Annotated in this window: 29 protein-coding genes and 1 pseudogene (2 of these 30 cut by a window edge); 17 read left to right on the top strand and 13 right to left on the bottom strand. The window is 73.0% G+C overall.

Features of this window, described 5'->3' with window-relative positions; all coding sequences use genetic code 11:
• The 13 genes from ACSP97_RS26940 to ACSP97_RS26880 all read left to right on the top strand — a co-directional run.
• Positions 1-266: the final stretch of a beta-ketoacyl synthase N-terminal-like domain-containing protein gene (locus tag ACSP97_RS26940; protein WP_440554636.1), read on the top strand. The gene continues 835 nt to the left of window position 1, outside the view; the window shows 266 of its 1101 coding nt (coding positions 836-1101); the start codon falls outside the window, past its left edge; the stop codon is at positions 264-266.
• Between the two features lie 34 nt (positions 267-300).
• Positions 301-1050, top strand: coding sequence for a 3-oxoacyl-[acyl-carrier-protein] reductase (gene fabG / locus ACSP97_RS26935; RefSeq protein WP_440554634.1), 750 nt, complete (start codon positions 301-303; stop codon positions 1048-1050).
• Positions 1044-2417 carry a condensation domain-containing protein gene (locus ACSP97_RS26930; RefSeq protein ID WP_440554632.1) on the top strand — a complete coding sequence of 458 codons (1374 nt, stop codon included), beginning with the start codon at positions 1044-1046 and terminating at the stop codon, positions 2415-2417. Before fabG ends, ACSP97_RS26930 begins: the two co-directional genes overlap by 7 nt.
• 125 nt (positions 2418-2542) lie before the next feature.
• Positions 2543-3586, top strand: a complete 1044-nt coding sequence (locus ACSP97_RS26925; RefSeq protein ID WP_440554630.1) for an LLM class flavin-dependent oxidoreductase — start codon at positions 2543-2545, stop codon at positions 3584-3586.
• Between the two features lie 119 nt (positions 3587-3705).
• Positions 3706-3942: an MbtH family protein gene (locus tag ACSP97_RS26920; RefSeq protein ID WP_070021915.1), complete on the top strand. Its 237-nt coding sequence runs from the start codon at positions 3706-3708 to the stop codon at positions 3940-3942.
• A 204-nt stretch (positions 3943-4146) separates the two neighbouring features.
• A complete protein-coding gene (locus ACSP97_RS26915; protein ID WP_440554628.1) occupies positions 4147-9159 on the top strand; it encodes an amino acid adenylation domain-containing protein in 5013 nt (1670 codons plus the stop codon).
• The gene (locus ACSP97_RS26910; RefSeq protein WP_440554626.1) at positions 9156-32654 is read left to right on the top strand and encodes a non-ribosomal peptide synthase/polyketide synthase; all 23499 of its coding nucleotides are present in this window, start codon (positions 9156-9158) and stop codon (positions 32652-32654) included. Before ACSP97_RS26915 ends, ACSP97_RS26910 begins: the two co-directional genes overlap by 4 nt.
• Positions 32655-32730: 76 nt before the next feature.
• Positions 32731-33702, top strand: a complete 972-nt coding sequence (locus tag ACSP97_RS26905) for an ornithine carbamoyltransferase (protein WP_355149443.1) — start codon at positions 32731-32733, stop codon at positions 33700-33702.
• Positions 33699-35012, top strand: coding sequence for an MFS transporter (locus tag ACSP97_RS26900; protein ID WP_440554623.1), 1314 nt, complete (start codon positions 33699-33701; stop codon positions 35010-35012). Before ACSP97_RS26905 ends, ACSP97_RS26900 begins: the two co-directional genes overlap by 4 nt.
• 40 nt (positions 35013-35052) lie before the next feature.
• Positions 35053-35994 (top strand): TauD/TfdA family dioxygenase, encoded by a 942-nt coding sequence (locus tag ACSP97_RS26895; RefSeq protein WP_440554621.1) that lies wholly within the window; start codon positions 35053-35055, stop codon positions 35992-35994.
• Positions 35995-36029: 35 nt separating this feature from the next.
• On the top strand, positions 36030-36815 hold the full coding sequence (locus ACSP97_RS26890) for a thioesterase II family protein (RefSeq protein ID WP_440554619.1): 786 nt from the start codon (positions 36030-36032) through the stop codon (positions 36813-36815).
• Between the two features lie 11 nt (positions 36816-36826).
• On the top strand, positions 36827-37591 hold the full coding sequence (locus ACSP97_RS26885) for a 4'-phosphopantetheinyl transferase family protein (protein ID WP_355328515.1): 765 nt from the start codon (positions 36827-36829) through the stop codon (positions 37589-37591).
• Complete coding sequence (locus tag ACSP97_RS26880) at positions 37588-38070, top strand: hypothetical protein (RefSeq protein ID WP_355149433.1); 483 nt, start codon at positions 37588-37590, stop codon at positions 38068-38070. Before ACSP97_RS26885 ends, ACSP97_RS26880 begins: the two co-directional genes overlap by 4 nt.
• A gap of 10 nt (positions 38071-38080) precedes the next feature.
• Here ACSP97_RS26880 and ACSP97_RS26875 read toward each other — a convergent pair whose 3' ends face one another.
• Positions 38081-39925 (bottom strand): AfsR/SARP family transcriptional regulator, encoded by a 1845-nt coding sequence (locus ACSP97_RS26875; protein ID WP_355149430.1) that lies wholly within the window; start codon positions 39923-39925, stop codon positions 38081-38083.
• Between the two features lie 268 nt (positions 39926-40193).
• Here ACSP97_RS26875 and ACSP97_RS26870 point away from each other — a divergent pair, with 268 nt between their 5' ends.
• Positions 40194-40907, top strand: coding sequence for an ABC transporter ATP-binding protein (locus ACSP97_RS26870; protein WP_355149461.1), 714 nt, complete (start codon positions 40194-40196; stop codon positions 40905-40907).
• 143 nt (positions 40908-41050) lie between these two features.
• Positions 41051-41269, top strand: a complete 219-nt coding sequence (locus ACSP97_RS26865; RefSeq protein ID WP_355149428.1) for a hypothetical protein — start codon at positions 41051-41053, stop codon at positions 41267-41269.
• A gap of 100 nt (positions 41270-41369) precedes the next feature.
• Here ACSP97_RS26865 and ACSP97_RS26860 read toward each other — a convergent pair whose 3' ends face one another.
• From ACSP97_RS26860 to ACSP97_RS26850, 3 genes are all read right to left on the bottom strand, one after another.
• On the bottom strand, positions 41370-44372 hold the full coding sequence (locus ACSP97_RS26860; protein WP_440554616.1) for a BTAD domain-containing putative transcriptional regulator: 3003 nt from the start codon (positions 44370-44372) through the stop codon (positions 41370-41372).
• 437 nt (positions 44373-44809) lie between these two features.
• On the bottom strand, positions 44810-45454 hold the full coding sequence (locus ACSP97_RS26855) for a response regulator transcription factor (protein WP_355149424.1): 645 nt from the start codon (positions 45452-45454) through the stop codon (positions 44810-44812).
• A complete protein-coding gene (locus ACSP97_RS26850; RefSeq protein ID WP_355524026.1) occupies positions 45442-46650 on the bottom strand; it encodes a sensor histidine kinase in 1209 nt (402 codons plus the stop codon). The genes ACSP97_RS26855 and ACSP97_RS26850 overlap by 13 nt, the downstream gene beginning before the upstream one ends.
• A 281-nt stretch (positions 46651-46931) precedes the next feature.
• Here ACSP97_RS26850 and ACSP97_RS26845 point away from each other — a divergent pair, with 281 nt between their 5' ends.
• Positions 46932-47324, top strand: a complete 393-nt coding sequence (locus ACSP97_RS26845) for a hypothetical protein (protein ID WP_355149420.1) — start codon at positions 46932-46934, stop codon at positions 47322-47324.
• A 143-nt stretch (positions 47325-47467) separates the two neighbouring features.
• Here ACSP97_RS26845 and ACSP97_RS26840 read toward each other — a convergent pair.
• The 3 genes and pseudogenes from ACSP97_RS26840 to ACSP97_RS26830 all read right to left on the bottom strand — a co-directional run.
• Positions 47468-48114 (bottom strand): annotated as a pseudogene (locus tag ACSP97_RS26840) (3-hydroxybenzoate 6-hydroxylase); the annotation flags it as partial.
• Positions 48115-48312: 198 nt separating this feature from the next.
• Positions 48313-49533, bottom strand: a complete 1221-nt coding sequence (locus ACSP97_RS26835) for an ATP-grasp domain-containing protein (RefSeq protein ID WP_440554614.1) — start codon at positions 49531-49533, stop codon at positions 48313-48315.
• Between the two features lie 62 nt (positions 49534-49595).
• On the bottom strand, positions 49596-50912 hold the full coding sequence (locus ACSP97_RS26830; protein ID WP_440554612.1) for an MFS transporter: 1317 nt from the start codon (positions 50910-50912) through the stop codon (positions 49596-49598).
• 112 nt (positions 50913-51024) lie between these two features.
• Here ACSP97_RS26830 and ACSP97_RS26825 point away from each other — a divergent pair, with 112 nt between their 5' ends.
• A complete protein-coding gene (locus ACSP97_RS26825) occupies positions 51025-51924 on the top strand; it encodes a phytanoyl-CoA dioxygenase family protein (protein WP_358304185.1) in 900 nt (299 codons plus the stop codon).
• 72 nt (positions 51925-51996) lie between these two features.
• Here ACSP97_RS26825 and ACSP97_RS26820 read toward each other — a convergent pair whose 3' ends face one another.
• The 6 genes in view from ACSP97_RS26820 to ACSP97_RS26795 are tightly spaced (at most 50 nt apart) and all read right to left on the bottom strand, a layout consistent with a single transcriptional unit that may run on beyond the window.
• Positions 51997-53115: a hypothetical protein gene (locus ACSP97_RS26820; protein ID WP_435642878.1), complete on the bottom strand. Its 1119-nt coding sequence runs from the start codon at positions 53113-53115 to the stop codon at positions 51997-51999.
• A gap of 49 nt (positions 53116-53164) precedes the next feature.
• A complete protein-coding gene (locus tag ACSP97_RS26815) occupies positions 53165-54340 on the bottom strand; it encodes a peptidogalycan biosysnthesis protein (RefSeq protein WP_358304189.1) in 1176 nt (391 codons plus the stop codon).
• A gap of 50 nt (positions 54341-54390) precedes the next feature.
• Entirely contained in the window at positions 54391-54942 is a 552-nt protein-coding gene (locus ACSP97_RS26810) for a hypothetical protein (RefSeq protein ID WP_355524044.1), read from the bottom strand.
• Positions 54939-55751 (bottom strand): HAD family hydrolase, encoded by an 813-nt coding sequence (locus tag ACSP97_RS26805; protein WP_382070476.1) that lies wholly within the window; start codon positions 55749-55751, stop codon positions 54939-54941. The genes ACSP97_RS26810 and ACSP97_RS26805 overlap by 4 nt, the downstream gene beginning before the upstream one ends.
• Positions 55748-56443: a hypothetical protein gene (locus ACSP97_RS26800; RefSeq protein ID WP_355328499.1), complete on the bottom strand. Its 696-nt coding sequence runs from the start codon at positions 56441-56443 to the stop codon at positions 55748-55750. The genes ACSP97_RS26805 and ACSP97_RS26800 overlap by 4 nt, the downstream gene beginning before the upstream one ends.
• 23 nt (positions 56444-56466) lie before the next feature.
• Positions 56467-57671, bottom strand: partial view of a B12-binding domain-containing radical SAM protein gene (locus ACSP97_RS26795; protein ID WP_355524050.1) — the 3' portion only. It continues 661 nt past the right edge of the window; only the last 1205 of its 1866 coding nucleotides appear in the window; its start codon lies beyond the right edge, outside the window — the gene reads right to left on this strand; the stop codon is at positions 56467-56469.

Raw genomic sequence — 57671 nt, 5'->3', positions numbered from 1 at the left:
TCACCCTCGTCGTCCGCTCGGACCCGGACGGGCCGCTCGGCGAGCAGGAGGACAGCGCGCTCGACGGGCTGTTCGGCGGGTCGCACGCCGTGCGGCAGCTGGCCCCCGGGCACCGGCTGGGCCACGCGGGCTCCGCCGCGCCCGCGTTCCAGGTCGCGGCGGCGCTCGCCGCGAACGGCCCGCATCCGCTGCGGGCAACGGCACTGATCACCTTCGTGGCCGACGGCCGGGTCGGCGCCGCGCTGCTGGGCGCGCCGCCCGGCTGAGCCCCACGACACACGGGAACGAGGAAGAGACGACATGAGCGAGACCGGTAACCGGCCGGTGGCGCTGGTCAGCGGCGGCTCGCGCGGCATCGGCCGCGCGGTGGTCGCGCGGCTCGCCCGCGACGGCCACGACATCGCCTTCTGCTACGCGTCCGATCACGAGGCCGCCGAGGCCACGGCCAAGGAGGCCCGGCAGCACGGGGCGCGGGTGCTGTCCCGCCGCGTCGACGTCACCGACCGGGCGGGTGTCGCCGGGTTCGTCCAGGACATCGAGGGGACCCTCGGTCCCGTCGACGCCCTGGTGACGGCGGCCGGCATCATCCGCGACGCGCCGCTGGCGCGGATGTCCGACGCGTCCTGGGACGAGGTGCTGCGCACCAACCTGGACGGCACCTTCAATCTGTGCCGGGCCGTCACCTACTCGATGATGCGCCGCCGCACGGGTGCCGTGGTCACGCTGTCCTCGGTGGCCGGCGTGCACGGCAACGCCTCCCAGACGAACTACTCCGCCTCCAAGGCGGGCATCATCGGTTTCACCAAGGCGCTCGCCAAGGAGACGGGACGCAGCGGGCTGCGCGCCAACGTCGTGGCTCCCGGGCTGATCGAGACGGACATGACCGCCGGGCTGTCGGAGAAGGTCACCAAGGACCTGCTCGGCTCGATCCCGATGCGCCGCTTCGGGCGGCCCGAGGAGGTGGCCGAACTGGTCGCGTTCCTGGTCTCGGAGCGGGCCGGCTACATCACCGGCCAGGTCTTCCAGGTGGACGGGGGCCTGTCGTGGTGAGCGAGTCCCGGCCGCTCAGCGCGGCCCAGCAGTCGCTGTGGACGGCGTACCGCATGGCCCCGGCCGGGCACGCCTACACCATGCTGCTGTCCCTGCGGATCCGCGGCCCCCTGGACACCGCCGCCCTGGCGGGCGCCATTGACCTGGTCTGCCGCCGGCACGAGATGCTGCGCTCCTGCTTCGCCGAGGTGGCCGGCGAACCCGTACGGCTGCCTCGCACGCAGCCGCCCGCCGCGCTGGAGGTCGTCGACGTGCCGGGCACGAGCGACGGGGCGCTCCTCGGGCTGCTGCGCGAGGCGGCCCGGCTGCCGTTCACCCTGGAACGCACCGGGCCGCTGCGGGCGCTGCTGTACCGGCGCGCGGCGGACGACTTCGCGCTGTCGCTGGCCGTGCACCACATCGCCGGGGACTTCTCCTCGTACGCGCTGCTGCTGGACGAGGTCTTCACCGTCTACCGCTGTCTGGTGGCCGGCGAGGAACCGGTGCTGGCGGACATCGCCCGCGGCTACGACGAGTACGTCGCGGAGGAGGCCGGCCACCCCGGCACCCCGGCCGGGCGGCGCGACCACGCCTACTGGACGGAGCTGCTGGCCGGGGCCGTCACCACGGAGCTGCCCACCGACCGGCCCCGGCCGCCGGTGCCCAGCCACACGGGCGGCACCGTACGGCTTGACCTCGCGGTGCTGTCGGACGATCTGCAGCGGGCCGCCAAGTCGGTGGGCGCGCGGCCCTATCCGCTGCTGCTGGCCGCCTACCTGGCGCTGCTCGCCCGCTGGACCGGTGAGCAGGACATCATGGTGGGGACCCCGGCGAGCACCCGCGCCCGCCCCGACCGCGCGGTCTTCGGCTGCTATCTGAACAGCATCCCGGTGCGGGTCCGGGTCGGCGCCGGCACCACCTTCGCGGCGCTGGCCAAGGAGAGCGGCAGGCAGCTGCTGGAGGGCATGCGGCACGTCCGGCTGCCGGCCACCGCGGTGCTGCCGCCGGGCCGGCGCGGGCCGCTGGTGCGGCTGGGCGCGCTGCTGTTGCAGATGAGCGACCTCGACGCGCGGTTCCCGCCACCCGCGCCGGGCGAACCGGAAGGTACCCCGGCCGAGTTCGCGGGCCTGCGGGTCAGCCGTATCGACGAGCCCAGCCAGGAGGGGCAGCTTGACCTGATGCTCACCCTGCACCAGGGCGCGCACGGTCTGGTCGGGGTGCTCACCTACGACTCCGACCTGTTCGACCACGAGAGCGTCGAGCGTTTCGCCCGGTGCTACGAGCGTTTCCTGCGGGTGGCGGCGGACGACCCCGAACGCCGGGTCGCCGATGTCCCACTGACCGACGAGGACGACCTGGCGGCGCTGCTCGCACTCGGCGGCGCCTGACCGGACCCGCGGCCCCTTCCGGGCCGCCGAAAGAAGGGTGAAACCGCACCGATATCCCCGGCTTCTACGGTCTTCGTCGGGTGCGGAGAACGCCCTGCGCATCCGATTCGGACCGAGGAGCCGAGGTGGATTTCAGCCTTTTCTATTTCGCCAACGACAGTGACGACACGAGCGGCGCGGATCGCTACGAACTTTTCCTGGAGGGCGCCAGGTTCGCGGACCGCAACGGCTTCACCGCCGTCTGGACTCCCGAGCGGCACTTCCACCGTTTCGGCGGCCTCTACCCCAACCCGGCGGTCACCGGCGCGGCACTCGCCGTGGCCACGGAACGCGTCCAGATCCGGGCCGGCAGCGTGGTCGCGCCCCTGCACCACCCGCTGCGGATCGCCGAGGACTGGTCGGTCGTCGACAACCTCTCCGGCGGCCGGGTCGGCATCTCCTTCGCCTCCGGCTGGCACCCGGCCGACTTCGTGATGCGGCCCGACGCGCACAGCACGCGCCGCGAGGTGATGGACGAGACGATCGACACGGTGCGCCGGCTGTGGCGCGGGGAGTCGGTGACCCTGCCCGACGGCAAGAACGAACCCGCCGAGGTGCGCGTCTTCCCGCCGGCGATCCAGCCCGAGCTGCCGTTCTGGATCACCAGCGCCGGCAGCGCCGACACCTTCCGCAAGGCCGGCGCGCAGGGCGGCGGCGTCCTCACGCACCTGCTCAGCCAGGACATCGACGAGCTGCGCACGAAGATCGCCGCCTACCGGGAGTCGTACCGCGCGCACCACGCGCAGGGCTCGGGGCATGTGGTGCTGATGCTGCACACCTTCCTCGGCTCCTCCACCGAGGAGGTGCGCGAGCTGGTCCGGGGTCCGCTGTCGGGCTATCTCAAGACCTCGTTCGGGCTGATCTCCGGCTCCATCGGCAACCGGCCGGGCACCTTCGACTCCGCCGACATCAAGGAGTCCGACGTCGCCTATCTCGTGGAGCGCGGGTTCACCCGGTTCTTCGAGCGGCAGGGCATGTTCGGCACCGTCGAACAGGGCGAGCGGGTGGTGGATCTCCTCCAGGAGGTCGGCGTCGACGAGATCGGCTGCCTGGTCGACTTCGGGGTCAGCACCGAGCAGACCCTGAAAAGCCTGGAATTCCTCGCCGAGTTGAAAAACCGCCGCGGCTGACGCGCATCGATCCGGCGTATGGGCCGTATGGGCGCGATATAGCCGCCACCCGAACAGTTGTACCGGGCGTGGGCCGCGCGGCGGCCGGCGCATCATCATCCGACAGGGAGTCAGCCACCATGAGTGAGAGCCACAACGACGAGCGCGCCTACCGCGTGGTCCGCAACGACGAGGAGCAGTACTCGATCTGGTGGGCCGACCGTGACCTTCCCGCCGGCTGGCACGCGGAGGGCACCGAGGGCCCCAAGGAGGCGTGCCTCCAGCGGATCGAGGAGGTCTGGACCGACATGCGGCCGCTCAGCCTCCGCCTGCGCATGGAGCAGAGCCAGGACGAGGGCGCCCCGCTCGCGTCCTGACCCCGAGCGCGCCGGCCCGGTTCCCCCGACGGGCCGGCGCTCCCTTTTGCCCTCCGGTCCCCTTCGTTCCGGCCCCGCCGTTCGCTTCCGCGTCTTCGCCGCATGTCAGACGTACGCCGCTCGGGGACGCACGCCCGCCTCCGTGCTCCCGAACCCGCCGTGCCCCACCGTCCGGCCGCAGCTGTCCAGCAGAGGAATCCCAAGATGACCACGCAGATCCGTCAGGACGACGCAACCGACACCGCCCATCTCGCCACGCTCGCCGAAGTCGTCGCGCGGCAGACTGCCTGGACTCCGGACGCCGTCGCGGTCGTCACCGCGCAGGGGGACTCCCACAGTTACGCCGAGCTGGACGCCCGCGCGCGCCGGCTCGCGGTGCTGCTGCGCCGCTCGGGTGTCACGCGTGAGTCCCTGGTCGGTGTGCATCTGCACCGCGGTCTCGACCTCGTCGTCAGCCTCCTCGCGGTGTGGAAGGCCGGCGCCGCCTACGTGCCGCTCGACCCGGCGCACCCGGCCGAACGGCTGGAGTGGATGGCCGCGGACGCCGGGCTCGCGCTGGTGATCACCGAGTCCGCGCCCGCCGGGACGCTGTTCGGCGCCCCGGCGCTCGGCCTGGCGGAGCGGCGCGAGACCCTCGCCGCCCTGCCCGCCGACGCGCCGGACACCCCGGCCGATCCCGACGGCGCCGCCTACGCGGTGTACACCTCGGGCTCCACCGGCCGGCCCAAGGGCGTGGTGGTCACCCACGAGGGCATCGCCAACCGGGTGCGCTGGAGCGTGCGCGAGCACGGCATCGGCCCCGGCGACCGGGTGCTCCAGAAGACGACGATGGGCTTCGACGCCGCCACCTGGGAGGTGTTCGCGCCGCTGGTCGGCGGGGCGACCCTGGTCCTCGCGCCGGTGGGTGCCGAGCGGGACCCGGCGGTCCTGGTGCGCTGCGCCGCGGACCGGGACATCACCGTGCTCCAGGTGGTGCCGTCGGTGCTGCGGCTGCTGGTCGACGAGTCCGCCTGGGGAGAACTGAAGGGCCTGCGGCTGCTGTTCTCGGCCGGGGAACCGCTGCACGCGGAGCTGTGCCGGCGCGCGCTGGACCGCAGCGGCAGCGCGGACCTGCGGATCTGGAACACGTACGGGCCGACCGAATGCTCCATCGACATCACGGCCCAGGCGTACGACGCCGGGCAGGACGGCGGTCCCGTCCCGATCGGCCGCCCGCTCGACGGCATGCGGGTGCTGGTCCTCGATCCGGGCGGCCGGCCGGTGCCGGTCGGTGTCATCGGCGAGCTGTACGCGGCCGGTGCCGGGGTGGCCCGCGGCTATCTGGGCCGCCCGGGGCTGACCGCCGAGCGGTTCGTGCCGGACCCCTACGGGCCGCCCGGCTCCCGGCTCTACCGCACCGGCGACCTGGTGCGCTGGCGTTCGGACCGGACCCTGGAGTACCGGGGCCGCGCCGACGAACAGGTCAAGGTCAACGGGGTACGGGTGGAGCCGGGCGAGGTCTCCGCGGCCCTGCTGGCGCACCCGGAGGTCGAGGCGGCCGTGGTCGTCGCCGCGCCCGCCCACGACGGCGGCATGCGCCTGGTCGCCTACAGCGTCACCGGTGACGGGCGCCCGCCGCGCGACTGGCGGCCGTTCCTGGCGGGCCGGCTGCCCGCGGCGCTGGTCCCCACCCAGCTGGTCCCGCTCACCGAACTGCCGCTGACCGCGAACGGCAAGGTCGACCGCGCCGCGCTGCCCGCCCCGGCGCCCGAGCTGTCGGCCGCCCAGGAGCACATCGCGCCGCGCACCGACGAGGAGCGCACCGTCGCCGAGGTGTGGACCGAGGTGCTGGGCGTGACCGACCCCGGTGCGGGCGACGACTTCTTCCAGCTCGGCGGCACCTCGCTCAGCCTGACCCGGCTCGCCGCGCGCCTGCGCGACCGGTCCGGCGCGGCGATCGAACTCGCCGCCCTGTTCACCTCCTCCACGCTGGAGGCACAGGCGCGACTGATCGAGGAGGCGTCGGCCGACGAGCCGTTCGTCGCCGTTCCCCGCGCGGGCCGCCTGCCGTTCTCCTTCGGCCAGCAGCGGCTCGCCTTCCTCGACCGGCTGGAGCCGGGCGGCGCCGAGTGGGTCTCCCCGCTGCTGATCGACCTGCCCGAGGGCGCCCACACCGACGACGTGCAGCGGGCCCTGGATCTGCTGGAGCGGCGGCACGAGGCGCTGCGCACCCGCTTCCCGGCCGATCTCGTGGAGCAGGGGCCGCGCCTCGCGGCGCCCGGCCGGGTCGAGCTGACCGAGACCACCGTGGAACGGGCCGCGCTCGGCGACCTTCTGGCGGAGCGGTTCGCGCGCGGCTTCGACCTGGAGCGGGGTCCGCTGTGGCGGGCGGTGCTGGTCCGATTCCCGCAGGGCGCCCCACTGCTGGTGATCACCGTGCACCACATCGCCTGCGACGGCTGGTCGTCGGTGATCCTGGAACGCGAGTTCACCGAGGCGCACGCGGCGTTCGCCGCCGGCCGCTCCCCCGCCCTGCCCGAACTGCCCTTCGGATACGTGGACTACGCGGCCTGGCAGCGCGCCCGGCTCACCGAGGACCGGCTGGCGGCGGACGCCGCGCACTGGCGCGGAACGCTCGCCGGGCACACCCCGCTGCCGCTGCCCACCGACCACCGGCGCCCCGCGCGCCGCGACCACCGCGGCGCCGTCGTCCCGCTGACCATCCCCGCGGAGGTGGTGCGCCCGCTGACCGAGCTGGGCCGCGCGCACGGCGCCACCCTGTTCATGACGCTGCTCACCGCGTTCGCCACGCTGCTCGCCCGGCACAGCGGGGAGAGCGACATCGTCGTGGGCACCCCGGTCGTCGGCCGCACCCGGCCGGAGACGGAGCACCTCGTCGGGTTCTTCCTCAACTCGCTGCCGCTGCGCGTCGATGTGGACGGCGGGCTCGGCTTCGACGAGGCGCTGCGCCGGGTGCGCGCGGTCACCCTGGACGCGTTCGCCCACCAGGAACTGCCCTTCGACCGGCTCGTCGAGGAGGTGCAGGAGGGCCGCGATCCGTCCCGTACCCCCGTCTACCAGGCCGCCTTCGATCTGCTCGACGCCGAACTCACCACCGCGGGCGTCGACTTCGGGGAGCTGGCCGAACTCGGTGACTCCTGGCGGATCGCCAAGACCGACCTCAGCCTGTTCCTGCGGCCGCGTGCGGACGGCACGATCGTCGGCGTCCTGGAGTACGCCACGGCACTGTTCGAGCACGCCACCGTGGAGCGGTTCGGTGCCCAGCTGGTGCGGCTGCTCACGCACGCGGCGACCGCGCCGGACACCAGGCTCGCCGATCTGGAGATGCTCGACGACGCCGAACGCCACCGCCAGCTGGTGGAGTTCAACCCGGGCGCGGGCCAGACGCTCGCCGACCCCGAGGACCGCACCGTGCTGGAGATGATCGAGGCCCGGGCGGCCGAGCAGCCGGACGCCCCGGCGCTGCGGGGCGAACGGGCCGTCACCTTCGGCGAGCTGGACACCACCGCCAACCGGATCGCGCACCGGCTGCGTGATTCCGGGGTGGGCACCGAGTCCGTGGTCGGTGTCCTGCTCGACCGCGGCCCGGACCTGGTCGGCGCGTTCCTCGGCAGCTGGAAGGCCGGCGCCGGGTATCTGCCGCTCGACCCGGAGCACCCCGCCGAGCGCGTCGCCGCCATGCTCGCCGACGCGGGCGCCGGTGTGCTGATCACCTCGGCGGCGCACGGCGCCCGGGTGGCACACCTGTTCCCCGGCGAACTCGTGGTCCTGGACCGCGACCGGGAGCTGCTGGAGCGGCTGCCGGCCGAGCCGCCGACGCGCCGAAGCGATCCGCGGGCCACCGCCTACGTGATCTTCACCTCGGGTTCCACCGGCCGGCCCAAGGGGGTCCGGGTCGAGCACCGCGGCCTGGCCAACCACGTGGCCTGGGCGGTCCGCGACCTGGCCGGCCGCGGCGGCACCGGCGCGGCCCTGTTCTCCTCCACCGCCTACGACCTGGTCGTACCCAATCTGTACGCGGCGCTGGCCGCCGGGCAGCCGCTGCACCTGCTGCCCGCCGGACTCGACCTCGCCGACCTCGGGGCGACGCTCGCCGCCCACGCCCCCTACAGCTTCCTGAAGCTGACCCCCGGGCATCTGGAGATCCTCTCCCACCAGCTCACCGACGAGCAGGCGGCCGGCCTGGCCGAGGTGGTCGTGGTGGCGGGCGAGGCGTTCCCCGGCGAGGCCGCCTCCCGCTGGCTGGGGCTGCTCGGGCCGGGCCGGCTCGTCAACGAGTACGGGCCCACCGAGTGCTCCGTCGGCACCTGTGTGCACCCGGTGGACGAGCCGGTCGAGGGCACCGTGCCCATCGGCCGTCCGCTGCCCGGCATGTCGATGTACGTCCTCGACGACGGGCTGCGCCCGGTGCCGCCCGGCGGTGTCGGCGAGCTGTACGTGGGCGGCACCGGAGTCGCCCGCGGCTACACCGGCCGGCCCGGCCAGACCGCCGAGCGCTTCCTGCCCGACCCCTACGGGCGGCCCGGCGACCGCCTCTACCGCACCGGCGACCTGGCCCGCCGGCTCCCGGACGGCACCGTGGAGTTCCTCGGCCGCGTCGACCAGCAGATCAAGGTGCGCGGCCACCGCGTCGAACCCGGCGAGATCGAGTCGGTGCTGGTCGCCCACCCCGGCGTCCGCGAGGCCGTCGTCCTCGCCGGGCAGGGCCTGACGGCGTACACCGTGCCCGCCGGGTCCCGGCCGCCGTCGGCCGGTGAACTGACCGAGCACTGCGCCCGGTCACTGCCCGCCTACATGGTCCCCACCGACTTCGTCACGATCGACGCCGTACCGCTGACGCCCAACGGCAAGCTCGACCGGGCCGCGCTGCCCGACCCGGCCGCCGCGGACGCCACGGCCGGGCACACCGGTCCGCGCGACATCGTCGAGGAGCGGATCGCCGCCGTCTGGGCCGGTCTGCTCGGCCAGGAGCCCGGCATGGACGACGACTTCTTCCACAGCGGCGGCAACTCCATCCTCGGCATCCGGCTGATCTCCGCGATCCAGAACGAGTTCCAGGTCGCCCTGCCGCTGCGCGCCCTCTTCGAAGATCCCACGCCGGCCCGGCTCGCCCGCGCCGTCGAGGCACTCGTCCAGGCCGAACTCGACGGCGCCGACACCGACGGGTCCTCCCCGAACCTTCCGCACTCCTCGCAGACCAAGGAGCACTCCGCATGACCACCGGCGCAGAGCACTCTTCCACCGGCGACCGCCTGCGCGCTGAACTGCTGCGCCGGCTGGCGGGCCGCACCACCGAGCAGCGCCGGCCCGAGATCCCGCGCGCCGACCGGGAGCGGCCGCTGCGGCTGTCCCCGGGCCAGCAGCAGATGTGGTTCCTGCAGCGGCTCGAACCGGACAGCCACGAGTACATCGTCCCGCTGACGCTGCGGCTGACCGGCCCGCTGGACGAGGCCGCGCTGCGCCGGGCCGTGGACGCGGTCGCCGCCCGGCACGAGATCCTGCGCACCCGCTACGACTTCGTGGCCGGCCGGCCCGTACAGCTGGTCGATCCCGCGGGGCCGGTGCCGTTCACCACCACCGATCTCGGTGCCCTGCCCGCCGCCGAGCGCCCGTCCGAGGCCCGCACCCGGGCCGCCGCCTGCGCCCGTGAGCCCTTCGACCTGGGCGCCGAATGGCCACTGCGGGTCCGCCTGTTCCGGCTGGACGACGAGGACTGGGTGCTCGCCCTGCTCTTCCACCACATCGCCTGCGACGCCTGGTCCACCCAGATCTTCGCCCGCGACCTCAGCGCCTGCTACCGGGGCGAGCAGCCCGGTCCCGCGCTGGAGGTGCAGTACGCCGACTACGCCGAGTGGCAGGCCGGGCGCACGGAGGGTGCCGCGCTCGCCCCGCACCTGGACTACTGGCGGCAGCAGCTCGCCGGGGTGGCCCCGCTCGAACTGCCCACCGACCGGCCGCGTCCGCCGGTGCGGGACACGGCGGGCGCCACCGAGACGTTCGCCCTGCCGGACGCGCTGTCCGCACGGCTGCGGGAGCTGGCCGCCGCCCACCGCACCACGCTGTTCACGGTGCTGCTGACCGCCTACCAGACCCTGCTGTCGAAGTACACGTCGAGCACCGACATCGCGGTCGGCACCGTGGTCTCCGGGCGGGTGCGCCCCGAATTGCAGCAGCTCATCGGCTACGGCATCAACAGCCTGGTGATGCGGGCCGGGTGGGACGGCGATCCCCGTTTCAGCGCTCTGCTGGAGCGGGGCCGCTCCGTCGTCCTGGACGCCTTCGACCACCAGGAGACGCCGTTCGCCCGGCTGGTGGACGAGCTCCAGCCCGAGCGGGACCTCTCGCGCACCCCGCTGTTCCAGGCCGCCTTCACCCTGCACGAGTCCCGCACCGCCGCCTACGACCTGCCGGGCGTACGCGTGGAGCCCTTCGCCGTGCCCGCCTCGGTGGCCCGGTTCGACCTCCAGTTGCAGGTCGAGGAGTCCCCGGACGGGTCCCTCCAGGGCCAGTTCGAGTACGCCACCGCGCTGTTCGACCGGTCGTCCGCCACCCGGTTCGCCCGCCACCTGGTGCGTCTGCTGCACGCCGTGGCGGACACCCCGGACGCCCGGCTGTCCGAGCTGAGCGTCGTGGACGAGGCCGAACTCGCCGTCCTCATCGACCCGCTCACCGCCGAGGCGGCCGATCCCCGGCTCGTCCACGAGGTGTTCGAGGCGCGGGCCGCGGCCACCCCGGACGCGATCGCGGTCGTCGCCGACGGCCAGGCCCTCACCTATGCGGAGCTGAACGCCCGCGCCAACCGCGTCGCCCACCGGCTGATCGCCCTCGGCGCCGCCCCCGACCTGGTCGTGGGCATCTGCGTGGAGCGCGGCCCCGAGCTGATCCCCGCGATCCTCGGCGTGCTGAAGTCCGGCGCCGGCTACCTGCCGCTCGACCCGGCCAACCCGGCCGAGCGCCTCGGCTACGTCGTCGGCGACGCGGGGCCCCTCGCCGTGCTGACCGAGTCCGCGCACGTGGCCCTGGTGGAGGGCATCCACGACGGCCCGCTGGTCGTGCTCGACCAGGAGCGCGACAGCACGGCGTGGGCGGCGCTGCCGGAGTCGAATCCGGCCGCGGCCGGCCACCCCGACCAGCTGATCTACGTCATCTACACCTCAGGCTCCACGGGCCGCCCCAAGGGCGTGTGCCTCACCCACCGCAATGTGCTGCGGCTGCTGACCACCGCCGACCGCCACTACGGCTTCTCCCCCGAGGACGTCTGGCCGCTCTTCCACAGCTACGCCTTCGACGTCTCGGTCTGGGAGATGTGGGGCGCGCTGCTGCACGGCGGGCGGCTCGTGGTCGTGCCCGCCGCGGTGACCCGCTCCCCGGACGAGTTCCTCGACCTGCTGGTCGAACAGCGGGTCACCGTCCTCAACCAGACGCCGTCCGCGTTCCGCGCGCTGGTGTCCGCGGCCGCCGAGGGCGACGAACGCATCGGCCGGCTGCGGCTGCGCGTCGTCGTCTTCGCCGGTGAGAAGCTCCAGGTCCCGGGCCTCCAGCCGTGGGTGGACCGGCTCGGTCTGGACCGTCCGGCGCTGCTCAACATGTACGGGATCACCGAGACCACGGTGCACACCACCTACTACCAGGTGGGCCCCGCCGACCTGCGCCCCGACGCGGGCAACCCGATCGGGGTCCCCCTCGGCGACCTCAGGGTGCACCTCCTGGACGCGTGGGGCGAGCCGGTCCCCGTCGGCGTCTTCGGGGAGATCCACGTCGCGGGCCCCGGCGTGGCCCGCGGCTACCTGGGCCGCCCGGCGCTGACGGCGGAGCGCTTCGTGCCCGACCCGTTCGGCCCGCCCGGCTCCCGTCTCTACCGCAGCGGTGACATCGCCCGCCGGCTGCCCGACGGCTCCCTGGAGTTCCTCGGCCGCGCCGACGGACAGATCAAGATCCGCGGCTACCGGGTCGAACTCGGTGAGATCCAGGCCGCGTTGACGGAGCTGGACGGCATCCGTGACGCCGTGGTCGTGCTCCGCGAGGACGTTCCGGGCCAGAAGGAGCTCGTCGCGTACACGGTGCTCGCCCCGGAGACCTCCTACGAGCCGGCCGAGCTGCGCGAACTGCTCGGCGCGCGGCTGCCGTCGTACATGGTCCCGGCCGCCTTCGTCGCCCTGGACCGGCTGCCGCTGACCACCAACGGCAAGCTGGACCGCCGTGCCCTGCCCGCCCCGAGCGGCGACGCCCGCCGGGCCGGCGGCGCCTACACCGCCCCGCGCACGCCCACCGAGGAGCGTCTGGCCGAGGTGTGGGCCGAGGTGCTCGGCCTGGACAAGGTGGGCGTCGACGACGGCTTCTTCGACGTCGGCGGCGACTCCATCCGGGCCGTAGCCCTGGTCGGCGCGATCCGCTCGGCCGGCCATGACATCACCGTCCGCGACGTCTTCGAGTACCGCACGGTCGCCCGTCTCGCCGAACTGCTCACCGGCCGCTCCGCCCCCGCCGTGGTGCCCGATCCGGTGCGGCCCTTCGCGCTCATCGACGCGGCGGACCGGGCCCGGCTGCCGGAGGGGGTGGCCGACGCCTACCCGCTGTCGCAGGTGCAGGCGGGCATGGTGCTGGAGATGTCCGTCGACAACGGGCAGAACAACTACCACAACGTCACGAGTTTCCGGATCCGCGACGAGCGTCCCTACGACCATCCGTCGCTGGTCGAGGCCGCGCGGATCGTCGTGGCACGCCACGAGGCGCTGCGCACGTCACTGGATCTGACCGGCTACTCCGTCCCGATGCAGCTGGTCCACGAGATCGCGGACATGCCCGTGGGCACGCAGTCGCTGCACGGCCTGACCGAGGAGGAGATCAGGGACGCCGTACGGGTGTACACCGCCCGCGAGCGCGCCCGCGTCTTCGACCTGGCCGTGCCCACCCTCATGCGGCTGTTCGCCCACGACACCGGCAACGGCAGCTGGTGGCTGTCGATCACCGAGTGCCACCCCGTCCTGGAGGGGTGGAGCCACCACTCCATGCTGATGGAGATCCTCGATGTGTACGGCGCCCTCCGCGACGGCCGCCCCGTCGAGGAGCCGGAGCGGCCGGGCACCCGGTTCGCCGACTTCATCGCCGCCGAACTCCAGGCCCTGGACGACGACGGCGACCGGGAGTACTGGAGCCGTGTCGTCGCCGACCACGCGCCGCTGGAGGTCCCGAACGGCTGGGGCGACGGCCCCGACGCGCCCCGCGCCACCTACCAGGCCTCCGTCCCGGTCACCGATCTGGAGGACCGGCTGCGGGCGTTCGCCGGCCGGGCCCGGGTGTCGATGAAGAGCGTGCTGCTGGCGGCGCACCTGAAGGTGATGAGCCAGCTGACCAGCGAGACCGCCTTCCACACCGGTCTGGTCTGCGACGCCCGTCCCGAACTGCCCGGCGCCGACCGCGTCTACGGCATGTACCTCAACACGCTGCCGTTCGCGTTCGAGGCGGGCCGTGCCGCGACCTGGCGGGAGCTGGTCACCCAGGTCTTCGCCGCCGAGATCGAGCTGTGGCCGCACCGCCGCTACCCCATGCCCGCCGTGCAGCGGCTGGCCGGCAGCGGTCAGCTGCTGCACGTCTACTTCAACTACCAGGACTTCCACCAGGTCGACACCGAGCGCGTCGACCACGAGGCCGCGATCGACGACAGCCCCACCGAGTTCCCGCTGACCGTCTCCAGCCGGGGCGGCCATGTCATCGTCACGGCGAACGGCCGTGTGGTGTCGCAGGAGAACGCGGAGCGGATCGCCGCGATGTACCGGCTGGTGCTGGAGGCGATGGCCGCCGACTTCGACGGCGACGCGCAGGCGGTCTACCTGCCGCTCGGTGAGCGCGAGGTCGTCCTGCGGCGGTGGAACAACGCCGACACCGGACAAGTGGCCGCATCTGTACCGGAGTTGTTCGCCGGGCAGGTGGCGCGGGTGCCGGACGCGGTGGCGGTCACGTCGGGTGGCGTGTCGCTGACGTATGCCGAACTGGAAGACCGCTCCGCGCGGTTGGCCGGGTCGTTGGCCGCTGCGGGTGTGGGGGCGGGTGATGTCGTGGCCGTGCTGCTGGAGCGGGGTGTCGACCTGCTCGTCGCGCTGCTCGCCGTGCAGCGGACCGGCGCCGCCTATCTCCCCCTGGACGCCACGCACCCCGCCGGACGCCTGTCCGGGATCATCGAGGACGCGGCACCCGCCGTGCTGCTCACGCAGGAGTCGCTGCGCGAGACGGCGGACGGGATCCACCAGGGCACGCGTGTGCTGGTGGAGGAGGGGGCTACGGCCGAGCCGCTGGCCCCCAGGGTCGTGGACCCGTCGGCGGTGGCGTACGTGCTCTACACGTCCGGATCCACCGGCCGCCCCAAGGGCGTGCAGATCAGCCACAGGGCGCTGGGCAACCTCCTCACCGGCGTCCGGCGTGTGCTCGGTGGGTCGGAGACGGTGGAGTCGTGGCTGGCGTCGACGTCGGTGTCGTTCGACATCTCCGGCCTGGAGCTGTACCTGCCGCTGACCGGGGGCCACCGGGTCGTCATCGCCGAGTCGGGGCAGGACCTGGTCGGCCTGATCGAGACCGAGCGTGTCACCCACGTCCAGGCGACCCCCTCCGGATGGAAGCTCCTGCTGGAGTCCGGGTTCCGCACCGCCTCGGTCACGGCACTCGTGGGTGGCGAGGCGCTTCCGGTCGAGCTGGCCCAGACCCTGCGCTCGCGCGTGGCACGGCTGGTGAACGTGTACGGCCCGACCGAGACCACGATCTGGTCCACCACCTGGGAAGTCCCGACCGACCCGACGGCCGTCTCCATCGGTGCGCCGATCGACAACACCCAGCTGTACATCGTCGACATGCACATGGAGCCGGTGCCGGTCGGGGTGGTGGGTGAGCTGTGCATCGCCGGTGACGGCGTCGCCCAGGGCTACCTCGGCCGCCCCGCCCTCACCGCCGAACGCTTCGTCCCCGACCCCTTCGGACCCGCCGGCACCCGCCTCTACAAGACCGGCGACCTCGCCCGCCGCATGCCCGACGGCACCCTCGAATTCCTCGGCCGCACCGACCACCAAGTCAAGATCCGCGGCTACCGCATCGAACTCGGCGAAATCGAATCCCGCCTCCTGACCCACCCCACCGTCAAGGACGCCGCCGTCACCGCCCGCACCGAGGACACAGGCGACACCTGGCTCGTCGGCTACCTCATCCCCAACGGGCCCGTGGACCAGAACGAGTTGCGGGCGTATCTGCGGGAGGAACTGCCCGACTACATGGTCCCCGGCGCCTTCGTCGAACTCGACGCCTGGCCCCTGAACACCGCCGGCAAACTCGACCGCAAGGCCCTGCCCGCACCCGAGGTCGTCCCCCAGGCCGAGTACGTCGCACCCCGCACCGAAGCCGAGAGAAAGATCGCCGACGCCTGGGCAGCCGCACTCGGCCTGGAGCGGGTCAGTGTCGAGGACAGCTTCTTCGACCTCGGCGGCGACTCCATCCGCGCCATCGTCCTCGTCGGCGCCATCCGCTCCGCCGGCTTCCAGGTCGCCGTCCAGGACATCTTCGAACACCGCACCATCGCCGAACTCGCCCACCACCTCGACACCCACCACACCCCCGCCGAAACCGACCACTACGTCCAGCCCTTCGAACTGATCACCGACCAGGACCACCGCCTGCTCCCCGCAGACATCACCGACGCCTACCCCGTCTCCCAGGTCCAGCTCGGCATGCTCGTCGAAATGTCCCTCGGCACCGAACGCGCCGCCTACCACAACGTCGACGCCTTCCGCATCCGCGACAACCAGCCCCTCGACCCCACCGCACTCCAACACGCCACCGACGAACTCATCACCCGCCACGAAATCCTCCGCACCGGCTTCCACCTCACCGGCTACTCGGAACCTCTGCAACTCGTCCACGCGAGCGCGGACTTGCGGGCCGTCGTCGTTGCTCCGGACAACGGTGAGTGCGAGAACGAGCAGCGCGCCACGCCGTTCGACCCCGCGGTCCCGCCGCTGATCCGGGTCAACGCGCTGGCGAGTGCCGACGAGAACGAGTGGCAGCTCGTCTTCACCCACGCCCACCCGATCCTGGAGGGCTGGAGTTACCACGCTCTGCTCACGGAGTTGCTGGATCTGTACCGCGCCTTCCGGGACGGCCGGGACCTCGCACCGGCGGCGAGCGGTGGCAGCCGCTTCGCCGACTTCATCGCGGCCGAACGGGCTTCTGTCGACGGGGAGTCGGACCGGGCCTACTGGCGGCGCGTCGTCGGTGATCACACCACGCTGACCGTGCCGGCCGGCTGGGGTGACAACTCGGTCGCCGCCGGTACCGCCCACCGCTTCCCGATCGAGCTGCGGGACCTGGACGCGCGGCTGCGGGCGCTCGCCGGCCGGGCCCGGGTGTCGATGAAGAGCGTGCTGCTGGCGGCGCACCTGAAGGTGATGAGCCAGCTGACCAGCGAGACCGCCTTCCACACCGGCCTGGTCTGCGACACCCGTCCGGAGCTGCGGGGTGCCGACCGCGTCTACGGCCTGCACCTCAACACGGTCCCGTTCCCCTTCGAGTCGGGACGGGCCGCCACCTGGCGGGAGTTGGTGAGTCAGGTCTTCGAGCAGGAGACCGAGCTGTGGCCGCACCGCCGCTACCCGCTGCCCGCCATCCAGCGGGACGCGGGTGGCAGCCGGCTGCTGGACGTCTACTTCAACTACCAGGACTTCAGCAAGGTCGACGGTGAAGAGGTCGACGAACTCGGCGACATCGACGAGGTGCCGACCGAGTTCCCGCTGATGGTCGCCACCCGAGGCAGCTATATCGTCCTGACCGCCGACGGCCGTGTGGTGTCACGGGCGAACGCGGGGCGGATCGCCGCGATGTACCGGCTGGTGCTGGAGGCGATGGCCGCCGACTTCGACGGCGACGCGCAGGCGGTCTACCTGCCGCTCGGTGAGCGCGACATGGTCCTGCGGCGGTGGAACAACGCCGACACCGAGGAACAGACCCTCCCTGTACCGCAGTTGTTCGCCGGGCAGGTCGCGCGGGTGCCGGACGCGGTGGCGGTCACGTCGGGTGGCGTGTCGCTGACGTACGCCGAACTGGACGACCGCTCCGCGCGGTTGGCCGGGTCGTTGGCAGCCGCAGGTGTGGGGGCCGGTGACGCCGTCGCGGTCCTGCTGGAGCGGGGTGTCGACCTCCTCGTCGCGCTGCTCGCCGTGCAGCGGACCGGCGCCGCCTATCTCCCCCTGGACGCCACGCACCCCACCGGACGCCTGTCCGGGATCATCGAGGACGCCGCACCCGCCGTCCTGATCACCCAGGAGTCGCTGCGCGAGACGGCGGACGGGATCCACCAGGGCACGCGTGTGCTGGTGGAGGAGGGGGCTACGGCCGAGCCGCTGGCCCCCAGGGTCGTGGACCCGTCGGCGGTGGCGTACGTGCTCTACACGTCCGGGTCGACAGGCCGTCCGAAGGGCGTGCAGATCAGCCACAGGGCGCTGGGCAACCTCCTCACCGGCATCCGGCGTGTGTTGGGGGCACCCACCCGTTCGGAATCCTGGCTGGCCTCGACCTCCGTGTCGTTCGACATCTCCGGCCTGGAGCTGTACCTGCCCCTCACCGGGGGCCACCGGGTCGTCATCGCCGAGTCCGGCCAAGACCTGGTCGACCTGATCGAAACCGAGAGTGTCACCCACGTCCAGGCAACCCCCTCCGGATGGAAGCTCCTCCTCGAATCCGGGTTCCGCACGGCCTCGGTCACGGCGCTCGTCGGCGGGGAAGCACTCCCCCTCGAACTGGCCCAGACCCTGCGCTCGCGCGTGACGCGCCTCGTCAACGTCTACGGCCCGACCGAGACCACCATCTGGTCCACCACCTGGGAAGTCCCGACCGACCCCACGGCCGTCTCCATCGGCGCGCCGATCGACAACACCCAGCTGTACATCGTCGACACCCACATGGAGCCGGTCCCGGTCGGCGTGGTGGGTGAACTGTGCATCGCCGGTGACGGAGTCGCCCAGGGCTACCTCGGCCGGCCCGCGTTGACCGCCGAACGTTTCGTCCCCGACCCCTTCGGACCCGCCGGCACCCGCCTCTACAAGACCGGCGACCTCGCCCGCCGCATGCCCGACGGCACCCTCGAATTCCTCGGCCGCACCGACCACCAAGTCAAGATCCGCGGCTACCGCATCGAACTCGGCGAAATCGAATCCCGCCTCCTGACCCACCCCACCGTCAAGGACGCCGCCGTCACCGCCCGCACCGAGGACACAGGCGACACCTGGCTCGTCGGCTACCTCATCCCCAACGGGCCCGTGGACCAGAACGAGTTGCGGGCGTATCTGCGGGAGGAACTGCCCGACTACATGGTCCCCGGCGCCTTCGTCGAACTCGACGCCTGGCCCCTGAACACCGCCGGCAAGCTCGACCGCAAGGCCCTCCCGACTCCCGAGCGGGGCGAGGAGAGGCCATATATAGCCCCGCGCACAAATGACGAGGCGAGGATCGCTGGTGCCTGGGAGACGGCTCTCGGGCTGGAGCGAGTCGGTGTCGAGGACAGCTTCTTCGACCTCGGCGGCGACTCGATCCGCGCGGTGTCGCTCGTCGGTGCGCTCAAGGCGATCGGCTACAGCCTGACCGTTCGGACGATCTTCACGTACCAGACCGTCGCGGAGTTGGCCCGCCATCTCGCGGCTCAAGCACCTCAGGAGGAGAGCGTGTCACCGTCGGAGAAGGACTCCCGTACGGCAACCGCCGACGCTGCCGAGGCACTCACCGGGGCGCTCCGTGCGGCTGGTATCGACCTCGCGTCGGGTGGCCTTTCCGAGAACACGTCGGTGGCCGACCTGCTCGCGCTGCTCCAGCAGAAGCAGGCCGTGCCCGAAGCCGCCACCGAGGCCGCCGGCCCGAAGGAGGCGGGGACCGCCCCTTTCGCCCTGGTCCCCGCTGAGGACCGCGATCGAATACCCGAGGGACTCGCGGACGCCTACCCGCTCTCGCAGGTCCAGACGGGCATGGCGGTCGAGGTGCTCCTCGAGAACGCGGGTGACGACTACCACCGCGTCACGTCGTTCCGCGTCCGGGACGGGCACGCGTTCTCCCGCCAGGCGCTGGAGGCGGCGGCCCGCACGGTCGTCGCCCGGCACGAGATCCTGCGGACGTCCCTCGCCCTGACCGGGTTCTCCGTGCCCATGCAACTGGTGCACGCGGACGCCGAAGTGCCGGTCGTGGTCGAGGACTTCTCCGCCCTGGACGAGTCGGCCACGCGGGACGCCGTGCGCGCGTTCGTCAAGCGCGAGGAGGACACTCCGTTCGACCTGGGCGCGGCACCGCTGCTGCGGGTGGCGGGCCTGGTCGAGGGTGCCGACTGCTGGTCGCTCGCGCTGACCCACAGCCACATCATCCTGGAGGGGTGGAGCCACCACTCGCTCCTGATGGAGCTCCTGGACGTCTACCGCGCGGTGCGCGACGGCCAGGACCCGGACGCCGGCCGGGAGGCCGCCGGGGTCCGGTTCGCCGACTTCGTCGCGGGCGAGCTGGAGTCCCTGGGCGACGACGCCGACCGCGCGTACTGGCAGCGGATCGTCGCAGAGCACCCCGCCGTCGCCCTGCCGGCGGGCTGGGGCGAGGAGTCCGCGGCGGACTCCTTCCGGCTGCCGGTCGCGTACGGCGACCTGGACGACGGTCTGAGGGCGCTCGCCGAGCGGGCCCGCGTCTCCATGAAGAGCGTGCTCCTCGCCGCCCACCTGAAGGTGATGAGCCAGCTCACCGAGGAGGAGTCCTTCTCGGCCGGCCTGGTCTTCGACGCCCGTCCCGAACTCCTGGGCGCGGAGAAGGTGCTGGGCATGCACCTCAACACGGTGCCGTTCGCACACCGGCGCGGCGCGTCCACCTGGACGCGGCTGGTGCGCCAGGTCTTCGAGCAGGAGATGGACCTGTGGGAGCACCGCCGCTACCCGCTGCCGTCGATCCAGCGGCTGACCGAGGCCGGTCGGCCCGCGGTCGAGGTGCTGTTCACCTACCAGAACTACCACCAGGTCGACACCGGTCTGATCGAGGTGGGCGCGGAACAGGGCGACACCACCTCCCAGTTCCCGCTCGCCGTCACCACGCTGGCCGGTCACCTCATGCTGACGGCCGACGGCAACGCCCTCTCGCGGGTGAACGCGGAGCGGATCGCCGGGATGTACCGGCTGGTGCTGGAGGCGATGGCCGCCGACCCGGACGGCGACGCGCTGGCGACCCGTCTCCCCGACGAGGAGCAGGTGCACGTCGTCGCCCGCTGGAACGACACCGCGACGGACGAACCGGCTCGTTGCGTGCCCGAGTCGTTCGCCGGGCAGGTCGCGCGGGTGCCGGACGCGGTGGCGGTCACGTCGGGTGGCGTGTCACTGACGTACGCCGAACTGGACGACCGCTCCGCGCGGTTGGCCGGACACCTCGCGTCCGTGGGTGTGGGCGCGGGTGATGTCGTGGCCGTGCTGCTGGAGCGGGGTGTCGACCTCCTCGTCGCCCTGCTCGCCGTGCAGCGGACCGGCGCCGCGTACCTCCCCCTGGACGCCACGCACCCCACCGGGCGCCTGTCCGGGATTATCGAGGACGCGGCACCCGCCCTGCTGCTCGCGCAGGAGTCGCTGCGCGAGACCGCGAACGAGATCCACCACGGAACCCATGTCCTGGTGGAGGAAGGCACGACGGCCGAACCGCTGGCGCCCTGCCCCGTCGATCCGTCAGCGGTGGCGTATGTGCTCTACACGTCCGGGTCGACAGGCCGCCCCAAGGGCGTGCAGATCAGCCACGGAGCGCTGGGCAACCTCCTCACCGGCATCCGGCGTGTGTTGGGGGCACCCACCCGTTCGGAATCCTGGCTGGCCTCGACCTCCGTGTCGTTCGACATCTCCGGCCTGGAGCTGTACCTGCCCCTCACCGGGGGCCACCGGGTCGTCCTCGCTCAGTCCGGCCAAGACCTGGTCGACCTGATCGAAACCGAGAGTGTCACCCACGTCCAGGCGACCCCCTCCGGATGGAAGCTCCTGCTGGAGTCCGGTTTCCGCACCACCTCGGTCACGGCCCTCGTCGGCGGGGAAGCACTCCCCCTCGAACTGGCCCAGACCCTGCGCTCGCGCGTGACGCGCCTCGTCAACGTCTACGGCCCGACGGAAACCACCATCTGGTCCACCACCTGGGAAGTCCCCGCCGACCCCACGGGCGTCTCCATCGGCGCGCCGATCGACAACACCCAGCTGTACATCGTCGACACCCACATGCAGCCGGTCCCGGTCGGCGTCGTCGGCGAACTGTGCATCGCCGGTGACGGAGTCGCCCAGGGCTACCTCGGCCGACCCTCCCTCACCGCCGAACGCTTCGTCCCCGACCCCTTCGGACCCGCCGGCACCCGCCTCTACAAGACCGGCGACCTCGCCCGCCGCATGCCCGACGGCACCCTCGAATTCCTCGGCCGCACCGACCACCAAGTCAAGATCCGCGGCTACCGCATCGAACTCGGCGAAATCGAATCCCGCCTCCTGACCCACCCGGCCGTCAAGGACGCCGCCGTCACCACCCGCACCGAGGACACAGGCGACACCTGGCTCGTCGGCTACCTCATCCCCAACGGTGAGGCCGACCACAACGAACTCCGCGCCCACCTGCGCGAAACCCTCCCCGACTACATGGTCCCCGGCGCCTTCGTCGAACTCGACACCTGGCCCCTCAACACCGCCGGCAAGCTCGACCGCAAGGCCCTGCCCGCACCCGAGGTCATCCCCCAGGCCGAGTACGTCGCACCCCGCACCGAAGCCGAGCAGAAGATCGCCGACGCCTGGGCAGCCGCACTCGGACTCGACCGCGTGAGCGTCCAGGACAGCTTCTTCGACCTCGGCGGCGACTCCATCCGCGCCATCGTCCTCGTCGGCGCCATCCGCTCCGCCGGCTTCCAGGTCGCCGTCCAGGACATCTTCGAACACCGCACCATCGCCGAACTCGCCCACCACCTCGACACCCACCACACCCCCGCCGAAACCGACCACTACGTCCAGCCCTTCGAACTGATCACCGACCAGGACCACCGCCTGCTCCCCGCAGACATCACCGACGCCTACCCCGTCTCCCAGGTCCAGCTCGGCATGCTCGTCGAAATGTCCCTCGGCACCGAACGCGCCGCCTACCACAACGTCGACGCCTTCCGCATCCGCGACAACCAGCCCCTCGACCCCACCGCACTCCAACACGCCACCGACGAACTCATCACCCGCCACGAAATCCTCCGCACCGGCTTCCACCTCACCGGCTACTCCCGGCCGCTCCAGCTGGTGCACGACGCCGTGACGCATCCGGTGACGGTCACGGATCTCAGTGCGCTGGACGGTGAGGCGTTCGCGTCCGCGCTGCGTGCGGTGAACGAGGAGGAGAGCGCGACGCCGTTCGACCTGGCCCGGCCGCCGCTGCTCAGGGCGCGCGCGGTCCTCCAGGACGACGAGTCGTGGTGGCTGGTCCTCACCCACGCGCATCCGATCCTGGAGGGCTGGAGCTACCACTCGGTGATGGCCGAACTGGTGGAGCTGTACCACCAGTTCGCGCGGCGCGGGGAGTTCGAGCCGGCGCGGCCCACGCCGAGCCGGTACGCGGACTTCGTCGCCGCGGAGCTGGCCTCCCTGGACGACGCGCGGGACCAGGCGTACTGGCAGGCGATGGTCACCGACCACGCCGGCTTCGAGCTGCCGTCCCTGTGGGGCGATCCGCGGGGTGCCGACGCGGAGTCGTACGAGACGTACCAGGTGCACGTCCCGATGCACGATCTGGAGCCGCGGCTGCGGGAGTTGGCGACCGCGGCCGGTGCCTCGCCGAAGAGCGTCGTGCTCGCCGCGCACCTGAAGGTGCTCGCGCAGCTCACGGAGGAGGAGTCGTTCTTCGCCGGGCTCGCCTTCGACGCGCGTCCCGAACTCCCGGGCTCCGACCGGGTCGTGGGCATGCATCTGAACACCGTGCCGTTCCCGTACGACCGCACGGCCGGCACCTGGCGCGAGCTGGTGAGCCAGGTCTTCCGGCAGGAGGCGGAGCTGTGGGCGCACCGCCGTTACCCGCTGCCCGCTATCCAGCGGACGGCGGGCGGCAACCGGCTGCTGTCCACGGTCTTCAACTACCTCGACTTCCACCAGGTGGACACCGCGGTGGTGGACGAGGAGGCGAGCGTCGGCATCGGCTCGACGGAGTTCCCGCTGGCCGTGGTGGCCCGCGGTGGCCATCTCGGGCTGCGCACGGACACCCGGCACCTCGGCCGGGAGCAGGCGGCCCGGATCGCCGAGATGTACCGGATGGTGCTGGAGGCCATGGCGGCCGATCCGGACGGCGACGCCCGGGGCACCTTCCTGCCGGCGTCGGACCGGGCGCTGGCGCCTGCGGAGGCGATCGCGTCCGGGCCGGTCACGGACACCCTGCACGACCTGTTCGCGCGGCAGGCCGCGCTCCGGCCCGACGCGGGCGCGGTGACCGCGGGCGGCGAGACGCTGAGCTACGCGGAGCTCGATGCCCGTGCCAACCGCATCGCGCACCGGCTGCGTGAACTAGGCGTCGGCGCCGAGTCGGTGGTGGGACTGTGCCTGGGCCGCGGCGCGGGGCTCGTGCCGTCGCTGCTGGGCGTGCTGAAGGCCGGTGCGGCCTATCTGCCGCTCGACCCGGCGCAGCCGGCCGCCCGGCTGGCCACCATGGTGGAGGACCTCGGGCCGAAGGTGGTCATCACGGAGGCCGAGTACCTGGCGGTCGCCGAGTCCGCGCACGGCGGTGCGCTGATCGTCCTGGACGGCGCGGACGAGCGGCTGCTCGACGCCCTCCCCGACACGGCCGTGGCGCAGGTCACGGACCCGGGGCAGCTGGCGTACGTGATCTACACGTCGGGGTCCACCGGTGTCCCGAAGGGCATCGGGGTGAGCCACGCCAATGTGCTGCGGCTGATGCGGGCCACCGCGGAGCGGTTCCCGCTGGACGAGCGGCACGTGTGGCCGCTGGTGCACAGCTTCGCCTTCGACGTCTCGGTGTTCGAGCTGTGGGCGGCGCTGCTGCACGGCGGCCGGCTGGTGGTGGTCGACGCGGACACCGCCCGGGACCCGGACGCCCTGCTGGACCTGGCGGTCGCGGAGCAATTCACGGTGCTGCTGAACAGCCCGTCGGCGTTCCGCGGCGTCTCGGCCGCCGCGGAACGGGGCGACGAACGGCTCGGGCGGGTGCCGCTGCGGGCGATGTTCTTCGGTGGCGAGAAGCACACGGGTGCCGCGCTCGCCCCCTGGATCGACCGGTTCGGGCTCGACGAGCCGCAGCTCGTGGAGTTGTACGGGCCGACCGAGGCGACCGTGCAGGTGACCCACCACCGTGTCACCGAGGCCGATCTGAGCGCCCCGGCGATCCCGCTCGGGCTGCCGTTGCCGGGTGCCCGGGTGCATGTCCTGGACCGGGAGGGGCACCTGGTGCCGGCCGGTGTGCCGGGCGAGCTGTACATCGGCGGGCCGCAGGTCAGCCGGGGCTATCTCAACCGGCCCGCGCTGACCGCGGAGCGGTTCCTGCCGGACCCGTTCGGGGTGCCCGGCGCCCGCCTGTACCGGACCGGTGACATGGGCCGGATGCTGGCCGACGGGGGCATCGAGTTCCTGGGCCGGGTCGACGACCAGGTGAAGATCCGCGGTTACCGGGTCGAGCTGGGTGAGATCCAGGCCGTGCTGAACGCGCACCCGGCGATTCTCCAGGCGGCGGTGGTGACCGATGCCGGCGCGCCGGGCGACCCGCGGATCGCCGCGTACGCCGTGCCCGCCGAGGAGGCCCTGCCGGCGCCGGCCGAGCTGGCCGCGTACTGCCGTGCCCGGTTGCCGGAGTACATGGTCCCGGCGGCGTTCACGCAGCTGGCGCGGATTCCGCTGATCTCGAACACCAAGGTGGACCGCAAGGCGCTGCCCGCGCCGGACTGGTCCGCGCTCGCGGGACGTCAGGAGCACGTCGCGCCGCGCACGGACCGGGAGCGGCGCCTCGCCGAGGTGTGGGCCGAGGTGCTGGGGCTGGACGCGCCCGGCGTCGAGGACAGCTTCTTCGAGGTGGGCGGCGACTCGATCCGTGCGGTCGCCCTGGTGGGCGCGCTGCGCACGGCCGGGTTCGCCGTGACCGTGCGGGACGTCTTCGACGCCCGGACGATCGCCGGGCTGGCCGCGCTGGACACCTCCGACCGCGACGGCGCCACCGCCTTCGTGGGCGTGCGGCCGTTCGCGCTGGTCGGCGAGGCGGACCGGGCGGCGCTGCCCGCCGGTCTGGCCGACGCCTACCCGGTCTCCCAGGCGCAGCTCGGCATCCTGGTGGAGCAGCTGGCCGACGCGGAGGCGCTGAAGTACGTCAACGTCAGCGCGTTCCGGGTGCTCGACGAGCGGCCACCGGTGCTCGACGCGCTGCGGGCCGCGGTGACCGAGCTGGCCGCGCGGCACGAGGTGCTGCGCACGTCCTTCGCGCTCACCGGTTTCTCGCAGCCGCTTCAGCTGGTGCACCGCGAGGCCGGGCTGACGGTCGCCGAGCGCGATCTGCGCGGTCTCGACGAGTCCGCGCGGGCGGCGGCGGTGGCGGACTTCGTCGCCGTGGAGCGGGCCACCCCGTTCCCCGCCGACGCACGCTCGCTGCTGCGGGTCACGGTGCTGCCGGAGGACGAGCGGGCGTGGTGGCTCGGGCTCACCCAGAGCCATGCGATCACGGAGGGCTGGAGCCATCACTCGATGGTGGCCGAACTGCTCGACCTGTACCGCTCGTTCCGGGACACCGGCGGGCCCGGCGAGTGGAGCGCGCCCGGTGTGCGCTACGCCGACTTCGTGGCCGGCGAGCTCCAGTCGCTGGCCGGCGGGGAGGACCGGGCGCACTGGCTGGCGGTCACCGCCGACTACGAGCCGTTCGAGCTGCCCGCGGACCTCGGCGACGACACCGCCGAGCCCGAGACGTTCACCGTGCGGGTGCCGTTCGCGGACGTCGAGGCCGGGCTGCGGGACCTGGCGGGCCGGGCGCAGGCGTCGATGAAGGCCGTACTGCACGCCGCCCATCTGGCGGTGCTCGCCCGGCTCACCGGGCAGGAGCGGTTCAGCGCCGGTCTGGCCACCGACGCCCGGCCCGAGGCCGTGGGTGCCGAACGGGTGCTCGGCATGCACCTCAACACCGTGCCGTTCGCCTTCGACCGCGGCGCCCGCAGCTGGCGGGAGCTGGTGGCGCAGATGTACCGGCGTGAGGCGGCCGACTGGCCGCACCGCCGCTACCCGCTGCCCGCCATGCAGCGGGACGCGGACGGGCGCCGACTGGTGGACGTCACGTTCAACTACCAGGACTACCGGCGCCTGGACAGCGGGGAGATCGACGCGGGGGCGAGCGACGGTGCCGCCGCCACCGAGTTCGCGCTGATCGTCACCACCACCGGCGGTCGGCTGAGCCTGACCACGCACACCGGGGTGCTCGGCCGCGCCGAGGCCGAGCGGATCGCCTCGATGTACCGGGCGACGGTCCTGGCGATGGCCGCCGACGCCGAGGGCGAGGCCGTCGCGCCGCTGCCGTCGGGCGAGACCGAACTGCTGCTCGGCTGGGGCACCGGGCCCGCGGGCCGTGACACCGGCACCGTGGTCGGTCGCTTCGCCGAGCGGGCGGCGAGCCGGCCCGGACACCCGGCCGTCTCGTCCGGGGACACGGTGCTGACCTACGCCGAACTGGACGCCCGCACCGACCGGTTGGCGGCGCGGCTGCGGCGGGCCGGGGCGGTGCCCGGGGCGGTCGTCGCGGTCGGCATGGACCGCTCCGCGGTGCTGCCGGTGGCGCTGCTCGCGGTGCTGAAGACGGGCGCCGCCTATCTGCCGGTCGATCCGGCCTATCCGGACGAGCGCAAGGAGTTCATGCTGCGCGACTCGGGCGCCGGCCTGCTGGTCACCGACGGCCGCGCGGACGTGGCGCCGCAGGGCTGGGGCGGGACGGTCGTCTCGGCCGCCGCCGACACGGACACCGACGTGCCCGCGCACGGCTTCGCCCCGGTCCACCCGGACCAGCTGGCCTACGTGATGTACACGTCGGGCTCCACCGGCACCCCCAAGGGCACGATGATCACCCACCGGGGTGTGGTGCGGACCGTCACCGAGGACGCGAGCCTCCAGGTGGGGCCGGACGACGTGGTCGCCCACGCCTCCAGCGTGTCCTTCGACGCGGCCACGGCGGAGATCTGGAGCGCCCTGCTCAACGGGGCGCGCCTGGAGATCCTGGACCGGGACACCGTCCTGGAGACCGAGGCCCTGGCGGCGGCCGTCGAGGAGCGCGGCATCACCACGCTGTTCCTGACCACGTCGCTCTTCAACCATGTGGCCCGGACGGTGCCCGGGACGCTGGGCCGGCTGCGCACGGTCGGCTTCGGCGGTGAGGCCGGCGATGTCACCACCGTCCGCGAGCTGCTGCGGTCCGGGGCGCCCGAGCGGCTGGTGAACATGTACGGCCCGACGGAGAACACCACCTTCTCGGCGGTCCACGTGGTCTCCGCGCTCGGCGAGCGGGCGGCTTCGGTGCCGATCGGCCGTCCGGTGCACGCCTCGACCGCGTACGTCGTCGACACCGGACTGCGGCTGGTGCCGCGGGGTGTGGCGGGCGAACTGTGCGTCGGCGGGGCCGGTATGGCCCGCGGCTACCACGGCCGGGGCGGGCTCACCGCCGAACGGTTCGTGCCGAACCCGTTCGGGGCGCCCGGGGAGCGGATGTACCGCACGGGCGACCTGGTGCGCTGGCTGCCGGACGGCACCCTGGAGTTCCTCGGCCGCGCCGACCACCAGGTGAAGCTGCGCGGACACCGGATCGAGCTGGGCGAGATCGAGACGGCCCTGCACGCCCATCCCGCGCTCGGCGCCGCCGCCGTGACCCTGCGTGAGGACACGCCGGGTGACAAGCGGCTGGTCGCGTACACGGTCGCCGGGCCCGGTACGGCGCCCTCGCCGGTGGAGCTGCGCGAGCACCTGGTGAACCTGCTGCCGGAGTACATGGTCCCGGCCGCCTTCGTGGCGCTGGAGCGGCTGCCGCTGACCGCGCACGGCAAGCTCGACGTCCGGGCGCTGCCGGTGCCCGACGACGCCGCGTTCGCCGCCGCGCAGGAGTTCACGGCGCCGCGCACGGACGACGAACGGCGCATGGCACGGGTGTGGCGGGAGGTCCTCGGACTCGACCGGGTCGGCGTGGAGGAGAGCTTCTTCAACCTCGGCGGCGACTCGATCCGGGCGGTCACCCTGGTCGGTGCGCTGCGCGCCGCCGGCTTCCAGGTGACGGTCGGCGACGTGTTCGAGCAGCGGACGATCGCCCGGCTGGCCGCGGCCGGCGCCGGGCGGGCGGCTCACGAGCTGCGTTACGTCGAGCCGTTCGCGCTGATCGGTGCCGAGGACCGGGCGCTGCTGCCGGACACGGTGACCGACGCCTATCCGCTGTCGCAGTTGCAGACCGGCATGCTGGTGGAGCAGCTGAGCGCCACGGGCACCGGCACCTACCACCACACCACGTCGTTCGACATCAAGGACGGGCACCCCTTCGACGCGGACGCGCTGTACGAGGCGGCGCAGATCGTCACCGCCCGGCACGAGGCGCTGCGCACCGGTCTCGACCTGGACACGTACTCCGTGCCCATGCAGCTGGTGTACGCGCGGGCCGAGATGCCGGTGGCCGTGCACGACCTGACCGGGCTCGGCCCGGACGAGGTGGCCGCGCGGGTCGCGCGGATCAGCACGGCCGAGCAGGAGACCCCGTTCGACGTGACCCGGCCGACGCTGCTGCGGCTCGCCGCCGCCTTCAGCGATCACGGCTGGCGGCTGTTCATCAGCCTCAACCACACGATCATCGAGGGCTGGAGCCACTACAACATCTGGATGGAGGTGCTCACCGCCTACGGTGAGCTGCGCGCGGGCCGCCGGCCCGTGGACCCGGAGCGGCCCGAGGTGCGCTTCGCGGACTTCATCGCGGGTGAACTGGAGTCGCTGGCCTCGGCCGAGGAGCGCGGCTACTGGAAGGACGTGGTCGGCCGGCACACCAGGTTCGCGCTGCCGGCGGCCTGGGGCGAGGAGCCGGAACCGGGCACCGAGCCGCGGACCTTCTCGGTCGAGGTGTCGCTGCACGACATCCAGGACCGGATCCGTGACGCGGCGCGGGCGGCCGACGTGCCGGTCAAGAGCGTGCTGCTGGCCGCGCACCTGAAGGTGCTGAGCCAGCTCACCGAGGAGGACGCCTTCCACAGCGGCCTGGTGTGCGACGCCCGCCCCGAGGCGCCCGGCGCCGAGCAGGTCATCGGTATGTACCTGACCACGCTGCCGATCGGCTTCCGGCGCGGTGCGCGCACCTGGCGGGAGCTGATCCGGCAGGTGTTCGCGGCCGAGACGGCGCTGTGGCCCAACCGCCGCTTCCCGATGCCGGAGGTCCAGCGGGAGGCCGGTAACGGCCGCCTCATCGACGTCTTCTTCAACTACCTGGACTTCCGGCAGGTCGACACCGACCTCATGGACATGAGCAGCAGCGTCCGCGAGGGCGGCACCGAGTTCGACCTGGCCGTCACCACGCTGGCCGGCGAGCTCGGGCTGCTGACCAGCACCCGGGTCATGACCCGCGCCGAGGCCGAACGCCTCGGCGCCATGTACCGGGCGGTCCTGGACGCCGTCGTCGACGACCTCGACGGTGACGCGCAGGCGGTGTACCTGCCGGAGGGTGAGCGGGAACGGCTGCTGGGGGCGTGGTCCGGCGACACCGGCACCGCCTTCGACGGCCGTCCCGTCCACCACCGGATCGCCGAGCGGGCGGCGGCGGCTCCCGACGCGGTCGCGGTGGTCGTCGGCGAACGCACGACGACGTACGGCGAACTGGACACGGCGGCCAACCGGATGGCCCACCATCTGCTCGAACTCGGCGTCGGCCGGGGCGACTTCGTGGGGGTGCTCGCGGAACGGGGCGTGGACCAGCTGGTCGCGGTGCTGGGTGCGCTCAAGGCCGGTGCGGCCTATCTGCCGCTCGACCCGGAGGCACCCGCCGAACGGCTCGCCCACCAGCTCACCGACAGCGCGGCCCCGGTGCTCGTCACCCAGGAGCGGTGGCTGGCCGCTCTGCCCGCGACCGGGGCCCGTGTGGTGTGCGCCGACCGTGACGCGGCGGCGATCGCGCGGCGGCCCGGCCACGCCCCGCACGCGCCGGTGGCCGGGGACGACCTGGCGTACACCATCTACACCTCGGGTTCGACGGGCTGGCCCAAGGGCGTCCTGGTCACCCACCACGGGCTGGCCAACTACCTGGACTGGGCACTCGGTCACTACGGCATGGACGGCGGGCACGGCGCCCCGATGTTCGGCTCGATCGCGTTCGACCTGGCCGTGCCCAGCTTCCTGCTACCGCTGATCGCGGGCCGGGACGTGGTGGTCGTACCGGGCGACCGGGGCCAGGAGGCGCTGCCCGAACTGCTGCGGGCAGCGGGCGACTTCAGCATCGTGAAGATCACCCCGGCCCATCTCGACCTGGTCGCCACCGAGATCGGCGAGGCGGGCGGCATCGACTCGGTGCGCACCTTCGTGGTGGGCGGCGAGGAGATGAAGGCCGAGAGCGTCGCCGCCTGGCGGCGGGTCGCGCCCAACGCCCGGATCATCAACGAGTACGGGCCCACGGAGACCGTCGTCGGCTGTGTCGTGCACGACGCGGCCGGCGCCGGCGACCCCGCCCGCCCGGTGCCGATCGGCCGGCCCATCGCCAACACCCAGGTGTACGTGCTGGACGCCGGGATGGAGCCGGTGCCGGTCGGCACGGTCGGCGAGCTGTACCTCGGCGGTGCGGGCGTGGCCCGCGGCTACCTGGGGCGTCCCGCGCTGACCGCGGAGAAGTTCGTGCCGCACCCCTTTGCCCAGGTTCCGGGCGGCCGGCTGTACCGGACCGGGGACCTGGCCAGGTTCCGTCCCGACGGCAGCCTGGAGTTCCTGGGCCGCGGCGACGGCCAGGTCAAGATCCGCGGCTACCGCGTGGAGCTCGGCGAGATCGAGGCGGCCCTGCTGCGCGCGCCCGGGGTCCAGGAGACGGTGGTCCTCGCCCGCGAGGACGCGCCCGGTGACCGCCGGCTGGTCGCCTACGTGGTGCCCGCGCCGGGCGCCGCGCCGGTCCTGGCCGATCTGGTGGAGCACCTGCGCACCCTGCTGCCCGCGTACATGGTCCCGCAGGTCTTCCTCACCCTGGACGCGCTGCCGCTGGCCGTGTCCGGCAAGGTCGACCGGGCGGCGCTGCCCGCGCCGGACCGGTCGGGCCCGGCCTCCGGGGTCCCCTACCGGGCGCCCCGCACCGACACCGAGCGTCTCCTCGCGGACGTCTGGTGCCAGGTGCTCGGTGTCGAGCGGGTCGGCCTGGACGACAGCTTCTTCGGGCTCGGCGGCGACTCCATCCGGGTGCTCCCGGTGATCTCCGCGGCGCGCAAGGCGGGCCTGGTGCTGTCGCTGAGCACGCTGTACGAGAACGAGACCCTGGCCGAACTCGCCGCGGCCGTCGACCCGGTGCCCGCACCGGCGGAGCAGCCGGCCGATCCGGACGCGCTCGCCGAGGCGCTGCGCATGGTGATGGCCCACCAGGAGGCGCTCGGACTGCGGGTGGTGTCCGAGAAGCCCGCCGAACTGCCCTCCCCGGAGGCGGTGATGGCCGAGCACGCGGTGCCCGGCGTCGGGGTCGCGGTCATCCGGGACGGCGAGATCGCCGAGGTCCGGTCCTACGGTGTCACGCGGGCCGGCGGCGACGAGCCGGTCACCGCGGACACGCTCTTCCCGGCCGGGTCGATCAGCAAGCACGTCACCGCGCTCGGGGTGCTGCGGCTCGCCAAGGACGGGGCGATCGACCTCGACGAGGACGTCAACCGCTATCTGACGTCGTGGCAGGTGCCCGGCACCGACCCGGGCAACCCGGTCACCGCCGAGCGGCTGCTGCGCTTCACCGGCGCGGTGCACAACGCCACCGACAACCCGGACGACCACTACTACGCGCCGGGCGACCCGCTGCCGGCCCCGCTGGACGTGCTGCTCGGACGGGCCCCGGCCAAGACCCCGCCCGGCCGCCTGGACGGCGTCCCCGGCGAGGTGTTCCTGAAGAACAACATCAGCTACACCGCCTTGCAGCAGCTCATGGAGGACGTCACGGGCACGCCCTTCGGGCGGCTGATGCGCGAACTGGTCCTCGACCCGCTGGGGATGACGCACAGCCACTACGTGCGCAGCGACCCGCGCGAGCTCGGGCATCCGGTGGCGTACGGGCACGACGCGCCGGGCGTCCCGCACCCCGGGGGATGGCAGGCGCATCCGGAGACCGCCGCGGCCGGGCTGTGGACCACGGCGGCCGATCTGGCCCGGGTCACCGTCGAGATCCGGCGGGCCCACCGCGGCCTGCCCTCGCCGGTGCTCACCCGTGAGCTGACCGAGCGGATGCTGACGATCGTCGAGCCGTGCCACTTCTACGGCATGGGCGTGTTCGTCGACGGCTCCGGCGGCGGGCTCGACTACGGCCACACCGGGCAGACCGCCGGCTACCGCGCCATGGCGCTCAGCCAGCTGGAGTCCGGCACCGGACTGGTGATGCTGGCGAACGCCGAGCACGCGCGGCCGGTCCTGAAGTGGCTGATGGCGGCCGTGCGCGAGCAGGACCGCTGGTCCGCCAAGGGTGAGCTGGCCCGCCTCTGGGAGGTCGGCCGGGTCAACCCCGACGCCCAGGACTGACCGCCTCGGGGCCGGCCCGGCCGGGCCGGCCCCGCCTCCCCCGCCTCATCCCCACGACCCGCCAAGGACGTGACTCATGACAACCGCCGCCACCGCGCGCATGCTGCTGTCCATCGACGACCTCACCGACGAGGACCTGCGGTCCATCGTCACCCGCGGCGCCCACTTCGCCTCCGGCGCGGGCCGCGGCGAACAGCCGCTGGCCGGCTGGGTCGCCGGCATCTACTTCAAGAAGACCTCCACCCGCACCCGTACCGCGTTCTCCGCCGGGGCGCTGCGGCTCGGCGCGCAGATCGTCACGTACGGGCCGGACGACCTCCAGACCAACACTGGGGAGACCGTGGAGGACACCGGGCAGGTCATGGCCCGGATGCTGGACGTGCTGGTCGCCCGCACCGCCGGGTCCGACGAGGAGCTGTTCGGCCTGTCCGGCGGCGGGCGGCTGCCCGTGGTCAACGCCATGAGCGCGGCCGAGCACCCCACCCAGGGGCTGACCGATCTGACCACGCTCCAGCTGGCATTCGGCCGGGTCGAGGGGCTGAGCCTGCTGTACGTCGGCGAGGGCAACAACACCGCCGCCGCCCTGGCCCTGGCCCTCACCCGCTTCCCCGGCACCAGCCTGGAGCTGCGCACCCCGCCCGGTTACGGCGTGGCGCGGCCGGTGCTGGACCGGGCCCGGGCGCAGGCACGACGGTACGGTTCCCGGATCGCCGAGGCACACCACATGGACGGCCTGCCCACCGGTGTCGACGCCGTCTACACCACCCGCTGGCAGACCACCGGCACCAGCAAGCCCGACCCCGACTGGCGCACGATCTTCGCGCCGTTCCAGGTCACCCGGGCGCTGTGGGAGCACTCGCCGAAGGCGCTGTTCCTGCACGACCTGCCGGCCCACCGGGGGGAGGAGGTCACCGCCGAGGTGCTGGACGGGCCGGCCGCCATCGCCTTCGACCAGGCGGAGAACAAGATGCACAGCGCGATGGCCGTCCTGGAGTGGATCCGGCACGGCGCGGTCGCCGACGCGACCGGTGGGACGGCGAGACTGTGACCACGGCACCCTCCGCGCAGCGGGCGACCGGACCGGAGTCCGAGCCCCTGGCCCCGCTGCGGCACAACCGCGACTTCGTCCTGCTGTGGGTCGGCGCCGCCGCCACCGCGCTCGGCGCCCGGGTCAGCGGCATCGCGTATCCGCTGCTGGTCATCTGGACGACGGGGTCGGCGAGTTCGGCCGGCATGGTGGGGTTCGCCGCGCTGCTGCCCAATCTGCTGGTGCAGATGCACGCCGGGGCGCTGGTCGACCGGTTCGACCGGCGCCGCTTGATGATCCTGTGCGACCTGGGTTCGCTGCTCGCCACGGGTGCGGTGGCCGCGGCCGTGGTCGCCGGTCATGTGTGGATCTGGCTGCTGATGGCGGCCACGTTCGTGCAGGGCAGTCTCGCGATCTTCTACCGGCTCGCGGAGCGGGCGGGCGTGCGGCACCTGGTGCCGGCCGCCCAGCTGCCGAAGGCGCTGTCCGCCAACGAGGCGCGCACCCAGGCGGCGGGCCTGTTCGGGCAGCCCGGGGGCAGCGTCCTGTACGCGGTCGGCCGCTCCGCGCCGTTCCTGCTGGCGACGGCCGCGCACGCCGTCTCGCTGTGCTCCCTGCTGATGATCCGGGGGAAGTTCCAGGACGAGCGCCGGCAGCCGCCCGGGAACCTCACCGAGGAGCTGCGCGAGGGGCTCGCCTGGACGTGGGGGCAGCGCTTCCTGCGCTGCGGCATGCTGCTGATCAGCGGTTCCAATCTGCTCTTCCAGGTCCTTTCGCTGGCCCTGATCCTCATCATCAAGAACCACGGCAGCTCCGCGGCCCTCGTCGGTGTCATCACGGCGGTCAGCGGACTGGGCGGCATGTTCGGGGCGCTGACCGGGTCCTGGTGGATCCGCCGGGCGGGTCTGCGGACGCTGCTGATCGGGGGGTCGGTCGGCTGGGCGCTACTGATGCCGCTGGTCGGCCTGACCGGCAACCCGCTGCTGCTCGGGACGATCTTCCTCGGCGCCGCCCTGATCGGCAGCGTCACCAATGTGGCGGGCGGCATCTACCAGGTGGCCGTCACCCCGGACCGGCTCCAGGGCCGGGTCGGCGCGGCGATGGGGCTGATCGCCACGGGCGCCTCCTCGCTCGGCACGTTCGCCGGCGGCTTCGCCCTCCAGCGCTTCGGCACCACGACCACCGTGTTCGGTGTCGCGTCGCTGATGGCGCTGATCGCGCTGGCCTCCTTCCTGCTGCCCGCCGCCCCGCTGCCGACGCGGCCGGACCCCGCCGAGGAGAGCGCCACCGCCCCCGCCGGCGCCGCCGCCCCGGCATCGCACGACGACTGACGCACGTACCGCCGCCACACGACACGAAGAAGGGAACGACGTGACCACCACCACCGGCGCGCCCCTGCTGGAGCTGACCGCCGCCGACACCGGGACGCCGGCCACCCCGCAGGGCCTGCTGTCCTTCCTCGCCGACGGCGCGCGCTTCGGTAACCTGCTGACCGAGCACAAGGCCGTGGTCTTCCGGGGGTTCGGGCTGACCGCGGACACCGTCGACGCGGCCCTCGACCTGGTCCTGCCCAACCGGCTCGCCTACGTGCACGGCAACTCGCCGCGCACCAAGGTCGGGGACAACCTCTACACCTCGACCGAGTACCCGCAGCAGTTCACCATCTCCATGCACAACGAGCTGTCGTACGCGGAGCACTGGCCGCGCCGGCTCGCGTTCTTCTGCGAGCGGGCGGCGGAGACCGGGGGCGCCACCCCGGTGGTCGACGGCGCGGCCTGGCTGGCCGCCCTGGACCCGGAGGTCCGCGAGGCCTTCGCCGGCGGTGTGCGCTACACCCAGAACCTGCACGACGGGCTGGGCCTCGGCAAGAGCTGGCAGGACACCTTCGAGACCACCGACCGGCAGGCCGTCGAGGAGTACCTGGCGGGGACGAGCGCCGAGTGGGCCTGGCGGTCCGACGGCGGGCTGCGGGTCGGCCTGGTGCGTCCGGCCACCGTCCACCACCCGGTCACCGGCGCCGAGGTCTGGTTCAACCAGGCCGACCAGTGGCACCCGGCGGGCCTGGGCGACGAGGCCGCGGGCGCGCTCGCCCAGCTGCTGCCGCCGGAAGAGCTGCCGCAGTACGTCACCTTCGCCGACGGCAGCCCGATCCCCGACGCCTACGTCCTCCAGATCCGCGACCGGGGCCTTGAGACCGCCGTGGACGTCGACTGGAACACCGGCGACCTGCTGGTCATCGACAACGTGCTGGTCGGGCACGGCCGCCGGCCCTTCACCGGGAGCCGCCGGGTGCTCGTCGCCATGACCGACTGAGCGGCGCACCGCCCCCGCCTTCGTACGGAGAACCCATGACCCTGCCCACCGAATCCCCCGCCGCCGCCTCTGCGGTGGACCCGGCGCGCTGGTTCAGGCGCCCGCCGCGCGGCTCGCACCCCCGGGTGCGACTGGTGTGCTTCCCCCACGCCGGGGGCGCGGCCAGCCTGTTCCGGGACTGGTCCGAGGAACTGCCCGGCGGCATCGAGGTGCTGGCGGTCCGGCTGCCCGCCCGTCAGGACCGGTTCCGGGAGCCGCCCGTGGAGCGGATGGCCGAGCTGGCCGACCTGATCGCCGAGGCGCTGCGCCCGTACCTGGACCTGCCGTACGCGTTCTTCGGCCACAGCCTGGGCTCCGACATCGCCTACGAGGTGGCCCGGCGGCTGGAGCGGCGGCACGGGCACGGCCCGCAGCGGCTCTTCGTCTCCGGCGCCGCGGCCCCGCACGCCGGCGAGCCGGTGGACATCGGCGACTACGACGACCCGGCCCTGATCGCCGAGATCCAGCGGCTGGGCGCGCCGGGCACCGAACTCCTGGACGAGCCCGAGCTGGCGGCGCTGCTGCTGCCGTCCCTGCGGGCCGACTACCGGCTCAGCGCCGCCTACCGGCCCGCGCTCGCCGACCTGGACGTGCTGCGCGCGCCGATCACCGCGCTGATCGGCAACCACGATCCGCTGGTCCCCGTGGCGGAGGCGCTGACCTGGGCGCAGCTCACCAGCGGCGGCTTCAACCACCGGGTCTACCCCGGCGGCCACTTCTACCTGGAGCGGCATCGGCGCGCCCTGCTGCGGCTGATCCAGGCCGTTCTCCTGCCGGCCTGAGGGAGCATCCCATGCCCGTACCCGCCGATGCGGCGTCCCGGCCGGTGGACCCGGCACGGACCCAGGTGTGGTGGTGGGGGCTGCCCGAACGGGTGGACCCGGCGGACGCGGCCCTGCTGGGGCCGGCCGAGGAGGCGCGGCTGCGGCGGTTCGGCAGCGAGCGGGCCGCGGCGTCCTTCGCCCGTTCCCGGGCCGCCGCCCGGCGCGCGCTGGGCGCGCTGCTCGGGGTGCCGGCGGCCGAGGTGGTGCTGGGCCGGGCGGAGTGCCCCGGTTGCGGCGATCCCGGTCACGGGCCGCCACGGCTCGTCCACCCGGCGGTGCCGCTGGGCATCAGCCTGTCCCGCACGGCCGGCCGGGGGCTGCTCGCGGTGCGTGCCGGGGCGCGGGTGGGCGTGGACGTGGAGGCGCTGCGTGCCGTGCGCGGCGAGGCCCTGGCCCGGACGGCGTTGACGCCGGGTGAGCGCGCGGCCGTGCTGCGGGTGCCGCCGGGGCCGGGGCGGGACCGGCTGCTGCTGCGCGCCTGGACCCGCAAGGAGGCCGTGGTCAAGGCCGTCGGCACCGGCCTCACGGGCGCGCCGAACCGTCTGGAGACCCAGGTGGCGCGCCCCGGCCCGGTGGTGATCGCTCACCGGCACAAGGCGGCGGACACCGTATGGTCGGTGGCCGACCTGGATCTGGGCGAGGGCTACGTGGCAGCAGTGGCGACCGAGGGGGCGGCCGGTGGCCCGGCCGTCGACATCCATCCGCGCACACACCGAGACGAGGACCCGTCATGACCGTGCAGACCACCACCGCCGTACCGGCCCGCGACGCGGACTGGGAGGAGTTCCTCGACGGGCTGTCCGCCGCCGTCGCGGCGGCCGACCCGGGCACCGCCTACGACTGGGAGGCCCGGGAGCGGATGCGGTTCTCGGCCTGGGTGCGTCATGTCTACGACGACCCGCGCGCCGTTGCCCTGTTCGACCGCCCGGAGCCGCCCGCCGCGGCCGAGGCCCGCCGCCGGGAGGCGGCGGCCCTGGCCGGACGGCTCGACGCGGGCCGGGCGGTGGCCCGCCCGGTGCGGCCCGGCTGCGAGGTATGGGCCGCCGCGGCCACGGCGGCGATGTGGGAGATCACCGGGGCGGCGCTGCGGGCCGAGCGGCGCCCCCCGCGCGAGCACGTGGTCGCCGACGTGTGGACGGTCGTACGCACCCTGCTGCTGCCGGCCGTGGACCGCTTCACCCCGGTGTTCCGCCGCGCCCGCGGCTCGTGGTGACGGCCGTCCGTCAGTGCCGGAGGATGCCGGTGTCCTGGCGGCGCTGGGCCGGCAGCAGGCAGGGGCGGCTCAGCTCGTGGGCGAACAGCCGCACCAGCGCGTGGCAGCCGTAGATGGGACGGCCCTGCTGGTCCAGTCCCTTGATGGTCAGCAGGGAGCCGTCGACCAGTTCCTCAAGGCCGCGCTCGGCCTCCGCCTCGGAGGTCTCCAGGACGAACGCCATCTGCTGGGCGGTGCAGGACCCGTCGGGGAAGCCGGTCAGGCCGCGCAGGGCCGCGCGGCCGGCGCGGGACAGCGACGACAGGGAGCGTCCGAACGCCTGGCGCACGCTCAGGTCGCCGAAGCGCAGTTCGTCGAGCCGGGTCCGCGGGTCGGCGAGCCTCGGCGCCAGCCGGGCCGGCGACCAGTGCGGGCGGGCCGCGAGCCGGGTGCCGGTGATGCGCAGCGCGAGCGGCAGCCCGGCGCAGTGCGCGAGCAGGGCGGCGGAGGCGTCCGGTTCGGCCGACAGGCGTTCGCGGCCCGCCGCCGAGGCGAGCAGGGTGCGCGACTCCTCGGCGTCCAGCGGACCGAGCCGGACGGTCTGGGCGCCGGGCACCTGGGTGAGGTGGGTGCGGCAGGTGATGAGCACCGAGGCCGTCGACGTGCTCGGCAGCAGCGGCCGCACCTGGAGGTCGCCGACCGCGTCGTCCAGGACGACGAGCAGCCGCCGGCCGGCCGTGCGGGCGCGGTAGAGCCGGGTCAGCTCCTCCAGGTCGTCGTGGACGCCGGGGGCGTCGATGCGGGGCTCGCCGAGCGCCCGCAGCAGCCGGACCAGCGCGGCGCACGGGTCGCGGGGGGTGCCGTCCGGCTCCCGCAGCTCCACGTACAGCTGGCCGTCGGGGTGGTGTCCGGCGCTCAGGTGGGCGGCGTGCACCACGAGGGCCGTCTTGCCGACGCCCGCCATCCCGGTCACCAGGCAGCGGCGGGGCTGCCAGCCGGGGGGGTCGTGGGGTTCCAGCACGGCGCGCAGCACGGGCAGTTCGGCGGACCGCCCGGTGAAGTCCTCCACGTCGGGCGGCAGCATGGCGGGCGCGGAGGGGGCCTGGAACCGGTCCCGCAGGGCGATCAGGGGCGGGGACTCCAGCCCGATGCTGCCGTTCAGCACCGCCTGGTAGGTGGCGTCGAGGGCGGCGCCGGGATCCACGCCGAGCTGGTCGGCGAGCACCTTGCGCGCGTCGTGGTAGACGTGCAGGGCGTCGGCCTGCCGGCCGCACCGGTAGAGCGCGGTCATCAGCTGGGCCCGCAGCTGCTCGCGGACCGGGAACCCGGCCACCAGGCCGGTGAGTTCGGCGAGCACCTCCTCGTGCCGGCCGAGCGCCAGGTCCGCCTCGATCCGGCCTTCCAGGGCGAGGGTGCGCGCCTCCTCCAGCTGCGGCAGCTCCGTCTCGCGCAGATGGTGCGTGGCGTTGCTGAGCGCGGGCCCCTGCCACAGGGCGAGGGCCCGGTCGAGCAGGGCGGCCGCCTCCCGGTACCGGCCCTCGCCGAGCGCGGCGCGGCCCTCCTGCTCCAGCCGTTCGAACTCCAGCAGGTCGATCCAGCTGTCCCGGGTGGCCAGCACATAGCCGGGCGGGCGCCGGACGATCTCGATCTCGTCGCCGAGCCGTTTGCGCAGCCGCGACATGTAGGTGTAGATCTGCGCGCCGGCCGTGGCGGGCGGGTCCCACCCCCACAGCAGCGAGGTGAGCCGCTGGTCGGACACGACCCGGCCGCGGGCGAGGAGCAGCGCGGCGAGCACGGTGTACACCTTCGACCCGGAGAGGGGGACCCGGGTGTCCCCGGATCTCGCCTCGATCGGTCCGAGAACTCGGAACTCCATGTCTCTCCCCCGTTCGTTGGTCAGTGCGCGGTGGCACTGGCTGCGGCCGACGGTAGGAGGGGAGGCTTTCGGCCGATTATCGCTTCGATTTCACACCGATCCCGGCCAATCGGCCGGAACCCGCCGTCCCGCATAGAAGCATCAGAGATCGGCCAGGCACTCTGGCGGCGGTAGCCCTGTACACGCGAGAGGACCAGCCCCCATGCGGATCGACACCAGCGGTGCCCTGCCGCGCGACGGCGAGCGAAGCCGGACGCCCGCCCTGACCATGACCGGCGTCACCAAGGTGTACGGGAAGGACGGCACCCAGGTCCGCGCGCTCGACGGTGTCTCGGTCGAGATCCCGCGGGGCTCCTTCACCGCGGTGATGGGCCCTTCCGGCTCGGGCAAGTCCACGTTCCTGCACTGCGCCGCGGGCCTGGACCGTCCGACGTCCGGCTCCGCCAGCGTGGGCGGGGTCGAGCTGACCCGGCTGGGCGAGACGGCCCTGACCAAGCTGCGCCGCAGGCGGGTCGGCTTCGTCTTCCAGTCCTTCAACCTGGTGCCGTCGCTGACCGTGCGCCAGAACATCGAACTGCCGCTGCGGCTGGCCGGTGAGCGGCTCGACGACGCCTGGCTGCGGGAGATCCTGGAGCGGGTCGGCCTCGCCGACCGGACCGGGCACCGGCCCGGCGAGCTGTCCGGCGGCCAGCAGCAGCGGGTCGCCATCGCCCGCGCGCTCGTCACCCGCCCGGACGTCATCTTCGGCGACGAGCCCACCGGCGCGCTGGACACCGTCACCGCCCGGGAGATCCTCGCCCTGCTGCGGGCGTGTGTGGACGAGGCGGGGCAGACCGTGGTGATGGTGACCCACGACCCGGGCGCCGCCTCCTACGCGGACCGCGTCCTCTTCCTCGCGGACGGGGCGCTCGCCGGTCACCTGGACGCGCCGACGGCGGAGAGCGTCGCCGAACGCATGACCCGTCTCGGTGCGTGGTCCTGACCTGGAACCGCTCCCACGGGCGGCGGGCGCGTCAGGCGAAATCGGAGTGATAGCGCGGCAATAGAGAAACTCCGTAGCCTTCGGTTGTTCCGGAAAGACGGCACGTGCCGCGGAACTCACCACCAACAAGGGGGAAGACAGGAATGCTTGACACCCGCAGAGTTGCAGCCACGTTCACGGCCGCGTTCGCCCTCGGCATCGTCCTCGCGGGCGGCGCCTCGGCCGCGCCGGCCCTGAACGGGCAGCGGGGGGCGGCGACGGGTGAGGTCCCGTGGACCCTGACGGCGACGGTCTCGGCCGGCGCCGGCACCGGGGCGGGAAGCGAAGAGCCGACGACGAACAGCGAGGTTCCCTGGACCTGATCCCGGGCCGGTAGGGCCGGCGACACTCGGGTGACCGAGGGCCGGCCCCATGGCGCTGCGCATGGGGCCGGCCCTCGTACCCGGCGGGCGCGCGGCCCGTTCAGCCGTCGGCGGCGGCCGCCAGTTCGCCCGGGGTCGGCGGGGTGGCGTCCGGCGCGGCCCGCAGCCGCCGTGCCAGCCCGAGCAGCCGCTCGGCGCGCTCCTGCCACCTGCCGGCGCCGAGTTCGGCGAACGCCTCGCGCGCGGCGGCCAGCAGTTCCTCCGCGTCCTCGCCCAGCAGCAGTCGGGCGCAGGCGAGGTCGGTCTTGGCGCGGGCCCACAGATAGCGGTCGTCGACGGCCTCGGCCGCCTCCAGGGCCTGCCGCAGCACGAGCAGCGACTCGTAGGGCGCGCCGCGCCGCCAGCGGGCCTCGCCGATGCCACGCAGCACATGGCCCGCACCGAGCCGGTCGTTGCCCGAGTCGATGAGCGCCAGCGCCTCGAAGCAGATCCGTTCGGCGGCCAGATGGTCGCCCTGGAGCATCAACGCCTCGGCGAGACGGTACGAGTTCTGCGCCTCGCCCCGGAGCGAGCCCGCCTCCCGGCTCTTGGCGATGGCCTCGGTGGACAGCGCCGCCCCCTCGGCCACGTTTCCGCTCTCCAGTTCGATCTGGGCGAGCAGTCCCAGGGCGTGGGATTCACCGGCGAGATCACCGGCCGTGCGAAACCCGTCGAGGGAGCGCCGGGTCAGCCGCCCCGCCTCGGCGAGGTCGCCGGAGAACCGCCGGCACAGCGCCAGGTTGCGCAGCGCCAGGGCCAGCCCGAGGGGCGCGTCCATGGACTCGAACAGCGGGAGCGAACGGTCCAGCCAGGACGCGGCCTCCTTGTACTCCCGCTGGTAGATCGCGAGCATGCCCATCGACCGCAGCATGGTCGCCTGCCCGAGGCGGTCCCCGGCGCGTTCCGCGGCGGCGAGGGAGGCGAGGGCGCAGGAGCGCCAGTCGTCCAGGTAGTTGCGCTCCTCGAAGAGGGTGGTGGCGTTGACGGTCAGCCCCCAGGCGGCGGCCGCCCGGTCGTCGGCCGCCGCCTGGGCGACGACGCCGACCAGCGCGGTGCGTTCCGACTCGAACCAGGCCAGGGGGTCCTTCACCAGGTGCTCCACCAGCTCGTTCGAGAGTGGTCGGCGCAGCGGGGCCTCGTACTCGAAGGGACGGTTGCCGCCGTACTCGCGCTGGTGAGCCGCGTCCGCGAGGTGCAGGTAGGCCGCGTAGACCCGTTGCAGGGCCGCTGCCCGGGCCTCGGCGCTCTCCTCGGCGCAGGCCCGCTCCCAGGCGAACACCCGCAGCAGGTCGGGGCACCGGTAGCGCACGCCCAGCGAGGCGTCGATGGAGGTGACCTCCAGCAGCTGGGCGTCGAGCAGTTCCTCCATGAGGATCTCGGCCCGGTCGCCGTCGGAGCCCAGCAGCGAGGCGGCGACCCAGCCGGCGAAGGTGGGCATCGCCAGCAGGCCGACGAACCGGTAGAGCCTGCGGGCCCCCGGGGACAGTTCGCGGTAGCTGAGCCGGAAGCCCGCCCGTACGCCGTGGTCGCCGAGGCTGAGTTCGTCGAGCCGGCGCCGCTGGTCGCGCAGTCGCCGCACCAGGTCGGGCACGGACCAGTAACCCTTGGCGGCCAGCCGGGCCCCGGCGATGCGCAGCGCCAGCGGCAGCCGGTCGCACAGGCCCGCGAGGTCGGCGGTCTCGTCCGGGTGGGCCGCGATCCGTTCCGGGCCGGCGATCTCCGCGAGCAGGGACACCGCCTCCTCCAGCGGCATCACCTGGAGCGGCACCTGGATCACCGCGTAGTCGCCGAGCAGGTCGGTCATCGGGTGCCGGCTGGTGATCAGCACGCAGCAGCGGCCGTTGCCGGGCAGCAGCGGGCGGACCTGCTCGGCGTCCCGGACGTTGTCCAGGATGATCAGCACCCGCCGGCCGCCCAGCAGGCTGCGGTAGAGCGCCGCCCGTTCGCCCGTGTCGGCCGGTATCTGCGCCGTCTGCACGCCGAGCCCGCGCAGGAACTGGTCCAGGACGGCGCTGGCGGAGACCGGCTCCTCCTCGTGGTAGCCGCGCAGATCGACATAGAACTGCCCGTCGGGGAAGTGCCCGACGACCTGGTTGGCCCAGTGCACGGCGAGCGCGGTCTTACCCACGCCGCTCACCCCGCTGATCACCCCCACGGTGAGCGGGCTGTGGCCGAGCCGCTCGTCCAGCATCCCGTCGAGCCGGCGGAGCACATCGGTGCGGCCGGTGAACGAGGCGGGCTGGACCGGCAGTTGGCTGGGCTTCCCGGTCTGCGGGGCGGGCGCCGGGTTGATCGCCGGGAGGGTCAGCGTCGGGGAGTCCTGGAGGACGAGGTTGTGCAGGGCCTGCAGGGCGGGGCCCGGTTCGATGCCCAGCTCCCGCACCATCAGGTCGCGGCCCTCGCGGAAGACGGCCAGCGCGTCGGCCCGGCGGCCGGCCCGGTAGTGGGCCAGCACCAGATGGGCCCGCGCCTGCTCGCGCAGCGGGTGCTCACGGACGTGCGCGGTCAGCTCCGGTATGAGCGTGCGGTGCCGCCCCAGCTTCAACTGGAGTTCGGCGTAGTCCTCGTAGGCGCCGATGCGTTCCGAGGCGAGCCGTTCCGCCTCCTCCGCCAGCCGTTCCCCGTCCAGTCCGTCGAAGGCGGGGCCGCGCCAGAGCGCGAGGGCGTCGTTGATCAGGTCGCAGGCCGCCCCGATCTGTCCGGCGCGGGCCTGGTCGCGGGCCTGCCGCACACGCTCCTCGAAGTCGGGGGCGTCGATGTAGTGGCCGTGGCTGTTGAGGAGGTACCCCGGATGGGCGGTGGAGATCAGGTCGGTGCAGCCGGCCTGCTCGCTGAAGAGCTTGCGCAGTCCCGCGACGCAGATGGCGATCTGGTTGCGGGCCGTGGCGGGGGCGCCCCTCGGCCAGACCGCGTCGATGAGGGAGTCCACCGAGACGACGCGGTTCCTGGCCACCAGCAACGCGGCCAGGACGGTTCTCTGTCTGCGGCCTCCGACATGGACGGCCACGCCCCCGTCCGTGTGCACCGCCAACGGGCCCAGGACCCGAAACGTCAACGACTGCATTCGACCGCTCCCCCGTGCTACCGAACCACACTTGCTCGAAACATCATTGTGATCATTACCGATCGGTAACCCAATGGTCGGAGGTCCGGCCCCCACCATGGCCTTACCTCTGGTCCGGACGCCACGGGGTTGCGGCACACGAGCGGCGGCCGGCGTACGAGGTGACCCGGTGCGGACGGCCCTCCGCCCTTGCACCCTTCCGTACACCAGCATGCGCCTGCGCCCCGGCAGAGCACAGCAATTGGCGCGAGTCGGAACGGAGTACCCGCCACCGCCGGCAAGGTATACGGCACGGCCGCCGGTTCGGAGGCGGACCGGCCGGGGGCGGCGCGGGCGGGGGCGGACCGGCCGAGGGCGGACCGGCCGGGGGCGGGCGAGGGCCGTGGCGCGCACGGGTGCGCCGCCGGCACCGACCCGGGTGCGGCGCGGGCGGGTTGTCAGCTGACGCCGAGGAAGCGCAGCACCGCGAGCACCCGGCGGTGGTCGGCGTCGGCCCTGGGCAGGTCGAGCTTGGCCAGGATGCTGTTGATGTGCTTGCCCACCGCGCTCTCGCTCACCACGAGCCGCTCCGCGATACCCGCGTTGGAGCGGCCCTGCGCCATGAGTTCGAGCACCTCCCGCTCACGGGCGGTGAGGCGGTCCAGCGGATCGCTGTGCCGCCTCACCAGCAGCTGGGAGACCACCTGGGGGTCGAGCGCCGTACCACCGGCCGCGACCCGGCGCAGCGCCTCGACGAACTCGTCGACGTCCGCGACGCGTTGCTTGAGCAGATAGCCGACGCCGGAGATGTTCCCGGACAGCAGATCGGCGGCGTACCGCTCCTCGACGTACTGGGACAGGAGCAGGATCGCCATGCCGGGCCAGCGCTGACGGATCAGCAGGGAGGCGCGGACGCCCTCGTCGGTGAAGCCCGGCGGCATGCGCACGTCGGAGAGGACGAGGTCGGGTTCGTGCTGTTCGACCGCGGTCAGCAGACCCTCGGCGTCCGCGGCTTCGGCGACGACCTCGAAGCCCGCGATCTCCAGGACCTTGACCAGTCCGATCCGCAACAGAACGGAATCCTCGGCAATCACCGCGCGCAAGGAAGCTCCACACTCACCAACGTCGGCCCTCCGACAGGGCTGTTCACGGAGAGGGTACCGTCGATCGACGCGACGCGTTTGGCGAGTCCCGCGAGTCCCGAGCCGGCCGCGCTGTCGGCGCCGCCCACGCCGTCGTCCGAGACGCAGATCAGGATCGTGTCGCCGATGCGCTCCACCGAGACCTCCGCCTGCGCGGCGTGGGCGTGCTTGACCACGTTGGCCAGGGCCTCGGACACCACGAAGTACGCGACCGCCTCGACCGCCGGGGACGGCCGCTGCGGCAGGTCGACCTCGACCCGTACGGGCAGCGGCGCCCGTTCCGCGATGCCCGACAGCGCCGCGTCCAGGCCCCGGTCGTCGAGTACGGCCGGATGCAGGCCGCGTACCAGGTTGTTGAGCTCCTCGATCGCCTCCTTGGCCTCGCGGTGCGCCTCGTCGATCACCTTCCGGGCGTGCTCCGGCAGATCGGGCAGGGTCGCCTTGGCGAGACCGAGGTTGACCGCCATGGAGACCAGCCGCTGCTGGGCGCCGTCGTGCAGGTCCCGCTCGATGCGCCGGCGCTCGGCGTCGGCCGCGTCCACCACACCGGCCCGGCTCTCGCTGACCTCCGCGACCCGGCGGGCCAGCTGGTCGGCGCGGCTGGGGCCGAGGCAGGCGCTCGCCGCCCGCGTGTCCAGCCGTACCAGGGCCTTGGACAGCGGCGCGGCCACGCAGAGGCCCACCACACCGAGGACGGTGAGGAGCACCCGCTGCCCGATCCCGCCGGTCAGCGGGAACCAGCTCTGCGGTCCGACGCCCAGCCGCCACAGCAGGACGGTCACGGCGGCCGCGGAGGCGGCCCACAGCGCGAGGGTGAGCAGGCCGGCCACGGCGATCAGCGGGGCGGCGATCAGGTGGTATCCGACCTGGCGCCACGAGGACCAGGACTGCAGCCAGCGCAGCACCCGTTCCTTGTAGGTGTCGCCGCCGGTCTTCGGGGGCGGCGGGATCTCCAGGTCCAGGCAGGCGTGCAGCCGGGCCCGCTGGATGGGGGTGAGCACGGGAGTGGCGGCCACCACCCCGACGGGGCCGCCCGCGAAGACGAGCAGCAGCAGCGTGGCCACCTGCACGACGGCGCCGAGCGCCAGGCAAGCGGTGGCCGGGCCGGCCCCCTTGAGGGGACGCAGCCAGGAGGGAGAGGCGGTGGAGACACGCATGCGGACACGGTAGGTCCCCGGCCGACAGCGGAGCCATGCCACAGGGTTCCGGGTTGGGGTGTAGCTGGCCTCACCCCCAAGACGGTGCGCCCTTGTACTGATCCGGACCCGGCCCCGCTGCCATGCTCGACCTTGTCAGATCGACCCGACGGCCGCACAAGGAGTGCCCGACGATGACTGTCCTCGATCCCCGCTCCGGCGTGGGGGTACCGGGATGTGCCCCGCGCATCCGGTACTCGGCGGACGGCGGCGCTCCCCGGACCCCTTCGAGGAGCGCACCGGTGGAAGCCCCCGTATTCCACCAGCCCTTCGCCAGGCATCGCGCGCTGGGCTACGGCCTGGTCGCCTGCGGAGCGGCGCTCCTTCCGTGGCTGTGCCTGTTGGCGTCGGGCCTGCTGCCGACGAAGTTGTCCGCGGTCTGGGTCGGTCTGGACCTGTTGGAGGCCGGTGCGCTCATCGGCACCGGCCTGTTGACGGCACGCCGGGACCCCCGGGGCGTGCTGGCCGCCGCGGCCACCGCGCCGCTGCTGTTCACCGACGCGTGGTTCGACGTCATGACGGCACGTCACGGCGGCGAACTCGCGCTGGCGCTGGGCACGGCCGTGACCGCGGAGCTGCCGCTGGCGGTCTGCTGCGCGCTCCTGGCGGTCCGTGGCTTCCGGAAGAGGAGGTGATGCCCTTAGCCACCAGACCGGTTTTTTCTCGGAGCGCCCACCCCGGCCAACTGACCTGGATCCCCCGTCAGACATTGCACCGGCCGGGGTGGGCGCGTTGGAATGCCCCCGCACAGTCACCGCGACGTCCGCCACGGCGTCGCTTACGCCGCGCCGTCTCCCACAGCCGCGAGCCGGTCCCCGGTGTCCGCCGTGGCCAGCGGGATCGGGGTGAACATGGGCGGCTCCTCGTCCGGCGTGAGCGCCGTGGGACCGTACAGCCAGTCCACGAACGAGTAGTCGTGGGTGTCGTGGGCGCGCAGCAGCACATTGCGCTGTTCGCGGGCGACGCCGTCGAGGTGCCACAGCTCCCCCCAGGCGCGGGAGGTGGTCACCACCCGGCGGCAGTGTTCCGGGCGGACGGCCTCGTAGGCGGCGAGCGCCGCGTCCCAGTCGGTTTCCCGTCCTCGGCGCGGTGACGGGCGACGTGCTCGCCCAGCACCCAGCCGTCCTCGACGGCCATGATGGCGCCCTGCGCGATGTACTGGAGCGGCGGGTGCGCGGAGTCGCCGAGCAGCGCGATCCGGCCGTGCACCCGGTTCATGACCGGGTCGCGGTCGAACATCCGCCACCACTTGTCGCGCCACATGAACGGCAGGCCGTCCCGCACGAAGTCGCAGGTCCCGGCGAAGGCGGCGTCGAGTTCGTCCGGCGTGCCCCAGTCCTCCCGGCCGGCCGACGCCTTGGGCGACTCGAAGACGGCGACCTGGTTGCGCAGTTCTCCCCCGCGCAGACCGGAGTGGACGAAGTGGCTCGATGCTCGGCGTGCGCTACCCCCCCCCACCGCCTCCAGCACCTGGTCAACACGCTGGAGGCCGCGGCCCACGCGCTGGAGCAGGACCTGGCGGGGCAGGACTGAACGGCCCCGGGGCGTTGTCCGGGGCCGGGTGCGGGCAGGGCGCGCGGTCGCCCCGCACCGCGCGGGAGAGGCCGGGCCGGACGGCCGCCGTCACTCGAAGGCGAAGCTGAAGACCGAGCGGACCCGCTCGGCGATCTCGTGGAGGCCGGCGACGCTGTCGGCGGTGATCATGGCCTCGGCGAAGAAGTTCTCCCGGTCCATGGTCACCACGCGGAAGTTGTCGAACAGGTAGCCGTCCACCACCCCGGGGATCCGCTTCAGCTCCTCGACGGAGGTGGCCCTCGTCAGGGTGCCGACGCGGTCGGCCTCGAAGGGGAGCATGGCCAGCAGTTCGGTACCGCCTGGGGCCGCCTCGGCCAGGGCGCCGTCCAGGCGCTCGCCGAGCGCCATGCGCACCGACATGTCGATGGGGTCGACGCCGCAGACCCGCTGCGTGGCCGCCCGGTACATACGGCCGCCGGGGCGCGGGTTGATCTCGACCAGCTCGCAGGTGCCGTCCGCGCGCACCCGCCCTTCGACATGGAGCCAGCTGCCGCCCAGGCCGAGGGAGGCGTACAGCGCGCCGACCCTCTCGGACAGCTCGCCCACGGCCCGGCGCACATGCGCGGAGGGCGGCGGCGAGACGAGCAGTCCCGCGTCGTGGTGGCGGAGGTTGTCGTGCTCCGTCTTCTCGACCTCGAAGAGCGGGTGGAACCGGCCGTCCAGCACCGGGCCGTCGACCGAGAACTCGACGCCGTCGATGTACTCCTCCACGATGACGTCCGTGTCCGCGCCCACGGAGTCGGCCAACTCCTTCAGCCGGGACCGGAGTTCCGCGGCGTTCCCGGCACGGCGGACGAGCCGGGAACCACCCGAGTCCTGGTCCGGCTTGACGATGACGGGGTAGGAGGTGACCGCGTCGACGTCGAGGGCGGCCGCGGTTCCGGCGACGAACGGCAGCGCGGACAGGCCCCGTTCCGTCATGGCCGCCCGCACCCGGGCCTTGCTCAGCAGGATCTCCCGGCCGTCCTCCCCGCCGACCAGCCCGTAGTGCCGCGCCGTGCGCACCTGCCAGGAGATCAGCGACTCGACGAAGTTGACGACGGCGGTCGGCACCACACCCGCCGCCTCGACCGCCGCCACCAGCTCTTCGAGGCTCGCCTTCGCCCAGTCGACGACGACATGGGCCGCGCAGTGGTCGCGGTTGACGTCCTCGGGTTCGTCGGAGACCAGGATCGGTCGGCGCCCCATGTCCGACAGCATGCGCGAGACGAGGCGCACCCCGCCCTCGAAGCGCTTGGAGTAGATCAGGACATCTCGCTCAGCAGTCACGTCGTTCTCGCTTCCGGGTCCAAGGCGGTGGGATGAGGAGGTGCGGCCGGGCGCGCCGCCGGTCAGGAGGCGGAGGTCTGTTCGCCGGCCTCGTCCGCGGACCCCGGCGGCACACCCAGCGCCTGGGCCTGTTCGAGGGTGGTGGCGGAGCGCAGCGGCGAGAACATCAGCCAGAAGGAGACGCACAGGTAGGAGACCCCGACGAGCCAGATGGCCCGGCCGGGTCCCAGGGCGTCCGCGAGGGCCCCGCCGGCGAAGGCGCCGAGCGGCAGCGTCCCGAGGGCCACCAGCCGGTAGCTGGCCGTGACCGCGCCCAACTGGTTCTCCGGCGGGATGGTCTGACGCAGGCTCACCGCGAAGACGTTGAAGAGCGCCACCCCGAAGCCGTTCACCACGAAGGCGAGGGCGAGGAGGGTCACCAGCGCGAGGGCGCCGAGGTCGAACACGGACACGAAGGGGACGAGGAGCAGGCCCACGGCGGCCAGCACCACTCCACCGGTGAGCGCCCGGCCCACGGTGATCCGGGCGCCGATGCGCGCGGCCACCAGCGAGCCGACCAGCGCGCCGACGCTGCCGATGCCGATGGCCACACCGACGGCGGTGCCGCCGAGGCCCAGCTCGCGGACGGCGAAGACCAGGAAGACGGTGAGGAAGCACTGCTCGTGCAGGTTGGACAGACCCGCCTGGGTGCAGAGATCACGCAGGGTGCGCAGGGACCAGGTGTAGCGCAGCCCCGATCCGATGGTGCGCAGCGCCGACTGCTGCGGCACGCCGGGGGCCTGGACGCCGCGGAGCAGCGAGCCGCTGAGGGCGGCGCCCAGGAAGAGGGCGGCGGTGACGGCGAAGGTGGGCGACAGTCCCGCCCTGCCCACCAGGAAGCCCGCCGCCGAGGGGCCGGCGAGCTGGCTGATGGAGTAGGTGGCCTGGTGCAGTCCGTTGGCCGAGGAGATGGAGTCCAGGGGGACGATCTTGGGGAGGGTGGACTGGTAGGCGACCTCGTAGAAGACGGTGGCGGTGCCGATGACCGCGGCGGCCACGACGACATGGGTGGCCGTCAGCCCCGCGGTGGCCTGCGCGAGACCGAGGAAGCCGAGCGCGGCGCCCCGGACCACGCTGGTGATCACCAGTGTGCGGCGGGGCGGGTGGCGGTCGACGACCATCCCGGCGACCAGCGACAGCAGGACGACCGGGACGAACTGCACGGCCGAGATGAGGCCCACCTCGGTGCCGCTGGAGTGCAGGGCGGTCACCGCGACCAGCGGCAACAGGAAGTTGGTCAGCTGGGCCCCGAAATGGGCGGCCGACTCCCCTGTCCATACGTTCCGGAAATCCCTGTTCTTCTTGAGGAGAACCCGGATTTCCTCGTCTAGGATCGCCATCTCGTCCTTCGATCGCACCAATTGGGGAATGAACCTAGCACACGCCTCATCCATACGCTAGGGTGCGTTCCGGACCGACGATCCGCCGGGTACCAAGAGAGACGAGGACACGGTGTCGGAATATTCGGTGTTGACAGAACAGGAATTAAGCCTGCTGCCGTCGGACGAGGATGTCCGGCGCTACGAGGAAACCGGCTGGTATCTTTCGCAGAAGCTGCTCAGCGATGCGGAGACCGAGCTGCTGACCCAGGCCAGCGAACGCTTCTACGCTGGTCACGAGGACCGCAAGCTGCCGAGTCGACCCGACCGGCTGGCCGACTGGTCCCCCGCCGACGGCGAGGTCCAGCGCAACAGCGACTATATTCACTACCGCGACGAAACCATTGCCGGAATTCTCCGTAAACCCATCGTCGCCGCCGTGGCGGCGCGATTGGCGAGAACATCGGAGATACGTACGTTCCAGGCCACTCTCATTTACAAGCCGGCGGTCCCCGAAGAAACGTCGAACATTGTCTCCTGGCATTTCGACAAATACTTCTGGCCCACCTGCTCGTCCGACAACATGCTGACCGCGTTCATCCCTTTCCATGACTGCACGGAGGAGGCGGGCACCATCACGATGGTGCCGGGGAGCCACCGGTGGAAGCGGCGCCACGGCGCCGAGCGACCGGTCGGCGACCCCGCCGACGTGGCCCGCGACTACCTGCTGGAAGGGGACGCGGAACGCAACGGCGCCACCATCGAGCGGGTCCCCGTGCACATCCCGCGGGGCCACATGACCTTCCACCACTGCCTCCTGTACCACGGCAGCGGCCCCAACCGCAGTCCTCACCCCCGTCGCGCGATCTCGTTCCACCTCCAGGACGGCGCCAACACCTACCGGCACTACCGCAACTCCGACGGCCGCCAGCAGCCCTACAAGCACGACACGCTGGTGCGCCGGACCCCGTCGGGGGAGCCGGACTACGCCGACCCGGAGTTCTGCCCCACCCTCTGGCCCGCCCAGGGGTGAGGGCTCCCGCTCCGGGGCCCGCACGGGGTGCCGCGCCGGCCGGCCGGCACCCCTCGGCGACCGCCGTGCGGGTCAGAGCGGGGTGACCCGGCTCAGCTCCCACTCCGCCTCGTCCATCCCGCCGCCCGCCTCGGCCCGCACCGAGTCGGCCAGTGCCTGGTCGGCGGCGGTGTCACGGGTCAGGCCGGCGCCCCGGACCAGCGGCAGCGGCAGCACCGCCGCCCAGACCGGGTGGAGCCGCGCCCCGCGCCTGACCTTGGCCTGCACGGCGGACAGGCCCAGGTGGAGGGTGGTCAGCCCGTGCCGCTCCATGTGGCGCAGCGGGCCGTAGTAGACGGCGTTGAAGTACTCGTACGCGTCCCGGGTGCGGGTGTAGTCGAAGCCGGCCACCCGGGCGTAGAGCATCTCCCGCCAGGCGAAGGAGACGTGCCCCCCGACCAGCCCGCCTTCCTCGTCGACGACGCGGAAGACCGTGCTGAGGCCGTCGAGGTGCTCGGCCTGGACCTTGAGGAACGTCAGGATCTCCGTCAGGTCCAGGGAGGCGTCGTACCGGTCCATGGTCTGGCCGATCAGCGGCGCCAGTTCGTCCACGCACTCCGACAGCGGCGCCGTCTCCAGCCGCAGCCCGGCCTGTTCGAACTTGCGCACCTCGTAGTCGCGCTTGCGGACGTTGCGCCCGAGCAGCCGCCGGTACGACTCGAAGGTGCCTCCCTCGTTGTGCACCACGGCCTCGGCGCTGCGCAGCTGGGCCCGGACCGGGAACAGACCGGCGAGCAGCCGTAGGCTGTCGGTGGTGAGGAAGTCGAAGAGGAGGGCGTCGCGGCCGAGGCGGGCGGCGTGCTCCGCCAGGCCCTCGACCAACTCGGCCAACGCCTGCCGCCGTTCGTCCCGCGTCCCGGCGAGCAGGAACTCGTTGTGGTACCCGGTGCGCGTGCCGACGCGCAGCACCTCGCGGTCGGCGGCGACCGGCGGGAGGGGCGGGGCGTTCTCCGCGGGGAAGTCGTAGGACGGGGTGGCGGCGAGCAGCGCGCCGCCCGACGACACCACGGTGTAGGTGGCCGTGGCGTAGTCGGGGCGCTCCTGCCCGGCGAGCCAGCCGTGGCTCTGGTAGAAGCAGGAGGCGGGCACCAGGGCGTCCCAGGTGCCGCGTTCGATGTCGCCGATCGTCGGCAGGTGCCTTGTCTCGGTCACGGCCGGGGCCTCCTTACGCACCATCCGGTCCCCGGGGTGGTGCACGTGTTCACAGCTGCCACTCCTTCGTGTCGAGCCCGCCGACCACGTGCCGCGCGTACGCGGCCCCGAACGCCTCGGTCTCCTCGCGGTTGCGTTCCCGCACGGCGTCGGGATCGGCGCCGAGGGGCTGGTCCACGCCGACGAGCACCGTGTACAGCGGGACCGGCTGGGCGCCCCGGGTCAGCTTGGCCTCGAAGGTGCCGAGTCCCAGGTGGATGGCGCGGGTGGTGCGCCCCGTCCCCTGGGCGATGGGGTGGTAGAAGACCAGGTTGAAGTAGTCCGCCTTGTTGGCGTAGCCGTAGTCGAAGCCGGCCACGCGGGCGTAGAGCATGTCCTGGTGGCGGTAGCGCAGGGCGAAGCCGACGGGGCTGTCCTCCTCCTCGGCCAGCAGCAGTGTGCTGCGGTCGCCCAGGTACCGGCCCTGCCGGCCGTAGACCTCCGCGGCCCGGGCGATCCCGTAGTCGTGACCGTGCTTGCGCATCAGCGCGCTGTTGAGCGGGGCGATGCGGTCGACCACCTCGGGCAGCGCCACCTCGCGCACGGTGCGCCCGCTGTCGCGGAAGGTCCGCACCTCGCGCCGGGCGCGCGGGCGCCGCTTTGCGGGGAGCCAGGCGTAGTAGTCGTCCAGGTCGTCCCAGAGCCCGATCGGGAGCACCGTCTCCACGTCGTGGAAGAGCAGGACGGCCCCCGCGTGTTCATGGGCGCGGGCGATGTCGAGCGCGTCCTCGCGCGGCAGGTAGTAGTAGGCGAGCACGGACGCCTCGGCCTGCTTGGCGAAGTTCAGGGCCTCGGTGGTCAGGGCCTCGACGGCCGCCGTCCGCTGCTCGGGCCCGGCGTCCGGGCGGTGGACGACCTGGCCCCGGAACTCGGACCAGCCCGCCCCGATCGCCAGCGGCCGCGAGGCGACGGCGGCGTGGCGCTCCTCGTCGACGAGCCCGGCCAGCAGGTCGGCGGGCGTGTACAACGCGTGCGGGGGCCGGGTGAAGGTGTACGCCTCAAGGCCGGCCGCGACGGTGCCGTCGGCGTCGTGGGCCATGATGTGACGGGCCTGCGCACCCTGCGGGAGTTCTTCCTCCCGCACCCCCTGGAAGCCCGCGGTCGAGTAGATGGTGGACCCGGACGCGAGAGAGTCCCAGTCGGCGCCGGGCAACGCTCCGACTGTGTTGTAGGTGCGGACATCCATGGGTAACTCCCGACGTTGACAAGCGGATTGTTCCATCGGCCTTGACTGGATCACCGGGCGATCCGGCCGACGAGGTCCCGCACGTCACCGCCGCGGAACCGGATGAGACGCACGTCGGACCCCGACAGGCGTACGAACAGGTCGTGGTTGGCGCGCCGCTGTTCCGCCCGCACCTTGAGGGCGTACCAGAGGATCGAGCGGGGGCCGACCACGGTCCAGAAGGTCTCCCGGGTGCCGCCGTACAGCTTCTCCCGGCGTATCCAGCGGCGCAGGGTGCGGCGCAGCAACCGGGGCCAGGCGAGGTACAGCGGCGGGTCGACCCAGATCACGCAGTCGGCGGTGTGCGCGTAGGCCGCGACGGCGGCGGGGAACTGCCCGTCGACCACCCAGCGTTCGGCCTCCAGCGCCTTTCCGACCTCGGCGAGGAACGTGTCCTGTGGCACCGGCGTCCAGCCCGGCCCCCAGAACAGGGTGTCCAGGCTGACCGGGGGCGCGTCGGGCTCCGTCAGCAGTCCCGCGAGGGTCGACTTCCCGCAGCCCGGCCCGCCGACTATCCATACTTTCCCCGCCGGCGGATTGCCCGGAGGGTTCACTTCACTCACAGCAGGTTCCTCTCCACCCACATGGCCACCCCGTCCTCGTCGTGGCCGGCCGTCAGTTCCGTCGCCGAAGACCGTACGACAGAAACGGCGTTGGCCACCGCCACCGCCGTCGCGGCCGAGCGCAGCAGGCTCAGGTCGTTGGGCGCGTCACCGAAGGCGACGACGGTGCTCCAGTCGAGACCGCGGCGGTCCAGGAGCCACGAGACGGCGGACCGCTTGTCGGCCCCGGGCGCCGACACCTCGACGAGCCCGGCGTCCGACGAGGTCCAGCACAGACCGGCGGGGTCGAGCAGGGAGGGCGGGGGCGGGTCGGGGCACAGGGCCATCAGGCAGAGGACGTCCTCGTCGTCCGGCACCTCCTCGACCCGGGGCGCGCCGGCGCCGCCGCTGCTGAGGACGTCCGGCCAGTCGGGACCGAGCAGCCGTCCGGAGGGGCGGTCCACCGCCCAGGGCACCGGCCCGAGGAGCGCGAGCGCCTCGCGCACCCGGGCCGGTGCCATGGCGCGGACCCGCCGCGGCCGGGGGTCGTCCAGCTCGCCGGTGACGGCGCCGTTCGAGGAGACCAGGGAGGCGCCCAGGCCGCGCAGCGGCAGCAGCACCCGCCGGGCGGACCAGGCGGGCCGGGCGGTGGCGAGGACCAGGTGCACGCCGCCCGCCACGGCGGCGCCGAGCGCCCGGCGGGTGCGTTCGCCGACCTTTCCGTCCGCGTTCAGCAGTGTGCCGTCCAGGTCCGAGACGACGACCGCCGGGCGGGCGCCCCCGGGAAGGTGGGGGCGCCCGCCGGTCGGTGCGGTGTCCGTGGAGGTCACGGGGTCGATTCGGGGGTGGTGGGCAGCGGCATGCGGTGCACGATGGCGGCGGCGTACCGGTGGTAGTGCCACTCCTCGTAACCGAGGTGGCTCTCGCCGCGGATGCCGAGGTCGGCGTTCTCGAAGAGCTGCCAGCCGGGGCGGTCGACGATGCGGTCCATCTCCTCGCGGGGCGGGTAGTAACCGCAGGTGCGTTCCTCGTCGTTGAGCCCGATCAGGTACTCGCCGAAGAAGATGCCGCGCGGGGCCACCATGTCCATCGCGTGGTGGATGAGCGCTTCCAGGGTGTGGGCCCGGTTGGGCGGCATCGACCACAGGCCGCTGCCCAGCACCAGCTGGAACTCGCCCGAGGCCGGGAGGGTCATGTAGTCCTGCTCCACGATGGTGCAGTCCTCGGCGAGGCCCTCGGCCGCCAGCCGCTCCCGGAGGCCGACGACCTCGTGGTGGCCGTCGACGAGGTCGAACTCGCCCCCGTTCAGGAAGAGCGCGTCGGTCTCCACGGCGACGACCTTCCAGCCGGCGCGGAGCAGGGGAAGGGCGAACTTGCCGTCCGAGGCGCCGAGCACACAGGCGGTCGGGCGCACCCGGCGGACGTACTCGCCCATCGGGATGTAGCGGGCGAGGGCGGGGAAGTACGAGTAGTACGGGCCCCAGTAGCTCTTCTCGTCGACGTCCAGCACGTGGTCCTTCACGCCATTCCTTCCGCTGGTGGGCGTCATGCGCCTATGGGGGCCGCCGACTCGGCGGCGCTGTTGCGGGTGCTGCCCCATCGCTTGGCCGAGGCCTCGTGGATGAACCAGATGTCGTCCTCGTCCAGGAGCCGGGAGACCACCTCGGGGTACGCCTCCTCGAAGTACGTGTAGGGCGGCCGGTTGTCCTTGCGCGAGTGGTAGTCGAGCCGGTCCTGCCCGTGTGCCGCGGTGATCGCGGTGCCGGGGTGGTAGGTGAGGATGTTCGGGCTGGCCATGACGAGCAGTCCGTCGTCGATGAGGCGGCCGATCTCCTCGATCGTCTCCTCGATGGTCTGCCGGTTCTCGCCGTCGAGCCCGAAGAGGACCGAGCTGCCGACCCGGATCCCGTGGTCCCTGATGGTGGTCAGGGCTTCCCGCACCTTGCTCACCCAGGCTTCGGGGTTGCGGCGCAGCAGGTTCTTGCCGACGTTGCGCATGACCTGCTGGGCCATGCTCTCGATGCCGATGTAGACGTAGGTGCAGCCGTTCTCCCTCATGAGGTCGAGGGCCTCGTGCACCTCCTTCGCCTTGGCGCGGTTGAGGACGACGTCCACGGTGAGCTGCGCGCCCCACTCGAACGACCGGACCTCCGGCCGGCGGGCCCGCAGGCGCGCCAGTTCGTGGCAGAAGTCCGTGATCGCCTTCCAGTTGCCGCCCCAGAAGACGGGGTCGTCGAAGAAGGCCGCCTCCGTGCCCCAGTCGACCAGTTGCTCGATCCGCCGGGCGACGTGCTCGGTCTCGGACACCGCGAACCGGGTGGGCCGCTGCGACACCTGGATGCTCTCGGAGCAGAAGGTGCACTTGAAGGGGCAGGCGTCCAGCGTCATCACATGGGCGGTGCGGCTGCCCAGGGGGGAGCTGCCCGCGCGGGTGAAGATCCCGAACCGGGCCCGTACGGAGAACGCCTCGTACGGCGAGGGGAGTTGGGCCGCGCCGAGGCGCTCCCCCTGCACGGGGACGAGCACGGCTTCCTCCGCCGTGAGGCCGACGATGCTGCCGAGGCCCTTGGTCCCCCCGTCATGGGCGGCGACGAGGTCGAGCGCGTCGAGGACCTCCTCGACGGGGGTGGGGCCGAACCCGGGGGTGGCCACCAGCGCGACCGCTCGTAACAACAGGTCGAGGAGGGGTGATCCGTCGCCCGCCACCACGAAGTCGACCACAGGCCGGGCGCGGCCGTCGCGGATGACCT

This window comes from Streptomyces sp. SCPE 10 (genome assembly GCF_051980735.1).
GTDB lineage: Bacteria > Actinomycetota > Actinomycetes > Streptomycetales > Streptomycetaceae > Streptomyces > Streptomyces misionensis.
This window is presented reverse-complemented; position numbering and strand designations above follow the sequence as displayed.

What these genes read in the sequence shown, in the direction of transcription:
- fabG (WP_440554634.1), top strand. Translation starts at nt 301, where the DNA reads ATGAGCGAGACCGGTAACCGGCCGGTGGCGCTGGTCAGCGGCGGCTCG.
- ACSP97_RS26920 (WP_070021915.1), top strand. Translation starts at nt 3,706, where the DNA reads ATGAGTGAGAGCCACAACGACGAGCGCGCCTACCGCGTGGTCCGCAAC.
- ACSP97_RS26915 (WP_440554628.1), top strand. Translation starts at nt 4,147, where the DNA reads ATGACCACGCAGATCCGTCAGGACGACGCAACCGACACCGCCCATCTC.
- ACSP97_RS26910 (WP_440554626.1), top strand. Translation starts at nt 9,156, where the DNA reads ATGACCACCGGCGCAGAGCACTCTTCCACCGGCGACCGCCTGCGCGCT.
- ACSP97_RS26905 (WP_355149443.1), top strand. Translation starts at nt 32,731, where the DNA reads ATGACAACCGCCGCCACCGCGCGCATGCTGCTGTCCATCGACGACCTC.
- ACSP97_RS26890 (WP_440554619.1), top strand. Translation starts at nt 36,030, where the DNA reads ATGACCCTGCCCACCGAATCCCCCGCCGCCGCCTCTGCGGTGGACCCG.
- ACSP97_RS26885 (WP_355328515.1), top strand. Translation starts at nt 36,827, where the DNA reads ATGCCCGTACCCGCCGATGCGGCGTCCCGGCCGGTGGACCCGGCACGG.
- ACSP97_RS26880 (WP_355149433.1), top strand. Translation starts at nt 37,588, where the DNA reads ATGACCGTGCAGACCACCACCGCCGTACCGGCCCGCGACGCGGACTGG.
- ACSP97_RS26875 (WP_355149430.1), bottom strand. Translation starts at nt 39,925, where the DNA reads ATGGAGTTCCGAGTTCTCGGACCGATCGAGGCGAGATCCGGGGACACC.
- ACSP97_RS26870 (WP_355149461.1), top strand. Translation starts at nt 40,194, where the DNA reads ATGACCGGCGTCACCAAGGTGTACGGGAAGGACGGCACCCAGGTCCGC.
- ACSP97_RS26865 (WP_355149428.1), top strand. Translation starts at nt 41,051, where the DNA reads ATGCTTGACACCCGCAGAGTTGCAGCCACGTTCACGGCCGCGTTCGCC.
- ACSP97_RS26860 (WP_440554616.1), bottom strand. Translation starts at nt 44,372, where the DNA reads ATGCAGTCGTTGACGTTTCGGGTCCTGGGCCCGTTGGCGGTGCACACG.
- ACSP97_RS26850 (WP_355524026.1), bottom strand. Translation starts at nt 46,650, where the DNA reads ATGCGTGTCTCCACCGCCTCTCCCTCCTGGCTGCGTCCCCTCAAGGGG.
- ACSP97_RS26830 (WP_440554612.1), bottom strand. Translation starts at nt 50,912, where the DNA reads ATGGCGATCCTAGACGAGGAAATCCGGGTTCTCCTCAAGAAGAACAGG.
- ACSP97_RS26815 (WP_358304189.1), bottom strand. Translation starts at nt 54,340, where the DNA reads ATGGATGTCCGCACCTACAACACAGTCGGAGCGTTGCCCGGCGCCGAC.